At 61.5% G+C, this 57671-nt stretch carries 38 protein-coding genes, 4 tRNA genes and 1 pseudogene (2 of these 43 running past the window's edge); 29 read left to right on the forward strand and 14 right to left on the reverse strand.

Going from position 1 to position 57671, the window contains the following annotated elements; genetic code table 11:
• A protein-coding gene (locus tag LK434_RS02730) for a lipopolysaccharide biosynthesis protein (RefSeq protein WP_227917821.1) crosses the window boundary here: on the reverse strand, nt 1–190 show its 5' end (the start). Its footprint begins 1064 nt before the window's first position; 190 of the gene's 1254 nt are visible here — the first part of the coding sequence; it begins with the start codon at nt 188–190; its stop codon lies beyond the left edge, outside the window.
• 411 nt (nt 191–601) lie between these two features.
• On the opposite strand from LK434_RS02730, the gene LK434_RS02735 reads away from it, so the two are divergent.
• The 11 genes from LK434_RS02735 (at nt 602) to LK434_RS02785 (ending at nt 11248) form a co-directional block, all read left to right on the forward strand.
• Entirely contained in the window at nt 602–1396 is a 795-nt protein-coding gene (locus tag LK434_RS02735) for a glycosyltransferase (protein WP_006721368.1), read from the forward strand.
• A 260-nt stretch (nt 1397–1656) separates the two neighbouring features.
• Entirely contained in the window at nt 1657–4224 is a 2568-nt protein-coding gene (locus tag LK434_RS02740) for a hypothetical protein (protein ID WP_006721367.1), read from the forward strand.
• 153 nt (nt 4225–4377) lie between these two features.
• Nucleotides 4378–5280, forward strand: a complete 903-nt coding sequence (rfbA, locus tag LK434_RS02745; protein ID WP_006721366.1) for a glucose-1-phosphate thymidylyltransferase RfbA — start codon at nt 4378–4380, stop codon at nt 5278–5280.
• A gap of 21 nt (nt 5281–5301) precedes the next feature.
• Nucleotides 5302–5739: a DUF4869 domain-containing protein gene (locus tag LK434_RS02750; RefSeq protein ID WP_006721364.1), complete on the forward strand. Its 438-nt coding sequence runs from the start codon at nt 5302–5304 to the stop codon at nt 5737–5739.
• 9 nt (nt 5740–5748) lie between these two features.
• Complete coding sequence (locus LK434_RS02755) at nt 5749–6723, forward strand: hypothetical protein (protein WP_040361292.1); 975 nt, start codon at nt 5749–5751, stop codon at nt 6721–6723.
• A gap of 60 nt (nt 6724–6783) precedes the next feature.
• The gene (locus tag LK434_RS02760; RefSeq protein ID WP_006721362.1) at nt 6784–7149 is read left to right on the forward strand and encodes a nucleotidyltransferase family protein; all 366 of its coding nucleotides are present in this window, start codon (nt 6784–6786) and stop codon (nt 7147–7149) included.
• Between the two features lie 7 nt (nt 7150–7156).
• On the forward strand, nt 7157–7579 hold the full coding sequence (locus LK434_RS02765; protein WP_006721361.1) for a HepT-like ribonuclease domain-containing protein: 423 nt from the start codon (nt 7157–7159) through the stop codon (nt 7577–7579).
• Between the two features lie 18 nt (nt 7580–7597).
• The gene (rfbB, locus tag LK434_RS02770; protein ID WP_040361286.1) at nt 7598–8620 is read left to right on the forward strand and encodes a dTDP-glucose 4,6-dehydratase; all 1023 of its coding nucleotides are present in this window, start codon (nt 7598–7600) and stop codon (nt 8618–8620) included.
• A gap of 14 nt (nt 8621–8634) precedes the next feature.
• Nucleotides 8635–10113 (forward strand): sugar nucleotide-binding protein, encoded by a 1479-nt coding sequence (locus LK434_RS02775; RefSeq protein WP_227917822.1) that lies wholly within the window; start codon nt 8635–8637, stop codon nt 10111–10113.
• A 110-nt stretch (nt 10114–10223) separates the two neighbouring features.
• Nucleotides 10224–10910, forward strand: coding sequence for a glycosyltransferase family 2 protein (locus LK434_RS02780; RefSeq protein ID WP_006721357.1), 687 nt, complete (start codon nt 10224–10226; stop codon nt 10908–10910).
• A gap of 5 nt (nt 10911–10915) precedes the next feature.
• Complete coding sequence (locus LK434_RS02785) at nt 10916–11248, forward strand: DUF2304 domain-containing protein (RefSeq protein WP_006721356.1); 333 nt, start codon at nt 10916–10918, stop codon at nt 11246–11248.
• Nucleotides 11249–11546: 298 nt separating this feature from the next.
• Here LK434_RS02785 and LK434_RS02790 read toward each other — a convergent pair whose 3' ends face one another.
• Nucleotides 11547–13652: a DUF6541 family protein gene (locus LK434_RS02790; protein WP_006721355.1), complete on the reverse strand. Its 2106-nt coding sequence runs from the start codon at nt 13650–13652 to the stop codon at nt 11547–11549.
• 167 nt (nt 13653–13819) lie between these two features.
• Here LK434_RS02790 and LK434_RS02795 point away from each other — a divergent pair, with 167 nt between their 5' ends.
• From LK434_RS02795 to LK434_RS02805, 3 genes are all read left to right on the forward strand, one after another.
• On the forward strand, nt 13820–14902 hold the full coding sequence (locus tag LK434_RS02795) for an acyltransferase (protein WP_040361283.1): 1083 nt from the start codon (nt 13820–13822) through the stop codon (nt 14900–14902).
• Between the two features lie 197 nt (nt 14903–15099).
• Nucleotides 15100–18120, forward strand: coding sequence for a DUF4422 domain-containing protein (locus LK434_RS02800; RefSeq protein ID WP_083784223.1), 3021 nt, complete (start codon nt 15100–15102; stop codon nt 18118–18120).
• Nucleotides 18121–18446: 326 nt separating this feature from the next.
• Nucleotides 18447–19553, forward strand: coding sequence for a glycosyltransferase (locus tag LK434_RS02805; protein ID WP_187371213.1), 1107 nt, complete (start codon nt 18447–18449; stop codon nt 19551–19553).
• Here LK434_RS02805 and LK434_RS02810 read toward each other — a convergent pair.
• Together LK434_RS02810 and LK434_RS02815 are read right to left on the reverse strand one after the other, a co-directional pair.
• Nucleotides 19550–21949 carry a YfhO family protein gene (locus LK434_RS02810; RefSeq protein WP_006721350.1) on the reverse strand — a complete coding sequence of 800 codons (2400 nt, stop codon included), beginning with the start codon at nt 21947–21949 and terminating at the stop codon, nt 19550–19552. The two genes, LK434_RS02805 and LK434_RS02810, sit on opposite strands and share 4 nt — an antisense overlap.
• Before the next feature lie 145 nt (nt 21950–22094).
• Nucleotides 22095–23060 (reverse strand): glycosyltransferase family 2 protein, encoded by a 966-nt coding sequence (locus LK434_RS02815; RefSeq protein WP_006721349.1) that lies wholly within the window; start codon nt 23058–23060, stop codon nt 22095–22097.
• Between the two features lie 274 nt (nt 23061–23334).
• Here LK434_RS02815 and LK434_RS02820 point away from each other — a divergent pair, with 274 nt between their 5' ends.
• The 14 genes from LK434_RS02820 to LK434_RS02885 all read left to right on the forward strand — a co-directional run bounded on the left by LK434_RS02820 (nt 23335) and on the right by LK434_RS02885 (nt 39076).
• A complete protein-coding gene (locus LK434_RS02820) occupies nt 23335–25281 on the forward strand; it encodes a DUF4012 domain-containing protein (RefSeq protein WP_198002279.1) in 1947 nt (648 codons plus the stop codon).
• 79 nt (nt 25282–25360) lie between these two features.
• A tRNA-Arg gene (locus tag LK434_RS02825) sits at nt 25361–25434 on the forward strand.
• 245 nt (nt 25435–25679) lie between these two features.
• Complete coding sequence (locus LK434_RS02830; RefSeq protein WP_006721347.1) at nt 25680–25943, forward strand: HPr family phosphocarrier protein; 264 nt, start codon at nt 25680–25682, stop codon at nt 25941–25943.
• A 133-nt stretch (nt 25944–26076) separates the two neighbouring features.
• Nucleotides 26077–27780: a phosphoenolpyruvate--protein phosphotransferase gene (gene ptsP / locus LK434_RS02835; RefSeq protein ID WP_006721346.1), complete on the forward strand. Its 1704-nt coding sequence runs from the start codon at nt 26077–26079 to the stop codon at nt 27778–27780.
• 154 nt (nt 27781–27934) lie between these two features.
• Nucleotides 27935–28867: a 1-phosphofructokinase family hexose kinase gene (locus LK434_RS02840; RefSeq protein WP_006721345.1), complete on the forward strand. Its 933-nt coding sequence runs from the start codon at nt 27935–27937 to the stop codon at nt 28865–28867.
• A 191-nt stretch (nt 28868–29058) separates the two neighbouring features.
• A complete protein-coding gene (locus LK434_RS02845) occupies nt 29059–30405 on the forward strand; it encodes a C1 family peptidase (RefSeq protein WP_040361279.1) in 1347 nt (448 codons plus the stop codon).
• Between the two features lie 12 nt (nt 30406–30417).
• Nucleotides 30418–31860: a CCA tRNA nucleotidyltransferase gene (locus tag LK434_RS02850; protein WP_040361277.1), complete on the forward strand. Its 1443-nt coding sequence runs from the start codon at nt 30418–30420 to the stop codon at nt 31858–31860.
• 424 nt (nt 31861–32284) lie between these two features.
• Complete coding sequence (locus LK434_RS02855; RefSeq protein ID WP_006721342.1) at nt 32285–33931, forward strand: ABC transporter substrate-binding protein; 1647 nt, start codon at nt 32285–32287, stop codon at nt 33929–33931.
• A gap of 1 nt (nt 33932) precedes the next feature.
• Nucleotides 33933–34949: an ABC transporter permease gene (locus LK434_RS02860; protein ID WP_006721341.1), complete on the forward strand. Its 1017-nt coding sequence runs from the start codon at nt 33933–33935 to the stop codon at nt 34947–34949.
• Entirely contained in the window at nt 34933–35847 is a 915-nt protein-coding gene (locus LK434_RS02865; protein WP_006721340.1) for an ABC transporter permease, read from the forward strand. The genes LK434_RS02860 and LK434_RS02865 overlap by 17 nt, the downstream gene beginning before the upstream one ends.
• 18 nt (nt 35848–35865) lie before the next feature.
• Nucleotides 35866–38199, forward strand: coding sequence for an ATP-binding cassette domain-containing protein (locus LK434_RS02870; protein WP_227917901.1), 2334 nt, complete (start codon nt 35866–35868; stop codon nt 38197–38199).
• A gap of 587 nt (nt 38200–38786) precedes the next feature.
• A tRNA-Gln gene (locus LK434_RS02875) sits at nt 38787–38860 on the forward strand.
• Nucleotides 38861–38885: 25 nt separating this feature from the next.
• Nucleotides 38886–38962: transfer RNA gene (locus LK434_RS02880), tRNA-Glu, on the forward strand.
• A 37-nt stretch (nt 38963–38999) separates the two neighbouring features.
• A tRNA-Glu gene (locus LK434_RS02885) sits at nt 39000–39076 on the forward strand.
• Between the two features lie 1107 nt (nt 39077–40183).
• On the opposite strand, the gene LK434_RS02890 is transcribed toward LK434_RS02885, so the two are convergent.
• The 8 genes and pseudogenes from LK434_RS02890 to LK434_RS02925 form a co-directional block, all read right to left on the reverse strand.
• Complete coding sequence (locus LK434_RS02890) at nt 40184–41419, reverse strand: IS256 family transposase (RefSeq protein WP_006722195.1); 1236 nt, start codon at nt 41417–41419, stop codon at nt 40184–40186.
• A 1094-nt stretch (nt 41420–42513) separates the two neighbouring features.
• The gene (locus LK434_RS02895) at nt 42514–43749 is read right to left on the reverse strand and encodes an ABC transporter permease (RefSeq protein ID WP_006721331.1); all 1236 of its coding nucleotides are present in this window, start codon (nt 43747–43749) and stop codon (nt 42514–42516) included.
• 248 nt (nt 43750–43997) lie between these two features.
• Nucleotides 43998–44669 (reverse strand): annotated as a pseudogene (locus LK434_RS02900) (ABC transporter ATP-binding protein); the annotation flags it as partial.
• 23 nt (nt 44670–44692) lie between these two features.
• A complete protein-coding gene (locus tag LK434_RS02905) occupies nt 44693–46174 on the reverse strand; it encodes an efflux RND transporter periplasmic adaptor subunit (protein ID WP_006721329.1) in 1482 nt (493 codons plus the stop codon).
• A gap of 42 nt (nt 46175–46216) precedes the next feature.
• Nucleotides 46217–49360: an ABC transporter permease gene (locus LK434_RS02910; RefSeq protein ID WP_227917823.1), complete on the reverse strand. Its 3144-nt coding sequence runs from the start codon at nt 49358–49360 to the stop codon at nt 46217–46219.
• A gap of 1 nt (nt 49361) precedes the next feature.
• Nucleotides 49362–50042 carry an ABC transporter ATP-binding protein gene (locus tag LK434_RS02915; protein ID WP_040361271.1) on the reverse strand — a complete coding sequence of 227 codons (681 nt, stop codon included), beginning with the start codon at nt 50040–50042 and terminating at the stop codon, nt 49362–49364.
• Between the two features lie 685 nt (nt 50043–50727).
• Nucleotides 50728–51891: a sensor histidine kinase gene (locus LK434_RS02920; protein WP_006721324.1), complete on the reverse strand. Its 1164-nt coding sequence runs from the start codon at nt 51889–51891 to the stop codon at nt 50728–50730.
• 3 nt (nt 51892–51894) lie between these two features.
• Nucleotides 51895–52584: a response regulator transcription factor gene (locus tag LK434_RS02925; protein WP_006721323.1), complete on the reverse strand. Its 690-nt coding sequence runs from the start codon at nt 52582–52584 to the stop codon at nt 51895–51897.
• Nucleotides 52585–52908: 324 nt separating this feature from the next.
• Here LK434_RS02925 and LK434_RS02930 point away from each other — a divergent pair, with 324 nt between their 5' ends.
• The gene (locus LK434_RS02930) at nt 52909–54582 is read left to right on the forward strand and encodes a L,D-transpeptidase (RefSeq protein WP_083784238.1); all 1674 of its coding nucleotides are present in this window, start codon (nt 52909–52911) and stop codon (nt 54580–54582) included.
• A 183-nt stretch (nt 54583–54765) separates the two neighbouring features.
• On the opposite strand, the gene sdaAA is transcribed toward LK434_RS02930, so the two are convergent.
• Both sdaAA and gltX read right to left on the reverse strand, forming a co-directional pair.
• Nucleotides 54766–56370: an L-serine ammonia-lyase, iron-sulfur-dependent, subunit alpha gene (gene sdaAA, locus LK434_RS02935; RefSeq protein WP_227917824.1), complete on the reverse strand. Its 1605-nt coding sequence runs from the start codon at nt 56368–56370 to the stop codon at nt 54766–54768.
• Nucleotides 56371–56718: 348 nt separating this feature from the next.
• Nucleotides 56719–57671: the 3' portion of a glutamate--tRNA ligase gene (gltX, locus tag LK434_RS02940; RefSeq protein WP_006721318.1), read on the reverse strand. 523 nt of this gene lie beyond the right edge of the window; the window shows 953 of its 1476 coding nt (coding positions 524–1476); the start codon falls outside the window, past its right edge — the gene reads right to left on this strand; the stop codon is at nt 56719–56721.

The raw sequence follows: 57671 nt of genomic DNA on the forward strand, positions 1-57671 counted from the left end.
GAGAGGCGAACATGTTGCCAATTGACATGGCAAAGGCAAGAAACCCCGAGTTGGAGTAATCACTGGAAAGCACCACGACGATTACGGTCGTGAGCCACTGGCACCCTAGATAGAAGAGGCAGCCAGTGAGGTTCCATAGGGTATTCTTTGCAGTTGATAAAGGTTGAGGCCTCGATGTGGCGCTTCCCATGCCATCTCCTGTTGCTGCTGTCTCTTGCGGGTGTGGGTGTACGACAATACCGTCGAGATGATACTCGCATATGGGCTCCAGAGATTGGGCGATGTATCAGTTGGGTACATTTCCCACATTAAGTGAAACGTTGATGTCCTGCTGTTTCTGCGGATATGAATCGGGAGGGGGCGTTCCTTACCTTCGTATTTCAAAAAATGACGATGAAAAGATTTGAGGTGTATGGAGGCGCTTTGATGAGATTGAAAATAAAGCCAACGGCTTTACGTTGATTGGACTATTGCTTCCTAAATCAGCGATCCGTCTATGGGCGTATAATGCAATGCGTTTGATGTCCGTTTGATAAGTTCCAGCGCTTTGTACAAGAGCCAGGACTTTTCTTACTGTGTTATTAAAGAGGCATGTTACTATATGTATGGACCTTCTGACCACACGTTTGCTGTTGTTGCGTATGGCGAATCGCCATATCTTGAAGAATGTATCCAGTCTTTGTTGTCGCAAGATGTTCAATCGCGGATTATCATTGCCACGTCGACTTCCAATTCGCATATCTTACACATTGCTGAGAAATACGAGATACCACTCTTTATAAATGAAGGGCGTCCCGGCATCGGTCACGATTGGAATTGCGCGGTTGGTTATTGTGACACCGATCTAGTAACAATCGCTCATCAGGACGATGTGTATCTTCCCGCCTACACCCGCGCCGTCCTTTCCGCAATGAATAATTCGGAACTTCCTTTAATCGCGTTTACAGATTATGGCGAGTTGCGTGACTCTAAGCCGGTTGACGTTTCCAGGCTCCTTCGTATTAAGCGGATACTGCTTTCTTCTCTAAAAAACAAGCGTCACGCTGCATCAATTCTCGTCCGTAGGAGAATTCTATCTTTTGGTTCTCCGATTTGTTGCCCATCGGTTACATACTGCCGCCCCAATCTTCCTGACCCTTTATTTTTTGAGGACATGCGATGCAATTTGGACTGGGAGACCTGGGAGCGCTTTTCGAGACTGCCCGGTGAGTTTATTTATCTTCCTGAGCTTCTTATGAGACATCGGATCCATGAGGGGTCTGAAACAACCGCCTCTATTAAGAATGATACAAGGTCAAGGGAGGATTTGACCATGTTTGAAATGTTCTGGCCAAAGGCAATTGCGAAGCTAGTTGCAAGAGTTTACTCAACTAGTATGGACAGCAATCAGCTCTGATCCTTCTTTCTCGATTTTGCCTTAAAGGTGCCTGTGCGAGAAATCCAAGGTTTTGGTTATTCAGAAGAGCATGGAATGGACTATCGGTAACAATGATTCGTATTGCATTGTCTCGTAAAGTTCCTCAAGTCATGGCACTTGGGCTTCTTTTGACTTTGCTGTAACCGCCAGTTGTGTCACAAGCTAAGACGGTAGATCAAGTTGAAGATAGTTCTGATTTGGGGGTCGCCGGCTCTCTCGTTGCTGGTTAAGGGGCCGAGGTGGAACTTGGTTCCAATACACAATCGGAGGATTCTAACGGCCTGGTAGCGAATGGTTGCGAAGACTTCGACGCCGGAGCCGGAAAGACCGACGAGTTTTCCCAAGAGGACGATAACGAAGTTGTTGGAGTAATGACGGGTGGCGACGGTGTCGAAAAGGAAGGGGATGATTCTAGTCAGGTCATCGATGTCTCGCCTTCGCTCCGCACTGAGGCCCACGTCCAAGACATTGGATGGTTGCCGGCAGTTGGTTCAGGTGGTGTTGCGGGAACAACGGGGAAGAATCTCAATCTTGAAGGGCTGCGCGTTTTTCTTGATGGCGTAACAGGCTCGGATCTTCAGATCCGTGCTCATGTTTCAAGCATAGGATGGCAGGATTGGGTTAGAGAGGGTGCCGTTGCTGGCACGGTTGGCAAGAACCTCCCCATCGAGGCGCTGCAGATCAAGCTGACCGGCGAGGCTTCCGCCGCGTTCGACGTCTGGTACCGAGTGCACTCAGCGGATTTCGGCTGGGGCGGATGGGCGTCCAACGGAGCGAGCGCTGGCTCCCAGGGCTTCGCAAAGGCCGCCCAGGCGATCGAGGTGCGCCTCGTGCCCAAGGGCCAGGGGGCGCCGGGCGACACCGCGAACGCTTTTCGTACATATTTGATCGGCTACCAAGCGCATGTGCAGGAAATTGGCTGGCAGAGTAAATCTTTCGATGGCGACATGGCAGGAACGACGGGGAAGAACCTCAACCTTGAGGCCCTTACATTGGCATTGGGCGGTGGCGCTGGATCGGGTGGGGTGCAGGCGCGTGCCCATGTATCTGAGGTGGGCTGGCAAGGTTGGACGAGTGGTCAGATTGGAACTACTGGACGAAACCTCCCCATCGAGGCGCTGCAGATCAAGCTGACCGGCGAGGCTTCCGCCGCGTTCGACGTCTGGTACCGAGTGCACTCAGCGGATTTCGGCTGGGGCGGATGGGCGTCCAACGGAGCGAGCGCTGGCTCCCAGGGCTTCGCAAAGGCCGCCCAGGCGATCGAGGTGCGCCTCGTGCCCAAGGGTCAGGGGGCGCCGGGCGACACCGCGAACGCTTTCCGGGCACCCACTGCAATCTGGAGTTCGTGCAGCTCCAATATTGGTTGGCGCACTTCGAAGTCATCTTCTCCGACCCCTTCGTTTACGCTCGGCACGACTGGACGCCGTCTCGCGCTCGAAGCGTTCTCCATCTCCTTGTCTGGGCTCGGGTCGGGCTCGGTGAATTATGCCGCCCATGTTTCTAATATCGGCTGGCAAGAGGCGGTCGCAGACGGTGCGACTGCAGGCACAACGGGACGCGGCCTCCCTGTGGAAGCGATTCGCATCAACCTGTCTGGCGACCTTTGTGATTCTTATGACATCTGGTACCGTGCCCATATCAGCAATATCGGGTGGCTTGGCTGGACTAAGAATGGCGCTTCTGCAGGGTCATCAGGCTTGTCCTCTCCTGTCGAGGCTGTTGAGGTGCTCGTTCAGAGAAAGGGAGCTTCGGCACCAGGTGATGGGACGGCATTTCTGGAAAAGCCTTCGATTGCTTACAGCGCATATTCTGCGGGCGCTGGTTGGGGTTCGACGGTTTCGAATTCCGGTGTCGCCGGCGTAACGGGACGAGGTTGTGCACTTGAAGCGTTTAAAATGAACTATAGCGGTTCTGTCCCCGGGGGATTGAGCTATCGCGCCCATCTTGCCAATCTTGGCTGGCAAGACACGGTTGACGGCGATGCAATCGCTGGGGCGCCGGGACAAGGCAATGATCTTCAGGCTATCGCTATCTCTCTTACAGGTGAGGCGGCGAAGTATTATGACGTTTGGTATCGAGTTCATGTTGAAGACTATGGATGGCTCGGCTGGGCAAAGAATGGAGCATACGCTGGAACTTCAAAGTTGGGGCTCCAAGCTGAGGCGATTCAGGTGACCATCACGAGCAGGAATGCCTCCGCCCCCGGGTCCACGCAGGACGCCTATTTCGAGGTTCCTCCGGCGGCTCCTTATTCTTTCTTGGGTATTTCCCGATCCCGTTTGGTTTCTTGGTTACAGTCGCACAGCTCTGATTATTACTATCTGGGTACAAGGTATTCTACAAGCTTATCGGTTTCGGGATGCATGTGCCCTAAGGGAAGCCCGCGTTCCGATGGTTATACCGGTATGAACTGTGGCGGTTTCGTCGCACATGCTTATCGAGCTTTGGGGGCTAATCTTGCTCCGGTGTCCGCTTCCAACGGTCATTCTCCATGGACTAACCCTGGGCGCGGTGAATATGTAAATGCTTGGCGCTGGTATGGGTATGCAATCGATTCTGGTGCCGAGATGTATACATTTGCCAATGTGTCCGCCTTGTTATCATCGGGCAAGGCGCAACGTGGAGATATCATCTTTATGTATCCCACAAGTCCCTATGTCACCGACTGCCATATTGGATTCTTCTGGGGCCTCACTTCCAATCAAAACCTTTTTTGGCATTCTGATGCATACGGAAACAGAATCTCGTCCATCGTCAATATCGACGGTCCTTCTCGAATAGTCCTTATTAAGGGTAGGGCTGGTTAGCTGTTTTTAGCTTAGAGCTGGTTAAGATATTAAGGTGTCACTTACGATCGGTACGATGTGGGTGGAGGTGATTGCGTCTTGCCTATGTGCTTGCCTTCTTAAGTAGCGTTATAATTACTCGGATTTAGTGCACGCTGTAAAGGAGTCGCGCTCATGAAGGGCATCATCCTCGCGGGCGGCAGCGGAACGCGCCTCTACCCGCTCACCACCGTCACCAGCAAGCAGCTGCTGCCGGTCTACGACAAGCCGATGATCTACTACCCGCTGTCCGTCCTCATGATGGCCGGCATCCGCGACGTCCTGATCATCTCCACGCCCTCCGACCTGCCGAACTTCGAGCGCCTGCTGCGCGACGGCTCGGACTACGGCGTGAACCTGTCCTACGCCGTCCAGCCGAGCCCCGACGGCCTGGCGCAGGCCTTCGTCATCGGCGAGGAGTTCGCGGGAGGCGAGCCCTGCGCGCTCGTGCTCGGCGACAACATCTTCTTCGGCAACGGCCTGGGCCGGCACCTCCGCCGCGCCGTGGAGAACGCCGAGACCCGCGGGCTCGCCACCGTATTCGGCTACCACGTGGACGACCCCGAGCGCTTCGGCGTCGTGGAGTTCGACGGGTCGTTCAACGCGGTCTCCATCGAGGAGAAGCCCGAGCGCCCGAAGAGCTCCTACGCCGTCACCGGCCTGTACTTCTACCCGGGCGACGTCTGCGAACGCGCGGCACGCGTGACGCCCTCGGCCCGCGGCGAGCTCGAGATCACCGACCTCAACCGCATGTACCTGGAGGACGGCCTCCTGTCCGTCGTGACGCTCGGGCGCGGCTACGCCTGGCTCGACACCGGCACCATGGAGTCCCTCCACGAGGCCGGCGAGTTCGTCCGCGCCGTGGAGCGCTCCCAGGACATGCCCGTGTCCGTGCTGGAGGAGATCGCCTACGAGAACGGCTGGATCGACCGCGAGACCCTCATGGCATGCGCCGAGCGCTACGGCAAGTCCGAGTACGGCAGGCACCTGAAGAGGGTTGCCGCCGGCGAGTTCGTGAACCAGAACCTCGAGTACTAAGGTTCTTATTGGAGCTCTCCTATGCTTAATATCTACTTCGGTGATATGCCTGAGGCGATTTACAACACGGCTGTCTATTTTGAGAACGTCTACCAGGATCGGTGGATAACCGATCCTGTGTCGATTGATATTATTCACGATGTCGATCGTTCTGAGGTCGTTTCTGCCAATCTGATTCAAAGCCCTGTTCTCGGTCCAATTTCGCCACGTGAACTATCTGGCGGCGTTAAAACCTTGCTGCTGGTAAAACACGACAAGAAGCATATCTTTAACGCGTCTACGTGTGGCGACAATTGCGCTAAGTGGCTTCTGGAGTTTGGCAAGTCGAGAAAAGTCGTTATTAATCTGCGCCATGTAATGGATTTTGGCAGAGCCCCTTTTAGGATCCGCGTACTCAACAGTGGCAAGATTGCGCACAACATGTCCGAGCTTCTTCATGAGTCGATTGAATGTCTCTAAGGTGCCCTTATGGTTGGTTCTTATCGGGTAAAGGTTTCACAAGGCCGTCGTGTCTCATTCGAATTTGAGGTCAGGAGAAACATCACCCTTGTGGGTGGAGATAGCGGTACGGGCAAAACTACGCTTTACAACATGATCGTTGACTATATGCGTGAGGGCAATCAGTCGGGAGTTTCGCTTCAGTGCGAAAGGCCCTGCGTTGCGCTTGCGGATCATGATTGGCAATATCAGCTAAGTAAAACGAGCAACTCGATTGTCTTCATTGATGAGGGCAGAAAGTTCGTGGAATCCGAGGATTTTGCACGCGCGGTGCGCGGCAGCAGCAACTATTATGTTCTGTTCACTCGTACCGACCTTCCCAACTTACCGTTCAGCATCAAGGAAATCTATAAGATTAAGACGAGCGGTAAACATCATACGTTTGAACCCCTTTATCCTCAGCGGCGAGGCTGCAGGTTTTCATTTTCCCCCAGCGATCCCATGCATGATTTTGACATACTCATCGTTGAAGACTCGAAGTCCGGCTACCAGTTTTTTGAGACGCGTTTTTCTGACAGCGACCTTGTGTGTGAGACCGGAAAGAACAATTCCGGACTATTGAAGTGGCTCGATGCGAACGCCGACAAACGGGTGTTCGCGATTGCTGACGGAGCGGCCTTCGGCGCATATGCGCAAAAAGCCCTTCGTTTGCAGGATGAGCATCGTTCTTCTATGGCAATTTGTCTTCCCGAGTCCTTTGAATGGCTTCTCATGGCATCCGGGGTCGTTCGAAACGATGTCATTAAAAAGGCACTCGAGGATCCAAGTTCGTTCGTTGATAGCTCAGAGCATGAAAGCTGGGAGCAGTTTTTTTGTAGCTTACTCAAAAGGGAGACGGCCGGGACCTCCTTTGCCTATCAGAAAAATAAACTTGCGAACGTATATGTAAACGCTGAGAACGCCGATAAGGTTATGGCACTTATTGCTTGCAGAAATATCAATTAGTCTGTTCGGTGCAGTTGAACGAGCCATTCGTGTCTAGGAAACAAAGAGGGTGATTTCGGTATGAGCGAGAAGGTTGACTCCGTTTTCAAGAAGTCAATCGATGATGCCGCCCGCGATGTTCCCGGTTACCGTTCGGTGCTTACACGTCGCGAGGCGATTGACGTCGCCCGTCGCGTCTTGGCATTATTTCCCGTAACTGCGGCCGCTCTATTCGGTTCGTTTGCTCGTAACGAGCAGTCCGATGACAGCGATTTGGATTTTCTTGTCTCGTTTTCCCCTTCTGCACGCGTGGGGGATGTTGAGGATGTCCGCCGTGCGTTGGAATATGCGACGGGCAGGGGAGTCGATGTGATTTCCACCCTTGATGGCCAGACGCGTCAATTCCGGGATTCCGTCGTGCGAGATGGGGTGAAGATACTTGGATAGTCGCGATTTGGACATCCTTGTAAAGATGCTTCTTGAGACAGATGAGATACAAAGGCGTATCGAAGACTATAAGATTACTGAGGGTGCCTGGTTCTCTTCCCGTCCCATGCGCGATTTGCTTCTTATGCCGTTGTTGCAAATTGGGGAATTGTCGGCTCATTTCAAAACTGATGAGTCCTTCACGACCTTCCCCAATGTTCCTTGGAGAGATATAAAGGGTTTCCGAAACGTTGTTGTTCATGGCTACGGTAGCATCGATCTTAACGTAGCATGGAATACCGTCATTGATGGCACGGCGGAGCTCCGTTCCGAACTATTGGAGAACGCTGAGGTCTCTGGGGCTTATGAGGAGGAGACCGCTGCGCTATCTGACATTGATACTTCTGACCTGTTTGATTTGATCAGTGCCTTACCTGACGAATCCGAGTAATTTTTGATGGGAGAGGCCATGTCCAACGACATTTTCGAGCCCCGCCGCATAATCGTTACCGGCGGGTGCGGCTTCATCGGCTCCAACTTCGTCCACCACGTCGTGCGCGAGCACCCAGGCGTGCGCGTGACCGTGCTCGACAAGCTCACCTACGCCGGCAACCCGGAGAACATCGCCGGCCTGCCCTCCGACCGCGTCGAGCTCGTCGTGGGCGACATCTGCGACGCCGCGCTCGTGGACCGGCTCGTGTCGGAGACCGACGCCGTGGTCCACTACGCCGCGGAGTCCCACAACGACAACTCCATCGCCGACCCGAGCCCGTTCCTGGAGACCAACGTGCGCGGCACCTACACGCTGATCGAGGCGTGCCGGAAGTATGGCGTGCGCTACCACCACGTCTCCACCGACGAGGTCTACGGCGACCTGGCGCTGGACGACCCGGCGCGCTTCACCGAGGAGACGCCCTACCGCCCGAGCAGCCCCTACAGCTCCACCAAGGCGGCCTCCGACATGCTCGTGCGCGCCTGGGCGAGGACCTTCGGCCTCAAGGCCACCATCTCCAACTGCTCCAACAACTACGGTCCCTACCAGCACGTGGAGAAGTTCATCCCCAGGCAGGTAACGAACCTGATCGACGGCGCCCGCCCCAGGCTCTACGGCGACGGGAGGAACGTCCGCGACTGGATCCACACCGAGGACCACAGCTCCGCCGTGTGGGCCATCCTGACGAGGGGCCGTGTCGGCGAGACCTACCTCGTCGGCGCCGACGGCGAGCGCGACAACATCACGGTGCTCCGCGAGATCCTGAGGGCCTTCGGCCGCCCCGAGGACGACTTCGACTGGGTGCGCGACCGCCCCGGCCACGACCGCCGCTACGCGATCGACGCGACCAAGCTCCGCCGCGAGCTCGGTTGGGAGCCGGCGCACACCGACTTCGCCGCCGGCCTCGCCGAGACGATTCGCTGGTACCGCGACAACGAGCCCTGGTGGCGCCCGGCCAAGGAGGCCACCGAGGCCAGGTACCGCGCGCAGGGGCAGTAGAGGGGGAGAGATAGGTGGCAGACATCGCATTCGAGAAGGACCTCTCCGTGGCGGAGACCGGCATCGGGGGCCTCAAGGTCGTCGACCTCGCCGTCCACGGCGACTCGCGCGGCTGGTTCAAGGAGAACTGGCAGCGCGCCAAGATGTGTGCTCTGGGCGTCCCCGACTTCCGCATCGTCCAGAACAACATTTCCTACAACGATAGGAAGGGCGTCACCCGCGGCATCCACGCGGAGCCCTGGGACAAGTTCATCTCCGTCGCCCGCGGCTCGGTCTTCGGCGCCTGGGTCGACCTGCGCGAGGGCAGCGCCACCTACGGCAAGGTCTACACGACCGTGCTCGACCCGAGCAAGGCCATCTACGTGCCCCGCGGCGTGGGCAACTCCTTCCAGGCGCTCGAGGACGGGACGGCCTACACCTACCTGGTGAACGCCCACTGGTCGGCCGAGCTTAAGGGCACCTACACGTTCGTGAACCTCGCCGACCCGGCGCTGGGCATCGAGTGGCCGATCCCGCTGGGGGAGGCCACCGTCTCCGAGGCCGACCTCAACCACCCGATGCTCGCCGACGTCGTCCCGATGGCGCCCGAGAGGACGCTCGTCACCGGCTGCAACGGCCAGCTGGGCCGCGCGGTTCGCGCGCTCGCCGAGGAGCGTGGCGTTGCCAAGGACTTCGACTTCTGCGACATCGACACCTTCGACATGTCCGACCCGGCGGCCTACTCCAGATACGACTGGTCCCTCTACGGCGCCGTGATCAACTGCGGTGCCTACACGGCCGTGGATAAAGCCGAGACCCCCGAGGGCCGCGTCGCCGCGTGGAGGGCCAACGCCATCGGGCCGGCGCTTCTCGCCCGCACCTGCGCCGAGCACGGCATAACGCTGGTCCACGTCTCCTCCGACTACGTCTTCGACGGCACCGCCGAGGTCCATGCCGAGGACGAGCCCCTCTCGCCCCTCTCCGTCTACGGCCAGTCCAAGGCCGCCGGGGACCTCGCCGTGGCCGGCTGCCCGCGCCACTACATCGTGCGCTCCAGCTGGGTCATCGGCGAGGGCCGCAACTTCGTCAGGACGATGAAGTCCCTCTCCGACCGGGTGGCGGACCCGGCGGACGCCCTCGACAAGGTCACCGTGGTCGACGACCAGTACGGCCGGCTCACCTTCACCCGCGACATGGCCGAGGGCATCCTCTGGCTGCTCGGCTACCGCGAGGGCGGCGCCGAGCCGAGCTCGCCCGCGCCGCACGGCGCCTACAACCTCACCGGGTCCGGCCCCGTCGAGTCCTGGGCGCAGATAGCCGCCCGCGTGTTCGACCTGGCCAACGGCAACGGCGAGCGCGTCGTCCCCGTCTCGACCGCCGAGTACTACGCCGGCGCCGAGGGCGCGATCGCCCCGAGGCCGGTCCATTCCGCGCTCGACCTCTCGAAGATCGGGGTGACCGGCTTCGTGCCGGCCGACTGGACCGAGCGCCTGGCGGAGTATATTGACGTCTGATAGCTATCCGTACTTTCAAGTTGAGCGCTATATGAATTCGCAATCGTTTCAGTCTCATCGGCTATCATTCAATCGTTCGTTTGTAGTTGTCTATTTGTTGGAAGGTTATCTTGCATCGCGTACTTGCAATCATTCCTGCATATAACGAAGAGGAGAGCCTTCGGACTACCGTGGAGGAGCTGAAGGCCGTTGCGCCCGACATCGATTTCATCGTGGTCAATGACGGGTCGGCCGACGATACGGCCGGTATATGTCATCGAAATGGTTACCCTATAATCGATCTTCCTGTCAACGGCGGGCTTACCGTTGGTTTTCAGACTGGTATGAAGTACGCCCATCGAAAGGGCTATGACGCTGCGGTTCAATTCGATGCCGACGGACAGCATATGCCTCAGTGTCTTCATAACATGATTGACGAGATGGATCGTACAGACGTGGATATTGTTATTGGATCGAGGTTTGTGGACGAGAAGAAGGACTTCTCTGCGCGCATGATTGGTTCGCGTCTTATCTCGGGAATTATTAGACTCACTACAGGTAGAAAGATCTCCGATCCCACGAGCGGATTGCGGCTGTTCAATCGAATCATGATTAAACAATTCGCAAGTGATTCCATGTTGAATCCGGAACCTGAGTCGATTGCATATCTCATACGTAAGGGCGCCCGGGTCAGCGAAGTTCAGGTTGCGATGCGTGAGCGCGAGGCGGGAGAGAGTTACCTGAGCCTAAGCAAATCTGTGGCCTATATGGTACGCGCATGTACCTCGATTCTTTTCTTGCAATGGTTTAGGAGTTAGTAGCGATGACTGTCTCTCTTAGGGTTCTGCTCGTTGCCAGTGCGATATTCGTGCTGGTTTTTGTAGTACGGAAAATTCGTAAGTCTCAGCTGCAGGTTCTAGATGCCGTTTTCTGGCTCTTTTTCTCTCTCAGTTTTGTCATCTTAGCTCTGTTTCCTCAGATTGCTTCCACGTTAGCCAGTCTACTGGGATTTCAGGCAGCTTCAAACTTTGTTTTCCTGTATGTGATTGCCGTCCTCGTTGTCCGTGATTTCTCACAAACGGTGAAGCTGGCGCGCCTGCGTGAACGATTCAATATTTTAAATGAAGAGATTGCGCTTCGAGAAATAAGTAAATAGTTCCGATGCTTTTGTTGTTGGATCTGTGAATACAATTCTACGTCTGGCGTTTCTAGTTTTATATTTTTAAGCTTTGCACGGGCATATTGACGTGTCTGCTTACCACCATGTTAGCTTGATGATTGGCATGTATGAATGGTTGAGTGCATATTGTACGCACTCAACCATTCTAGCTGCGGAGTCGCGTCCTCGCTTGCATCGATGTCATAAACGGTGAACGTGTTACCGAAACATAGGATGAGCAGCTAAAATTGCTACAGGCAAAATATTGATCAATTTTATATTCAGGTTTTCTATGTTAGTTAGAAGAGATTCGGTACAAGCTGCAAGAACCTTCCTGAAGTACAAGTTCAAATCCGGGCGTGTCAGATCCAATATTCTCGAATCCCTTCCAGTCATCAATCGCATAGCTTAGATTTGGGGAAACATAAGCTTTTCCGTCAGCGCTGGGTTGAAATTCGGATTTATCTAATATTAGGACCCATTTTGCACCGATGGCACGAATCGCGTTTTGTACATTAGGGTCAGTAGTATAGTTCTTTAAATTTGTACGGATGGCTTTACTTGTGTCAGAATCATTCTGACTTGGTCGATAGGGATAATACGCATTGAGGCCATCGACAGAATACGCAAAGGTGCTTCCATCATACGGATGATTCAATATGAGGTCATTTCCGATATAGTCGCTCACGCGTTTAACGAACAATCTTTCAGAATGGGTATAAGGATTCGGTTGTTCCTGAATAGTGCTATTTCGCAGGTCATAATAATTCTGAGCCCAAGCTGTCGTTGCTTTCATGTCCGAATTACCGACAAGTGGTCTAAAATTAATGAAAGCAAATATGAATATTAAGATTATTAGGACTATCGATATTGCTTTAGATCTGCGATAGCAGGTCTGTTGTTTCATTAGTTTGTGCTGAAACTTGTCCAGTATGGTTAGAAGGGCGCGAGCGGTGCAGTATAAACCAAATGATGCGAGTGGAATCATTGTGATTGCGAGCATGGCAGCGAGTCTCTCAGGATCTGTATACCAAAATCCGGCAAGCAGGGACTTCAGCGTGTCTTCTCCAATTGCCGTTCCAAGATAGATGACGGAGATGATCGCGTAGGATAAGGTTTGCCATGCAGTTTTCTTGTTGGTACAACAGGCAATGGCACCAACAATTGTTAATAGTCCAAATGCGTATTGTGCCTTTCCAAGCAGGAGGGCCCCGCTTGCGATATCTGCTAGGGCATTCGGCAAAGACTCCGACCACGCCCAAAGAAAGGTTACGACATCCTTCATGAAAGACGACTTATTCAGGATTAGCCATAGGAGGCATGCGAAGGCGATGGAGGCGAGCTGAAGTATCGTCCGTAGGACGATCGGATGTTCTATGGTTCGCCGTGCACTAACTAGCTTGATAAGTTGTGGAATGTAGTTTAAAAGAAAGTAAGGGAAGACATATACACATCCGAAAATGAGTGCATTTGGATGAACGAATCCGACCGACAGCATAATTAAAGCTAGAGGAACCATGAACTTGCGTCTGCTCGGCTCGTGTAAGTCGAACGTTAAGATGAACGCAATGCAGAACTGAGGAATTAGGGAAAAACCCGCAATGTTTGGAAAGGGAGCGTGTACTGTAAGCATGCGCAGGGGGAAAGCAACTGAGGCGAGCGACATCGGAATTGTTGCCGCAGCAGCAAGTGAGTTTTTGCCTGAGGACAGGTACACAAGGGAGGTAATGCCCAAGGGAAAAGCGATGCATGTGTAAAGAATGGCGCTCGCATTCTCGCTAATTGCGGCGTTGGCCCCCGTTAGCGTGCATGAAAGGGCGGGGATTGTGTGAAAGCCGCTGGGATAATAGGCAGTCTCGCTAATGGCATTGGGGTCATTCGGTAGGTTGTATGCGGGTTTAAGGGTTGAATAATTGCCAAGTTGTGACTCGGACTCAATCATTGCTAAATGAGTGGCATTGTCATCATACTGAACAAATGAGTCCATCGATCCGATAGTCAAATAATACGTATTGAAGAAGATGAACAAGGCAAAACTGACGCTCAAAGCGAGCGTTGCAATGGGAAGATGGATGGGCTTACTGTGCACTCGCTTACTATGATTGTTCAAAGAGTTAGCTCGATGACAGCTTTTAATCATATTAATATTGCGAGTATTGCTTTTCGCGAAATTGCCGATGGTGATCAGCGCGACGGCAAGCGCTGTGCCAGCAAGTATCGGGGCAGACCCATATATCCCGAGCATGCTAAATACTGTTCCTAAAACGGAATAGACACTCAAGGAGATGGGGATTGAGAGGCAGAAAGATAAGCTAGCGGAGATGCCGCTCGAAACGAGCAATAGAAAACCTGGAACAATGCCGAGCACCAACTGAACAACTAAAGTGAAAATGAATAGCATGTAAGAGCCGATCTTGATAGACCTAACAATCCATAGTTAATTTCATTATATCAATCTTCTATCTGAGTTTAGAATTGAATGGTGGCTCCGCTCGCATCGTCATGAGCTGTGTCGGCTATTGTTATTGGTGGCGTTTAGACTTTGATTTATATGAAGGGCTTGAAGGTATGCCTCAACGTAATATCTATATGGATGTATTGAGCGTCTTGTCTTGCTTGGCGGTGGTGTATCTTCACTGCTCTACTGTTGTATTTCTTAACGAGGGTGACCTATTGTGGTCTTTGTCCGTTGTGGTCCAGGCTGTTTTTAGTTTTGCCGTACCAGTTTTCTTCATGATGAGTGGGGCAAATCTTATCGGTTATCGAGAAAAATACGATACTAAATCATTTTTGAAAAAGAGGTTGAAGCGAGTCATCATTCCGCTGTTGGGGTTCAGTCTGCTTTACTACGTATTGTCCTGCTGCGCGCCGGATGTGTTTGGCCTTCCAATGCGTGAGCCGAGTATTTCGGGCTTCGTTACCGAGTTGCTCACCAATCGCATCTGTGACGTGTATTGGTTTCTTTACTCGATTGCTGCGCTATACCTTATGACTCCTCTAATCTCTCGTGCGGCGAACGATAGGGGGCTCCTGGAGTATCTTCTTGTCTTGAGTTTCGTTTCGACCGCCGTTGTTCCCCTGGTCAATCGTTTTGCGCCAACGGATTCCCTGTTGAGTCTCCTTGCTATTCCTTATTTGACAGGACCAATTTTCTTTTACTTGCTCGGGTACTATATTCAGCGTTATGTCGAGGTCAACTGTAAGGTTCGTAGCGTTCTGGCATGCAGCCTTTTCGCATCGCTTGTTGCCATGATTGGCATGACATTTAAGACTAACTATTGGCATACGGCTGCTTCGGGTCAATTTGCCGAATTTGATAACTTTTATTTGAGCATTCAGAACCTGCTCTGCGTCGTATATTCATGCTCCATTTTCGGGCTGATGAAAGGTGTGGAGCCAAAGCTACAGAAAAACAAATTCTTTCATGGTGGTATATTTCGCTTGTTGACCTCCGTTACTCTATATGTATATTTAATTCATATGCTATTTATCAATTTGTTCGATGTCTATGTTCCTCATAGCATCACATGGGATCTCGGAGTGCGTCCTCCGCTTGTCTTTTTATCTTCTGTAGCGTTCGGTCTCGTGCTGTCGGTGATTAAAACCGCTATTGAAAAAATCTATGCGGGCGTCAGCGGCATCGTTAACTAGAAGCTCAGCATTGCTTTTTTGTAACATAGCAGTGCTGTCTTCTGCTTGATGATATCGGTATATGGACATACGTCGTGAAATGAAAGCCTACTTCTCTGCACGCAGCTATGTCGCTCGTCATTTAGTCAAGAAGATTCGCTGTATTCATCTATCGGAAGGTATTCTTATATAAGTATTGTCGAGGTTGGGAGGCTTTTGTGCCACGTTTTTCTGTTTGCATCCCCTCGTATAACAACGCTTGCTATTTGGATGCCTGCGTTAAGAGTGTCTTGTCTCAGGATTTCCGCGATATCGAGCTCATCGTTATCAACGACGGTAGCACCGATGATACCTGCGTGCTTCTGAATCGGATTGCTTCTAGTGACGCCCGCGTGATTGCTGTCAATCGCGCCGACAACCGCGGGCTGCACCGCACACGCGCTGAGGGCGTTGAGCTTGCTACTGGCGACTACACTGTGTTTCTTGATTCGGACGATGAATTCCTTCCGGGCTTTCTTGCGAAGCTGGATTCCGCCCTTCGGGCGGATCCTGTTGATTTGCTGCATTTTGGCATCAAGGTGGAGGACTGCGGCGTAGGGACTTCCGAGGCCAGTCAGTTCGAGAGCTACATCAACGCCCCTCTCGAGGAGTTGACTGGTGAGGGCATCATGCGCGCCGTCTTCTCTCCGGGCGCGGGAGGTTATCGACAGGATTGGCGTTTCACGCAACGTGCATTTGCGACGCCGCTGTTGAAGCGCGCGTTCGATTCCATGACCGTGGCTGATTTGGGCCGTGCCGAGGATGCGTATGAGAGCTTTGTAACGCTTGCCATGGCGACCCGTTCGGTCACGCGGAACGATATCGTTGGACTGCTCTACAACTATGGTCGCGGGGTCAATTCGGGCTCCTCGCTTTCTATCGAGGACTTTGCCGAGGATGCTCATGAGTTCTGGTCCTCCATCTGCGCAATCAAGAATCATGCGGAGCGTATGGGCACGACCGTTGCTAAGGAGTGCTCTGATGGTGCTCGTTGGAAGCTTTTCGACTTGCTGTTCAATGACTGGTCGAATCGTGTCGCGGACTGCGATAAGGTCGAGGCGGCGCGTGCGGCTGGCGTCCGCTCCTCGTATATCGCTTGCGCTGTCCAGCTGATGCGTCTCACTCGCGATGCTGCGTACTCCGCATGGGAGGCAGGTGAGTTCCTGGACGAGGGCGCGCCGTTCCTCGAATGGTACGAGGCCGCGCGCGAGCTTTCGGGCAACGAGGCCGCGCATTCTCGTCGCTATCAGGCATTTTACAGCGCCGCCCACAGGCATATCGACGATTTGCGCCGCCGCACCAGGCTGTGCGCCTTCGACGAGCAGGACGTTCGCATCTTCGTCTCCACTCACAAACGCGTTGATCTCTTTGACAGCAAGGTCTTGCAGCCCGTTCAGGTTGGTTGCGCTTTGCGCGATTATCGTTATGACTGGGCGCTTCACGATGACGAGGGCGAGAACGTCTCTGCGCTCAATCCCATGTATTGCGAGCTCACGACCCAGTATTGGGCATGGAAGAACATCGATGCACCCTATATCGGCTTCTGCCATTACCGTCGCTACTTCGATTTCTCCCCCGAGCTCCATGAGCAGAATCCGTATGGCGAGATCATGGATGGCCGCATCGACCAGGTTTCCCAGGCAAAGTACCATTTGGATGACGCGTCGATCTACAAGGCGCTCGAAGGTGTTGACATCGCGACCACGGTGATCCAGGACATTCGTTCCTACATGGGTCCCGAGGCGACGCTGCGCTCCCAGTACGATGCCGCCGACCATCTCTACGTCGAAGATCTCGACCGTGTCGTCGACATACTGGTAAGGCGTCACCCCGAGTACTCCCAGGACGCCCGCGCGTTCCTCTCCGGTCATACGGGCTGTTTCTGCAACATGTTTATCATGAGGCGCGATATCTTCCGCGCTTATTGCGAGTGGCTCTTCCCGCTTCTCGAAGAATTCGTGAACACCACCGATATGAGCAAGTACAGCCGTGAGGGTGTCCGCACCCCTGGTCATCTGTCTGAGCGGCTCCTCAACATCTACCTGCTCCATCAACAGCGCATGCATCCGGAATTGTCGATTAAACGCCTGCAGTGTGTCCATTTCCAGGAGCCTGATTATAAACCGGGACTCAAAATGCCCGTGCGCCTCGACGATCTTCGCCAGATCGTCCCCGTGGTCTTCGCATCGGATAACAACTACGTGCCGATGCTCACTACGACAATTCACTCGATGCTGTCGAACGCCTCGAACAACTATCGCTACGATATCACCGTCTTGCATCGCGACATCTCCGGTGCAAACCAGGCGATCATGCGCGAATTCTTCTCAAGCTACGACAACGTCAACCTCGGCTTCTGCGATGTCTCGCAGGTTATCGAGAAGTATAACCTCACGACGAATAACCCGCACATCAGCGTCGAGACGTATTATCGCTTCTTGATTCAAGATCTGCTGCCGTATTACGACAAGGTTCTGTATCTCGATTCCGACTTGATCATCAGGGGGGATGTCTCCGAGCTCTTCGCTACCGATCTGGGCGATTCGCTGCTGGCCGCCGCGCACGATATCGATTTTGTCGCCAACGTTAATATGAAGCGTGGCGATCGTTTCGCATATGCCAAGGAAGTCCTTGGCATGAAGGATCCCTATAGTTATTTCCAGGCCGGCGTCCTCGTTTTGAACACGAGGGCAATGCGGTCGCGTCATACGATGGAAGAATGGCTCGAGTTCGCCTCGGATGATCGATTTATCTACAACGACCAGGACGTTTTGAACGCACATTGCGAAGGGGAGGTCGTATACCTCGATTACAGCTGGAACGTCATGATCGACTGCTTTGGCCGTATCAATAAGGTTTTTACCTTTGCTCCGGCCTACATGTTTGATGCGTTCATTGAGTCCCGTTCCAACGAAAAGATCGTTCACTACGCTGGTTTCGAGAAACCTTGGAAGCTGGCGGGATGTGATCGTGGTGAGCTCTATTGGCGCTATGCGCGCGAGACGCCATTTTATGAGTCTCTTCTCCAGCATTCGATTGCGGTTAATCGTTCTGGCCGCTTACCTGATTACCTCATACATGAGCCTGCCCTATCCCCCAGAAGTCCTCTTCGTAAGATTGTTGACCCTATTGCGCCGTTGGGATCAGCTCGTCGAGAGCTTGGTAAAAGTATCATTCGCGCGATTCGGGGCATCCGTTAAATTGCTTGAGGCGACCCAGTTCTCTTTGAGAGACTTGGGTCGCCTCTTATGGATATATGGTTGCGTATCAGGCTTCTCGATGTGATGCAAACTGTGCTGGCAATCGATCTTTATCGATGCTGGTTCATGGACATCAAGAACGAATTGAGTCGACTGGAGCTCGCCAATCAGTCTTTGCCAAAAGCGTCAGCGAAGAAAAGAATATGTGGAGATCCATGATTCAGTTGGGTGCGAGACTCTCAAATAGTTCGAGTATTTGATTGATGCTCGTTTTATCATAATGAGACCAATTGGACAGTATGTTCGCTCGATGCGAAGGCGGAAAGATGCAAGCGACTCAAGCCAATCAACTCGTCTCGGTCATTGTGCCGATTTACAACGCGGAGAAGTATCTCGATCAGTGCTTAAGCAGCATTGGGGAACAGACATATAGCAATCTTGAGATCATCTGCATCAATGACGGAAGCACCGACGACTCGATTGCAATTGTTGCAAAGCACGCCGCCCTGGATGATCGCATTCGTATCATCGACAAGGAAAACGCTGGATACGGTGCCGGGTGCAACCGTGGCATGGACGAGGCTCACGGGGAGTGGCTCGCCATCGTGGAGCCCGACGACTGGATTGAACCTGGCATGTATGCCGACATGCTTTCTTTTGCCAGCACATATGATGGGGCGATCGATGTCATCAAGACCCCCTGGTGGAACATCAATGATTGGGACCGATCGGACTCTGAGCAAACGCGCACAAGGTGTCCGCTGACGGTGCGCATGGGGGCGTCTTTTGGTCCCTTCGCCCTGTCGGAGCATCCAGTGCTTATAGAGCATCATCCTGCGATATGGTCAGCCATATATAGGCTAGATTTCCTCCGTGAGCATCACATTCGTTTTCCTGAATATCCCGGAGCTGGATGGGCGGACAACCCGTTTCTCATCGACACGTTATGTCAGGCCGAGTCGATCGTCTATTTAAATAATGCCTACTACTGCTATCGAGCCGACCTGCCCGGCTCAACCCGCAACCATGCAACCAATGCGGCGATTCGCCTCCCGTTTGATCGTTGGCTCGACATGCTCGGCTGCATGCAGCGAATCGACGTGCGCGACAGTGCGATTATCGAGTCCCACTATATCCGGGGATTCAGATATCTAGACGGCGCGATGTACGACGACGGCGCTGACAACCCGGTCGTGCTGGAAGGCATGCGATCCATGTTCTCTGCCATGGATAAAGACATAGTGCTATCGAGCGTTAAGATCTCTCCAAAGCACAAGCGCTTGTTCTGCGAGACGCTTGGGCTTGACGCTCGCGTCACGTCGTCATTGGCGCATGCCGCATACACCGCCCGTGAATTCTGGCTGTCGCTGCGCACGCTCGGCGCGTGTGGCGTCGCCAAGCGCGCGCGGTTTAAGCTGACGGGCAGGCGTTAACGGGTCTGCCCGCCTCGCTTCTGCACCCTTGCCACGACAAGGCATGCCGCCAGTGCGGCAATGCTCGCCGCGCATCCGACCGTAAAGCCGGGCGACTGGAAGCGCATCTCAATACGGTGAGAGCCTTCGGGAACCTGGATTTGTGACATTCCGCCGCCAAAGGCAGGGGAGAGCGCGACCTCCTTGCCGTCGATTGTTGCGCTCCAGCCTTTGTCGTACGGGATGGACAGCACAAGATCGGTCTGCATTTCCGCGTTGTATGTGCCCTCGACGCGCCCGTCTTCAAACACGTCGGGGGTAAACTGCCGCGATTGCAGCCGCTCAATGCCCCCCTCAAACACGTCGATGTTCAGCGCATAGAACAGGCAATTGCTCTTGGGGGGAAGCTGGGTCTCAGGAGAGCCCTGCACCATGCTGATTTCATGCTGGGTGCTTTCGTCGCCGGACTCCCCAAAGGCGCGAACGTTGTGCGAGAAGCGCGTCGCCTCGCTGCTGATCATCTCGCCGCCAACGATCAGGCCGACGCTTTGGGACCAGTCGGACTCAACGCCGGTTTGCGCGTAGGTGTAACCGATGGTGTGCGCGGGCAGCTTGACGGCCCAGGTGATACTCGCATCCGATCTTGCCTGCTCGACACCCTGGAGCTGCGTGTACAGCGGTCTGTCGATTCCCGTCAGTTCCGCGAACAGGGCGTTTTGGCGCTCAAAGGGGTCGTCGCCCTGGAGCGTCGACTCGCTGTCTGTACCGTTCGCGCACGGATAGCCCAGCGAGAGCGCGTGGGGATTGTAATACAGGGGCGAGGTGACGTTCGAATGGGGCAGCGTCGTCTCAGTCGATGCGACCGGTTTGCTCCACGTTCCTATATACCGTACGCCCAGCAGGCTGTCCATGACGAGGTTGGGGGCGGCGTAGACGCTCGAGAACTCCCCTTCGGAGCTGTAGCCCAGTGAGTTGAGAAACGCGACGGCCTGGGGGTTGTTTGCCGAGGAGTACGTCGACAGCTGGTTGAATCCGTGCGATATGCCCTCGTTGAACGCGGCGCCGGCCCGGTTGTATGTCTTATCGACCCGGTAGAAGGCGTCCGCATCGAGCTGCTTGAGCTCACTCATCTGCGCGTCGACCTCGGCGACATACGTGTCGTGCGTATCTTGCGGGTAGTTGATGTAGAGCTGGTTCCAGCACACGTGGGCGTTGAAGCCGAGGTCCGCGAGAACGAGCACGAGCGCGCCAAGCGGTGCGAGCTTGCGCGCGATGGCGGCACCGCATGTTGACCGCCCGCCCGCCTCGGTCCACGAGACGGTGCGGGTGTTCGAAGCCTCTGCGCGGCAAGCGGCCCGCCTCATGAGAAGGAACGCCGCCGCCCAAATCTCCAAAAAGCTCAACAGGAAAGCGATGCGGCAGTAGAACCCGTTGGGCTGGCGGAAGCCGCACCAGACGTACATGAGCGGCCCTAGCACCGAGCTCACGACGAGGAACCCGGCGAACACGAGCGTCAGCGCGCGAAGCCTCTTGTCGATGCGCTTCTCAAAGAGCATGGCGATCGCCAACGCAAGGGGGATCAGGCCCGTATAAAACTGGGGTGCGTGGTCGATATTCCATGCAAAGGGGAGAAATCCCCTGATGAGGGCCGTCGGATACGTCTGGAACATGCCAACGGCGGTTTTTGCGCCGCCCATCATGGCAAGTACGGTGGGGACGAACGTCCACGCGGAGAGGCCGAGCCCCAAAAGAATCGCCGCGGTGAACCTCGCCGCCCGCCCCGCGATCCACGAGCGCGTGGGGCGCATCCCATCGTCATATATCATGACGGCGAGCTCGAACAGCACGAACAGGCAGCAAAAGAGCAGCGTGATGTAGGCCATGTACCAGCAGGTGATGACATCGGCTGCCACGAGGAGCGAAAGCCCGATACAGCGTCCCGTGCGCAGCAGCTGCCGGCAGCTCCATGCCATGAGCGGCAGCAGGATCAACGCGTCGAGCCACAGGGGGTTGCGGAGGTTGGTGGCGCTCCAGGTGGACCAGGTGTAGCACAGGGCAAGAGCGAGCGCCCAGGAGCGGCTGAGCGCAAAGCGACGGCGCAGATACCAGGCCATCGCCACGTTCATGCACGCGAGTTTGAGGGCGACGATCACGTAGATCGCCAGGGTGAGGTGCGCCTCGTCAAACAGCAGGATGATGAAGTTGAAGGGGCTCGCCAGATAGTAGCTGTACAGGCCCCACGTATTGGACCCCATGCCCTGCGCGAACGAGTAGAAGATGTTCGCCTCGCCCGTGAGCACATGGCGGAACCACGTGAAGAAGTCGATGTATTGATACTTGAGGTCCTCGGTGAGGAAGGACTCGGGGCCAAGGGGATAGATGCCGCCCCATGCGGAGAGGGCGAGCAGCAGCAACACGGGCAGGGCTGCGCACGCTACCCAAAACAGCGCCGATCTGGCGCGTTGAGGGCGCTTCGGTCGCGTGGCGCGTGGCTTTGGGGAAGTCGCGTGCGTGGTCTTGGCGGCATAGTGGGCGCCTGCGGCGGTTGGGGATGCTGCGCGGTTATTCATCGAGGTTGGACTCCCTCACGATGTAGAGCGGGCGATGCTTGGTCTCAAGGTATGTTTTTGCCAGGTATTGCCCCATGATTCCCAGGCATAGCAGCTGGATGCCCCCAATGAAGATGATGATGGAGGCGAGGGACGGCCACCCGTCGACGGGGTCGCCAAAGAGCAGGGCGCGGACGATGATGAAGATCAACGCGAAGAAGGCGACGATGCACAGGAGCGTGCCCGCGACCGAGGCTATGGAGAGCGGTACGGTGGAGAACGCGACGATGCCGTCGATCGAATAGAGGAGCAGCGAGAAGAAGCTCCACTTGGTCTCGCCGGCGACGCGGTTGACGTTGACGTACGGCAGCCATCGGGTCTTGAAACCGACCCATCCGTAGATGCCCTTGGAAAAGCGGTTGTATTCGCGCATAGATAGGATCGCATCCACCATCGGGCGCTTCATGAGCCTGAAGTCGCGCGCCCCATCGACGATATCCGCCTTGGATATCTTGTTGATCAGCTTGTAGAACATCCGCGCGAACAGCGAGCGGATGGGCGGTTCGCCCTCGCGTGTGGTGCGCCGAGTCGCCACGTTGTCGACGTCCTCGGTGGTGATGATCCGATACATTTCGGGGAGCAGGGATGGGGGGTCTTGCATGTCGGCGTCCATGGTTGCGACCAGCTCGCCCGTGGCGTGCGAGAGCCCCGCATACAGCGCCGCCTCTTTTCCAAAATTGCGGGAGAAGGATGCCCAGCGCACGGTGAAATGCGCGGGGAGTCGCTGCGCCTCGCGCTTCATGGTCGCCAAGGTGCCGTCGGTCGACCCGTCATCGATGAGGACGACCTCAAAGGTGAGGTCGTCGGTTTGGCGCATCTGCTCCGCAACGCGTTCAAGTTCGCGCAAGAAGAGGGGGAGGCTTTCCTCCTCGTTGTAACACGGGACGACGATTGAGATGTCCGGGCGTTTGTGTTCCATGCGATGTGCTCCTAAAAAGCTTGTCGGGTCCTATCGTCCGCGCTGATGCGAATGGGGCGGGTCATTAGGGGACAGTTTAGTAGAGTTTCGCTGGGGGTCACGGGACCATGTGCACATTCAGGTAAAATGCGCTCAGGTGTAAGCTCTTTTCGTTGATACTTTCTGGAGGTTTGTCAGGATGGCTGACATGGGCAATGGTTCGAGTGGTCGGCACTTCAAGCCGTCGGGTAATGCGCCCGGCCCGTATGGGCGCGAAGATGATTTTGGCGCAACCATGGGGCCGTCCGCCTACCCTTCCTCCTCGGACGGACGTGAAGGATATGGCGCTGCGGGCTCATATGGTGCCGCCGATTCGTATGGTGCCACCGATTCATACGGGACTGCCGACTCGCCTTATGGCGCTCCTTACGAGTCCGCCTATGGCGTTGCGCCCAGCTCGCGTTCGACCGGCAAGTCCCCTCGAAAGCGCTCGAAGGCTCCGTTCGTCGTCGCGGGCGTTCTCGTCGCGCTTGTGGTTGCCATTGCGGGCGTGGGCGCCGCCGCGCTCTTTTCCGCAAAGGACCTCAAGGCCCAGGCATCTGAGGTCATGCAGGGCGTGAGCGGCATGGGCGATGCCGTCGCCGCGCAGGATTACGCTTCTGCCGCCAATGCCGCTCAGGAAGTCGCACGTATTGCGGGCGAGATGCGCGACTCGCTCTCCTCGCCGCTGTGGACCGTCGCCTCGCTGGTCCCGGTTTACGGCCAGGACGTCTCCTCCGTCCGCGCAATCATCGGCTCGCTGGACGACGTCGCCTCCGATGCGCTCGTGCCGGTGACCGAGGCGCTTGCCGCCAATCCTCCCTCGGGCCTCATCTCCGCAGATAAGACTATCGATGTCTCCGCGGTCACGCAGCTGTTCGCCACGATCGGCGATGCCGCGGATGCCGTTCAGACATGCACGGATACGGTGAGCTCGCTTCCCGCGTTCCACATCGCCAAGCTGGAAAGCACCGTCGCGCCAGTGCGCGAGAAGCTCACCGAGATGAACGACTTGGTTCAGAACGCTGCGGATCTCGCGCCGTTGGCGGGCGCGATTTTTGGCGCCGAGGGCGATCGCACGTACCTCATCACCGCGCAGAACTCGGCCGAGATGCGCGCCTCCGGCGGTTTCCCCGGCTCCATGGGCACGCTCCGTCTGCAGGGCGGCAAGATCGAGCTCGATGAGTTCTCAAAGGTGTATGACGTGATGGCGGAGGCGACCTCGCCCGAGCTCGGGGTGAGCGAGCAGGAGATCTCCCTGTTCGGCGGCTTTATGAACGTCGCGCGAGATGCCGGCATGGATCCCGACTTCACCCGCGTGGCGGACATTTGGGCCACCGCGTACGAGGAGAAGACCGGCGTGCACGTCGACGGCGTCATCTCTGTGACCCCTGCCGTCGTGCAGGATCTGCTGGCCATCGCCGGGCCCATCACCCTCTCTGATGGCACGGTCGTCGACGGGACCAATGCTACCAAGGTGCTGCAGCACGACCTGTATTGGAACTATCTGTCCAAGGAAACCTCGATGTCGGGTAACGGCGACGTCGCCGACGCCCTGTTTGCCGAGGCAGCGGACCTCGCCTTCGAGCAGTTCTTCTCGGGTCTCAATTCCGATACGCTGCTCAAGTTTGTCGAGCTCATGCGCAAGGGCATGGAGAACCGCTCCGTCATGTTCTGGCTTTCCGATACCGATGAGCAGGAGGCGCTTTCCGCGCTGGGTTGCTCCGGCGACGTCCTCACCGACCCGCGCTCGCCTGCCGTCGGCACGTACTTCTCGCTTTGGATCGGCTCGAAGATGGGCTGGTACATCGATATCGAGAACGAGATCACGTCGACCCGCGAGAACGCCGACGGTTCGCGCACGTATGGCGTGAAGACCACGTACCGCAACACCGCGACGCCCGAGATCATCGAGTCGGCAGGCGACTACATCTCGGGGTATCTTGAGGGATTCGACCGCGACAACCTGTATCCCGAGCTGCTGATTTACGCGCCGACGGGTGGCAGGATCTCCTCGTTCGAGGCTTCAAATGGGGCCCAGTTCGTCGAGACCGAGCATAAGGGGATCCAGGTGTTCCATGCGTCGCGGCCCGATCTGCGCGCGGGGGAGTCGATCGTCTGCACGTATGAGGTGACGACTGCCGCTGGCGACCAGGAAGACCTTACGTTCATGAGCACGCCGACGCTCACGAGCTACCGGTAACCCGACTCGGCGCAACGGCGTCGCTCATCGTGTCGATCGCGCGGCGGGTGACTTTCATCTATAATCGTCCACGCACAACGCGCCATTAGCTCAGCTGGATAGAGCACCGGACTTCTAATCCGATGGTCGAGGGTTCGAATCCCCCATGGCGCACCCCCAATAGATGCTCGCCCGGGTTCCCTTTGGGACCCGGGCGTTTTGCTACGTAGGGCGGGGGAGTCGAGCCCATTGGGGGAGTGCTATTCGTGCCGTGCGCGTTCCGTCCTGTCGATCGCGCTGCCCACTTTGTCGTAAACGGACTCCCCAAAGTTGCTCAAACGTATTACAATGGGCGAGTCGTGTTTATGTGCACGCTCGGCTCTGCATGCCGCGCGCGCATCACTCAAAGGAGTCAGGTTATGGTTTCTGAGAAGGCTACCCTCGTCAACCCCCAGGGTCTCCACATGCGTCCTGCCGGCCTCTTCGCCTCTACCATGGGCAAGTTCGCCTCCGAGGTCACCGTTGTCGCCCCCGACAAGGAGGTCAACGGCAAGTCCCCGATGGCCCTCATGGCTGCCGGCATCCCTTGCGGCACCGAGGTCGAGGTCAAGTGCGACGGCGCTGACGAGAAGGAGGCCCTCGCGGCCGCCATCGAGCTCATCAAGAGCGGTCTCGGCGAGTAGTTCGCGCGCGAGCATTGTCTTCGATGACGAACATCTAATCATATAGGTGTACATTGCAGGCGTCCGCGAACCCGTGGGCGCCTGCATTTTGTTTCCCTCACGCACGGGAGGGAAACGGGAGAGAGGAACTTGAATGTATCAGGGAGTTAACGCTTCGGAGGGCATCGGTATCGGCAGCGTCATGGTTGCCGTCGATCCCGACCTCACGTTTGAGCCCCACGAGGTCTCCGACGTCGCCGCCGAGAAGGAGCGCTACCAGGCCGCTCTGGCCGTCTTCTGCGAGAAGACCCAGGCCCAGGCGGACCACATGAAGGTCGCCGTGGGCGAGAACGAGGCCGAGATCATGGCCGGCCACATCATCCTGGCCCAGGATCCGGGCATGACGGATGCCATCAACGGGGCCATCGACGGCGGCGCTTGCGCCGAGCAGGCTCTCGTCGACGCCAGCACCATGTTCGAGAACATGTTCCTGTCCATGGACGACGAGATGTTCCGCCTGCGCGCCGCCGACATCGCCGACATCCGCACCGGCATCCTCGCCGAGCTTCTGGGCGTCGAGGTCGTCGACCTCTCCGTCCTCCCCGAGAACACCGTCGTGGTCGTGCACGACCTGACTCCGTCCATGACGGCCACCATCGACAAGGATCACGTCGCCGGCATCGTCACCGAGACCGGCGGCCGCACCTCCCACTCCGCTATCATCGCCCGCGCCCTCGAGATCCCCGCTGTTCTCTCCGTCGCCAACAGCTGCTCCGCCCTGCGCAACGGCATGACCGCCATCGTGGACGGCTCCAAGGGCGTCGTCATCGCCGAGCCCGAGGCCGAGGTCCTTTCCGACTATCAGGCCAAGGCCCAGACGTTTGCCGAGGAGAAGGCCGCCCTCGAGGCCTTCCGCGGCCAGGAGACCGTCACCGCCGACGGCATCAAGAAGATCCTCGCCTGCAACATCGGCAGCCCCAACGACGTCGCCAACGCCCTTGAGCACGACGCCGAGGCCATCGGCCTGTTCCGTTCCGAGTTCCTGTTCATGGATGCCGCCGAGCTCCCGAGCGAGGAGGAGCAGTTCCAGGCTTACCGCAAGGTCGCCTCTGCCCTCAAGGGCGCGCCGGTCATCATCCGTACCCTCGATGTGGGCGGCGACAAGGAGATCCCCTACCTCCACATGGAGAAGGAGGAGAACCCCTTCATGGGCTTCCGCGCCGTGCGTTACTGCCTGGAGAACGCCGATCAGTACAAGGTGCAGCTCCGCGCCCTGCTGCGCGCCGGTGCCTTCGGCGACGTCAAGATCATGATCCCGCTCGTGACCTGCGTCGAGGAGGTCCGTGCCGTCAAGGCGCTCGTCGAGGAGTGCAAGGCCGAGCTCGAAGCCGAGGGCCTGAAGTACGATGAGAACATCGAGGTCGGCGTCATGATGGAGACCCCTGCCGCCTCCCTCATCGCCGACAAGCTCGCCGAGGAGGCCGACTTCTTCTCCATTGGCACGAACGACCTCATTGGCTACACCATGTGCGCCGACCGCGGCAACGACCACATCTCCAACCTGTACCAGGTGTACTACCCGGCAGTCCTGCGCTCGATCAAGAACATCATCGAGAGCGGCGTCAAGGCCGGTATCATGGTCGGCATGTGCGGCGAGGCCGCTGCCGATCCGCTGCTGGAGCCGCTGCTGATCTCCTTTGGCCTGGAGGAGTTCTCCATGTCCGCGCCGTCCATCCTGCGCGCCCGCAAGACCATTTCCCAGTGGTCCAAGGCCGAGTGCGACGAGCTCGCCGAGAAGGCGCTCGCCTGCACGACCGCTGCCGAGGTCAAGGCGCTGCTCGAGGCTGCCGCTCGTTAGTCGGATTTGCCGCCGGTCGCGGGCCCTCGATGGGGACGGGCCCGCGACCGGTCTTCGATATTTGATGCTAAATCGATTTATCACGTTTAAGCCAGACGCGCGCACCCGATTTGCGGTACGCTGAACACGGTAATACGTCTGATTAGGAGGCTGTATGTTTTACACCCTGACCGCCAACCCCGCCGTCGACATGACGGTCGCCGGCCCTGCGCTCCAAGCCGATGAGAACGTCCGCGCCAACTCCGCGAGCTACACCGCCAACGGCAAGGGCCTCGATGTGTCCTTCGCCCTCAAGAAGTTCGGCGTCGACTCCGTCGCCCTCGGTTTCTTTGGCGGCTTCACCGGCAAGTTCATCGTCGAGGAGACCATGAACCTCGGCTGCCTCTGCCGTCCGGTGTGGGTCGATGGCGTGACGCGCATCTGCGCCTACATCAACGATGGCGAGCATGAGTACGGCGTGCTCAACCCCGGAGCGCCGCTCACACCCCAGTACGAGCAGGAGCTCTACGACATCCTCGACACCAGCACCGGTATGGACTGCCTGATCGTGTCCGGTTCCGTGCCCCCTCGTGCCTCCAAGGACTTCCTTGACCAGGTCATGGAGCACGCTCAGGAGCGCGGCGCCGACGTGGTGCTCGACCTGTCCTCCGACAAGCTGAAGACCCTCGCCTCCAAGAAGCCTCTGCTCATCAAGCCGAACCACCACGAGATGCGTGAGATCTTCGGCGTGCCGGTGAACACCGACGACGAGGTGCGCGTGGCCATGAAGCTCGCTCACGAGGCTGGCGTCCAGAACGTGCTGCTCACCCGCGGCAGCCGCGGCGACGCTTACTTCTCCAACGGCGAGGACATCTGGTACGCCAAGCGCGAGTTCAACATCAAGCTCGTGTCCTCCGTCTGCGCCGGCGACTGCACGCTGGCCGCGTTCCTGCTCAAGTGGTACAAGGACCGCGACAATGTCGAGGAGGCCATGAAGCTCGCCATGGCTACCGGCGCCAACGTCGCCGAGTCCGTCGGCCTGGGCGACTTTGGCCGCGTCGACGAGTACAGCAAGCGCGTCACCGTCCGCAAGCTTGAGCGCAAGTAGGTTCACGAGACTCCGGCGAGCATCGCGGGGGCGCGTTCTCCCGCCTTCGATACGCGTCCTTCGCATCGCGAATGCACGACTTCGCACGCAACGGCGTCCTGATTTTGGTCGGGGCGCCGTTTTATGATGCGGCGCATGGGGGTATCCTTATGTGCACGAGTCTATTCCACCCACGTGAGGAGTGTTTCACCATGGATGCCCGTTCCCTGACCCCAGCTGATTTGAGCCGTGCACATGCGAGCTTCGCCGATTGCACTTGCAACGCCATCGCGCGCAACGCCGTGACGAGTGTGGGCGTGCGCAAGGCCGCCCGTGACCCGCAGGCCGTGGCGCTCGCCTCTACCACCTTCGACGTGCAGCTCACCCAGGGCGACGTCTGCGACCAGGAGCGCTCGGGTCGCTGCTGGATGTTCGCGAGCCTCAACACCATGCGCTTCCGCATCATGAAGAAGCTCAAGCTCAAGACCTTCGAGCTCTCGCAGTCCTATCCGCTCTTTTGGGACAAGTACGAGCGCTGCAACTGGTTCTTCGAGCATGTGATCGAGACCGCCGGCGAGCCGCTCGCCTCCCGCGACATCGCGTTTTTGCTGGCCGACCCGCTCTGCGACGGCGGGCAGTGGGACATGTTCGCCTCGCTCGTCAAGAAGTACGGTGTGGTGCCCAAGGAGGCTATGCCCGAGACCGCGTGCTCCAGCAACACCGGCGACCTCGACGGCTATCTCACGCGCTACATCCGCATGGGTGCCAAGCGCCTGCGCGAGGCCGTGCGCACCGGCGCGGAGGCCGACGAGGTGGCCGCCATCAAGCGTGAGCTCATGGATGGCTGCTACCGCGTGCTCGCCATCTGCCTGGGCGAGCCCCCGGCGTCCTTCGAGGCGCGCATCCGCGATAAGGACGACAAGCTCGTGGTGAACGGGACCTACACGCCGATCGATTTCTTCCGCGAGTTCGTCGACATGAACCTCGACGACTTCGTATCCGTCATCAACGCGCCTACGGATGATAAGCCCTACCTGCATTCCTATTCCGTCAAGTTCCTCGGCAACGTGATCGAGGACGGCGGCGTGCGCCACGTGAACCTGCCCATTGAGGCGCTCAAGCGTGCGGCGATCGCCCAGCTCAAGGATGGCCTTCCTGTGTGGTTCGGCTCCGACGTCGACCAAGGATTCCTGCCCGCCGACGGCGTTTTGGACCCCGATGCGCTCGACGTTGACACGCTCTTTGGCCTTCCCATCGAGGCGGGCCTCGACAAGGCCGCGCGTCTCGACTACGGCGAGTCGCTCATGACGCACGCCATGACGCTGCAGGGCGTGAGCCTCGACGCCGAGGGCAACCCCACGCGTTGGCGCATCGAGAACAGCTGGGGTGACGACCACGGCAAGGATGGTTACGACATCGCCTCCGACCGCTGGTTCGATGAGTACGTCTACCAGGTCGTCGTGGACAAGAAGTACCTCACGGCCGAGGAGCTCGCCGCGTATGAGATGGAGCCCATCGAGCTTGCGCCTTGGGATCCCATGGGCGCCCTTGCGCACTAGCGGGAGACGCTTGTGACTCGGCTCGCCCATAGGACAGATGCAGCGCTTGCGGGTCCCGCCCTGTGCGGAACCCGTCCCACGGACGCGGCGCTTCGCGTGCTGCGGGTGCTCGAGTCCGCGGGGCTCGAGGCATGGATCGTGGGTGGCTGGGTTCGCGACGCCCTCATGTGCGCCCCCGGCCACGACATCGACATCTGCTGCAGCGGCTCGTGGGAGCAGAGTGCGGCGGCTTTGCGCGCCGAGGGCATCGCGGTGGTCGAGTCCGGTGTCAAGTTCGGCGGCATCACCGCCGTGCTGGACGGAGAGCGTATCGAGGTTACGGCGTACCGTCTGGACGGCTTCTACACCGACGGCCGCCATCCCGAGAGTGTGCGCCGCGCGCAGTGCGTCGAGGAGGACCTCGCACGCCGCGACTTCACCGTCAATGCGATGGCGTGGCACCCGCGCCGAGGGCTTCTCGACCTGTACGACGGCAGGGGGGACCTGGAGCGCCGCCAGATCCGCGCGGTGGGCGAACCGCGCCGCCGCTTTGAGGAGGACGCCCTGCGCATGTTGCGCGCCGTGCGGTTTGCCTGCCGCCTGGACTTCTCCATGGATGCCGCCACCGCCTCCGCGCTTGACTCCTGCGCCCCCTTGCTCGATGCCGTCGCGCGCGAGCGCGTAGGTATCGAGCTCGAGGGCATCTTGGTCACGGGGCGCGGCGGCGATGCACTCCTGCGGTATCCCGAGCTCATGTGCGCGGCCATTCCCGAGCTCGCGCGCATGCGCGGGTTTAACCAGCGCACGCCCTATCACGCCTTCGACGTGTACGAGCACACCGCGCGGGTGCTCACGGTGGCCGGCGAGCTCTCGCGGTTTCGCATCGACGGGGGGGATCCCGACGCGCCGCCGTCGCCCTCGCTCATGTGGGCGGCGCTGCTGCACGATGTCGCCAAGCCCGACACGTTCACCGTGGACGAGCGCGGCCGCGGTCACTTCTACGGGCATCCCGAGCGCGGCGCCGCGCGCGCAAAGGCCATCATGCGCCGCCTTTCCTGCGGCAACGACCTCATGCGCGACGTCAATCTGCTCATCCGCTATCACGACCAGCCGTTGCGCCCCGAGCGCGTTGACCTGCTCCGCATGATGCAGCGTTTCGCGTCGGGAGGGGTCGATGTGCCCCGCCTCATGGGTGAGCTGTTCGACCTCAAGCGCGCCGACACGCTCGGAAAGGCGTCGCAGTGCTTTTACTACGTCGATGAGATCGAGCGCATGCGCGAGATGGTGCGCGAGCTCATCGCCAATGGCGAGGCGTATAGCGTCAAAACTCTGAACCTGACGGGGAAGGACCTCATCGCGCACGGCATGGCCCCCGGCCCGCAGGTCGGTGCCGCGCTCAACCGCGCGCTCGAGGGCGCCATCGTGGGAGAGGTCCCTAACAGCACGCTGCATCTTCTGACATACCTGGGCTTTTAGCCTGCGGGGATCGCGGGGCATGGCGGTTCGTGGGCCGTATGGACACGGCATGCGTGCGTGCGCGTGTGCATGCCGTGTGTGCCCACATGCCGTGTGGCACATCCTGTGGGCACGTGCACCGTAGTTTCATGTTCCGCGGCTATGTACCCTGTGCCCCTTCCTCACGGCTGGCCTCCGTTGTGCCGTTCCATGCCGTTCAACAGATTTGAAGGCCTCCTTCTGCTGGCAACCTGTCAACGGTGGTATCATGTCTCCTGCTAGTATTACGAAACGAGTAATACGTAACACCAATAAAGGGGTCATCATGAAATTAGGGGCTAGGCCGCGTTGCATCTCAAACGATGGGGGACGTGCATGTCGACGTGACGGTTTCGACCGCGGCGCATCACGGCGTCGTGCCGCCGGCGGCACGGATGGTCTCCCCATGGACCGCGGGCTCACGCGCCGAGGGCTCCTCGCGGGCTCTGCCGCGTGTGCCGCCCTGGCTACATCTGCCGCCTTGTCGGGTTGTGGCTCTCGCGGCAACGGCGATGCCGCCGGCAGCGCACCGGCGGGATCGGACGGCGCCGAGCAGGTCATCGTCGCCATGAACACCACGAGCGAGCCTGCGGCGGGGTTCGATCCCCTCGTCTCCTGGGGCTGCGGCGAGCATGTGCACGAGCCGCTCATCCAGTCGACGCTCATCACCACCGACGAGGACCTCAACGTGGTGAACGACCTGGCGACCGACTACCTGTGCTCCGAAGACGGCCTGGTGTGGACGTTCACCATCCGCGATGACGTCGTGTTCTCCGACGGCGAGCCGCTGACCGCGAACGACGTCGCCTTTACCGTGAACGGCGTCATCGAGAGCCCCGCATCCGAGGCCGACCTCTCGATGGTCGACCGCGCGGTCGCGGTGAGCGACACGGTGGTCGAGCTGCACCTCAACAAGCCCTACAACGCGCTGCTCTACACGCTCGCCGTGCTGGGCATCGTGCCCGAGCACGCGTACGGCGAGGAGTACGGCACCCATCCCGTCGGGTCCGGTCGCTACGTGCTCGAGCAGTGGGACAAGGGCCAGCAGGTCATCTTTGCCGCAAACCCGCGCTATTACGGCGAGGCGCCCACGATGAAGCGCGTCATCGTGGTCTTTATGGACGAGGACGCAGCCCTTGCCGCCGTGCAGGCGGGCGACGTCGATATCGCCTACACGTTCGCGACGCACGCGGGACAGCACTTTGAGGGCTACGAGCTCGCCGCGTACAAGACGGTCGACTCGCGCGGCATCTCGCTGCCGTGCGTTCCCGCGGGCGGCACCAAGTTGGTCGAGGGCGACATGGCCTATCCCATGGGCAACGACGTCACGTGCGACGTCGCCGTGCGTCGGGCCATCAACTGCGGCATCGACCGCGAGGCCATGATCGAGCGCGTGCTCGACGGGTACGGAAGGCTGGCCTACTCGGTGGGCGACGGCATGCCGTGGTCGAGCGAGGACATGCACGTCGACTTCGACCTCGATGCGGCGAAGCACCTGCTCGATGAGGCGGGATGGCAGGTGGGCGAAGACGGCGTGCGCAGCCGCGCCGGCGTGCGCGCCGCCTTCGACATCTGGTACTCCTCGGACGACTCCGTTCGCCAGGCCATGGCCAACGAGTTCGCCAATCAAATGGCGGAGCTGGGCCTTGAGGTCACCCCGCGCGGCGGCAGCTGGGACGAGATCTACCCTCAGCAGTTCTGCCAGCCCATTTTATGGGGCTGGGGCTCAAATTCGCCGGTCGAGGTGTACGAGCTCCACTACTCGACGGGCTGGGGCAACTACAGCTGCTACGAGAGCGAGGTCACGGACGCGTATCTGGATCAGGCGCTCGCGCAGACCGATATCGAGGCGTCCTACGATTTTTGGAAGAAGGCCATGTGGGACGGGACCGAGGGCGTCGCCCCGCAGGGCGCTGCCACGTGGGCGTGGATGGCCAACGTCGACCACCTCTACTTCAAGCGGACGAATCTGGACGTCGCCCATCAAAAGCCGCACCCCCACGGCCACGGATGGTCGCTGGTGAACAACGTCGACGCGTGGAGCTGGTCGTAGCGTGAGGTATCGGGGGGTCGGTCATATCGGACGGTTCGCCCTGCGCGAGCTCTTGAGGTTCTGCCTGCTCATGCTCGCGGTGAGCCTCGCGACGTTCGCCCTCGTCGCGGCTTCGCCCATCGATCCGGTCCAGGCCAACGTGGGGCAGCAGGCGCTCATGGGCATGTCCGCCGCCAAGCGCGCGCAGCTCGCCGAGCATTGGGGCGCCGGCACGCCGCTGCTCGAGCGCTATGCGCTGTGGGCTCAGGGCGCGTTACATGGCGATTGGGGCGTGAGCCTGCGTTACAACGCCCCGGTTGCCCAGGTGGTGGGCGAGCGCTTTGCGAGCTCGTGCGCGCTCATGCTCACGGCGTGGGTGCTTTCCGGGGTCATCGGCGTGCTGCTGGGCATTGTCGCCGGAATCCATCGGGACGAGCCCGTCGATTGCGGTATCCACGGCGCGTGCATCGTGCTGTCGTCGACGCCCGCCTTTTGCGTGGGCATCGTCGCCCTCATGGTGTTCTCCGTCGCGCTCGGTTGGTTCCCCCTGGGTTTTTCCGCTCCCATCGGCGTCCACGCTGCCGATGTCTCCCTTCTCGAACGGATCCACCACATGGCGTTGCCGGCGCTCACGCTCGCGCTCACCGGCGTGCCGTCCGTCGCGCTGCACACGCGCGAGAAGGTCATCGATGTCATGGGAAGCGACTACGTTCGGTTCGCCCGTGCGCGCGGCGAGTCGACCGGGTCGATTCTGCGCCGTCATGGGGTGCGCAACCTGATCGTGCCGGCGCTGACGCTGCAGCTCGCCTCGGTGGGGGAGGTGTTTGGCGGCTCGGTCCTCGTGGAGCAGGTGTTCTCCTATCCCGGTTTGGGCCAGGCCGCCGTCACGGCGGGCCTGGGCGGCGATGCCCCGCTGCTGGTGGGGATCGCGCTGGGCAGCGCCGCGTTCGTCTTTGCGGGCAACGCGCTCGCCAATGTGCTGCATGCGCTCATCGATCCGCGCGTGCGCGAGGGGAGGCGCGATGATGCTTCGCGATGACAGGCGCGCGTGTCCCTGCCGCGACGGCGGTCGCGAGTCGCGCGGGGAGCCGACCACCTTTCACGTGCCGGTGTATCGCGGCGGGGGTAACCGCGCGCGCTTGCTGCGTACGTGCGTCGCGTGCACGGCGTTGCTGCTCGGCGCGGCGCTCGCCGGCCAGCTGCTGGCGTCTCGCGCCGGTTCGACTGACTTTGCCGCCAAGATGCTCGCGCCGTGCCTCGAGCATCCCTTCGGCACCGATCAGATGGGGCGCGACATGCTCGCCCGCACGCTCGCGGGCCTCTCGACGTCCCTGTTCGTGGGGCTCTGCGCCTCGGTGGCGTCCGCGGTGATCTCGCTTGTCCTGGCGGTGGTTGCCGCGTACGGCGGGCGCGCCGCCGACGCCTGCGTCTCCTGGCTGACCGACCTGGTCATGGGGATACCGCACATCGTGCTGCTCATGCTCATCAGCTATGCGCTGGGGCGCGGCTTTTGGGGCGTGACGGTCGGCGTCGCGCTCACGCATTGGCCGAGTCTCGCCCGCGTTTTGCGTGCCGAGCTGATGCAGGCCCGCCGCGAGCGCTATATCGAGGTGAGCGAGGCGCTGGGAGTCTCTCGCGCGCGCATCGCGCTGCGGCACCTGGTGCCCGCGGTCGTGCCCCAGCTCGTCGTGGGGGCGGTCTTGTCGTTTCCCCACGCCATTTTGCACGAGGCCTCCATCACGTTTTTGGGTTTTGGTCTGTCGCCCGATGAACCCGCGATCGGCGTGATCCTCGCCGAATCGATGGGGTATCTCACGGCGGGCGCGTGGTGGCTCGCGCTGCTGCCGGGGGCGGCTTTGGTTGGGTGCGTGCTGCTGTTCGACGCGATGGGCTCCGCGTTGCGCCGCTTGGTCGATGCGCGGACATCGCAGGAATAAGGATGATAGGTGGTTGAGATGGGCATGGCGGTCGATATTCCGGGCGGCGCGCACGGCGATGGCGAGCGGCATCATCACCACACCCACGCGATCGGCTCTCGCCATCCCGGTGCACACCATGTGCTGACGGTGGAGGGGCTGAGCGTGTCGTTCGACCGCTACGAGGCGGTGCGGCCCGGGTCTGCCCGTACGGGCGGGCTCGCGCGCTTCCGTTCATGCTCGGGCGCCGGGCGCGGAGGGCGTGGGCGCGAGGGCGGCTCGCGCCGGTCCGCGGCGGACGGTTCGCGCGCTGCGGGAGGTGTTGTGGGGCCCGGCACCGCGTCTTCTGCAGGCGGGCGTCCCGGACGCGCGCGCGGGCACGCCGGCCGCTGGGAGCGCGTCTCGGGGGAGGTCTTGCACGGGCTGACGCTCTCGGTTCATGAGGGAGAGATCGTCGCCGTGGTGGGCGCGAGCGGTTCGGGCAAGACCGTGCTGGCCGACGCGCTTTTGGGGCTGTACGAGCCCAACGCGACCGTGCGGGGCACCATCTGGTTCGATGGCGTCCGGCAAGACGCCGCGTCGCTTGCCTCCCTGCGCGGAAGCGGCATATGCCTGGTTCCCCAGAGCGTGTCCCATCTGGACCCCCTCATGCGCGTGGGCGAGCAGGTGCAGGGCGCGCCCCGGGGTCGCACGCGGGCCGAGCGCGCCCGGGACCGCGCGCGTCGCGAGGCGCGTCAACGCGAGCTGTTCGAGTTGTACGGCCTGGCGCCCGAGGTCGCGCGGATGTATCCCCACGAGCTATCGGGCGGCATGGCGCGGCGCGTGCTGCTCATGAGCGCCTTGATGGAGGAGCCTCGCGTGCTCATCGCCGATGAGCCCACGCCGGGGCTCGATCTTGCGTTGGCGATTCGCGCTGTCGACGACCTGCGCACGTTCGCGAATACCGGCGCGGGCGTCATCCTCATCACCCATGATCTGGAGCTTGCGGTGCGCGTTGCCGACCGTGTGGCCGTGTTTAAGGAGGGTCGCATCGTCGAGGAGACGAGCGCGTCGAGTTTTGCGGATCCCGCGCTGCTGGAGCATCCCTTCTCGCGCGACCTGTGTCGGGCGCTGCTCGCGTTGCAAGAGGCGCAAAGGCGTCGCGAGGTGGGTTCGAGCGTGGCTGGGGACGAGTCTCTGCAGGGTGCGGGGGGATTCGACGCGCCCGTGAGCGACGATGCATCGGAGGGTGCGGTTGGGTTCCTGCGTGAGGGTATGCCGGGGGGTCTCGCTGCGCCGCTGCATAGGAGCACGCTGGCCGCCCCCGTTGCGTGTCCGACCGATGATGCGCCGTTGAGTTCCGTCGGGGCCTTGTCCGACGACGCGCCGGTGTCTTGCCCTGCGCCCGTGGGCGACGATGCGCCACTGCGGTGCGCTTTGCCCGAGGGCGCCGAAGTATCGCCGGGTCCGGTTGGATGCCGATCCGCTGCCTGGGAAGACGCCGCACGCGCTACGGATGCGCCCCGTGCCCTGGATGTACCTCAAGTCGTGGATGCGTCCCGTGCCGTGCCTTCGCCCCGCTCTGTCAGCGCAACCCACACCGCGCCTTCGCCCCTCACCGCCAACACGACCCACACCGTGACTTCACTCCGCGCCGCGGGTGCGTCCCGCACCGCGGATGTGCCCCATGCCGGTAATGCACTCCACGTCCCTGTGCTTGAGGCGCGAGGTCTCTCGTGCGCATTCGGGAGCGACCGCGTGCTGTTCCGCGATCTTGACCTATCCGTGCATGCCGGTGAACGCGTGGCGATCGTGGCGCCCTCGGGAGCCGGTAAGACCACCTTGTGTAGGATTCTGGCGGGGTATAGAAAGCCCGATGCGGGGTGCGTGCTGGTACGGGACGTGCCGCTCGGGGGCGCAGCGCCGGGTCCCCACTCCGTGCCGCCTGAGGATGCAGCGCCGGGTCCCCGCTCCGTGCAGCCTGGGAATGCGGCGCCAGGCCCTCGCTCCGTGCAGCTGATATCCCAGCATCCCGAAAAGGCCTTTGACCCTCGCATGCACATGCGCGATTCGCTCGCCGAGGCGGGGGACTTGACGGATGCCCGCTCCGTTGATTTGCGCGCGCGGTTTGGTGTCAGGGATGCCTGGCTTGACCGGTTGCCACATGAGCTTTCGGGCGGTGAGCTCATGCGCTTTTGCTTGGTCCGCGCCCTCATGACGGGTCCGACGGTCTTGATTTGCGATGAGTCGACCGCGATGCTCGACCTGGTGACTCAAGACGAGCTATGGAGCCAGATACGCGAGCTGCAGGAGTCGTGGGGCTTTGGATTGATCTTGGTCTCTCACAGCCCGGGCGTCATCGCCCAGGTTGCCACTAGGCTGCTCTATCTGTAATTGGCAGTCCCTGCGGTTCGCCTTCTTGCGCTCCCTGCGGCGGGCCTTCCCGCATTCTTGGGCTGGGGGAGCGCTCATGGGCGATCTCCGCAGTTAAATTTCCCGCGCTCTTGCGCCGAGGCGGTGTCCGAATGCGGTCGAAGAACCGTTTGACCGTCCACGAGGAGGGCGAGCGATCACCAGCTCGCCCTGTCGATCGTTGATATTCCAATACGCGACTGCCCTCCGTTTTGGGTTGGGGAACCGTTTGATTGCCGTCATGGAACCGTTTGACCGTGTTCAGGGGGGGGCAGGGCGAAACGGCCATCTGGGGCGATCGGTCGGCGACCACTCGATCCGGCCTGATCGCAATGCCGTGAAAGCGAACGCGCCGCCCTTATGGACGGCTCAAACTGTAAGGGGGATAACTGGTGTCCGGGGTCTCCCAAGGAATCGACCATTGAGTTACAAATCGGGTGCGTGCATCTTCTGAGCTGGGATATCCTTTGTATCTTCACAATATCTCAGTTTTCTGAGATTGATGCTTGCGCGATGCGTGACGTTTCCGTATAGTATTTCCTCGCGCTGAGGCGTGACGCGCATCACCTTGGGATGTCGTCTAATGGCAGGACAGCGGATTCTGGTTCCGTCAATGGGGGTTCGACTCCCTCCATCCCAGCCATATGCGCTGCTTGCTTCTCGCTTTTGGCCCGTTCGTCTAGCGGTTCAGGACGCCGCCCTCTCAAGGCGGAGATCACCGGTTCGAATCCGGTACGGGCTACCAAGAGTTTTCGGAGCACTCGTAAGCTCCTCTACATAATGGCCCGTTCGTCTAGCGGTTCAGGACGCCGCCCTCTCAAGGCGGAGATCACCGGTTCGAATCCGGTACGGGCTACCAAATCTGAATTTGGCGAACCCTCTGTTGGTTCGCCATTTTTCATTTCGATTGAAATCTTGCATGCGTTTGAACGGCGATCTCGCAGGCGTTTTGGGTGCCGTGGGGCGCAGACGCCCTTATGGCTTGCCATGTCGGCAGGGTGACCTCGCAGGCATTTTGGGTGCCGTGGCGCGCAGGTATTGAGGGGCGCGAGTGTTTAGAGGACGGTCCCGGAAGCATTTCGGGGTGCAGACATTCCGGTTGTTTTACCGCGGCATTTAAGGGAGCTTACGTCAATGAAGCGGGGACAAAAGTAGTTGCGAGTACTTTGGGTTGGCAATTTGGGGATTGCCGTTTTGAGACTTGGCACGCGCATTCAGGCATGCAGGAATTTTAAGAGCCGTTCCACGTGCATTCTAGGGTGCAGCATTTCGGATGTCGTGCCGTGTTCGTTCGTTGGTGCGGGCATTTTGGGAGCCGCCTTATAAGCGCCCGTGGGTGCATGGCTTTGGAGCCGACTCGTGATTTGTTTTTAAAAGAACACACGCTGCTCTCGCGAATTTGTATCTCGCTCCCCCCCGAAACGCTGTCACGTTTCGAGGGGTGGGTCTTCATGTCACGGATTCTGTTTGATAAGAAGCTCGCTGGATATAAAGTTCACAACGAAGGCCAAAAGGTTAATATCGATATGTCTAATCTAAAAAGGCACCGTGCTGCTCAAGGATGTTAACCACCATTGTTGTTATCCCAAGCAGATTGATGGCGATCACAACTGCGCGAAAGAAAGATCGCGCGGCGCCATCGTCGCCCTTTCAAGCCGATTGATAACGACCGGTCGATTCTGAAAAGTGTCGCACTGCTAAGAACGTTGCTCATTCATCGTTGACTTTTCATATGGAATCGAATTGCGAGCCTTACGGCGGCAGGGTTGTTCCATGTGTCGTGGAGCATCGGATGGGAGCAAATTGCGCGACCTCAATAGCTTGAAAGCGGCGTTGAGATACAAACTTCCGGTATTGGGAAGCTATATTGAGTTCTTTCAAGTAGATGACGTTTTTTCTAAACAAAACCGCAGGTCACAAAGGTCAAGTCCATTTTTGTGTGTAAATTCGCAACCGCCGCTTTCTCCTATGCCGCGAGCCTCAGCTGGCGCTGCTCGCGCGCGATGACCTCCAGGCGCGGGACCACGCCCTGCAGCTCCTTCACGGCCGGCGAGTAGAACAGCCTGCGACCGGCCGCCCAGCGCTCGCCCTCCTCGATGAGCACGGCCCCGATCAGCCTCGCTATCGAGTCCGCGTTCGGGAACACCTTGACCACCGACGACCTCCTCTTCACCTCCCCGTTCAGCCTCTCGAGGTGGTTCGACGTCCGCACGACCCGCCGCAGCGCCTCGGGCAGCTCCATCACCGTCATCGCGTCGTCGAACCCGGCGTCGAGCCGCTCGACCGCCCTGGGCGCGGCCCCGGCGTAGTCGGCCGCGATCTCGTCGCGCCTGCGACGCGCCTCCGCCATGGTCTTCGCGTTGAACATCTCCGCGAGCTCGCCGCGCAGCCCGACCCTCAGGCGCTTCGGCGCGGCGTCGACGACGTTGCGGGCGAAGTGGGCCTGGCAGCGCTGCCAGGGCACCTCGGGGAACACGGACTGCAGCGCGGCGACGAGCCCCTCGTGCGCGTCGGTGGTCGCGAGCCGGACCCCCGACAGGCCGCGGCGGCGCAGCCCGGCGAGGAACCGCGTCCAGCTCTCGGTCGTCTCGGCGTCCGCGACCTCGAAGCCGAGCACCTCCTTGCGGCCGTCCGGCGTGAACCCGATGGCCACGAGCAGCGCCTTCGCCACGACCCTGTGGCCCTCGCGGCACTTGATGTAGGTGGCGTCCGCCATGAGGAACGGGTGGTCTCCCTCGATGGGCCGCGCGAGGAACTCCCCGACGATCGCGTCGAGGTCGCGGCACGCCTCGGAGACGCACTGCTTCGAGAAGCTCTTCCCGCAGATGGTCTCCATGACCCTGCCGACCTTGGCGGTGGAGACGCCGGAGACGACCATCTCGGCCATGGTCGTGACCAGCGCGGCCTCGCTGCGGCTGTAGTTGTCGAAGACGAGCGTCCTGAACGGCGCGTTCCGGTGCCTCGGGACCGTCAGCTCGATCGTGCCGACGCGCGTCGCCAGGGGCCTCTCCCTCGTGCCGTTGCGCACGTCGGTGCGCGCCTCGGCCCTCTCGTAGCGGGCCGCCCCGAGCTGCTCGTCGGACTCCGCGAGCAGCACCGCGTTCAGGGACTTCTGCAGCAGGGCCGCGAACGCGCCGCCGGTGTCGCCGGCGAGAAGGGAGAGGATCTCGTCCTGGTCTAGTGTAAGATTGATTCGAGCCATGCTCGTCCTCCAAGTAATCGTTGTGGTTTGGCGATTGCAAGTTTACTTGGTCGGCGGGCCTCTGGCTCGCCTTTGCTATTTACACCACTTTACGGACGCGACCGTCACAAAGATTGATAAAGACCTTATAGTCGAGTAATCGCGTGAGAGATTCCCAATACCGAAAGTTTGTAAATCTTCCTGTAACGAATAGTGAATATTGTCCTGCGACGTTCGTGAAAACTGGGTGATGTGGGCGTTTCCCGGTGCGTCCTTCGCCGAGTGTCGGAAGATGCGCGGCGTTTGAAGGGAAGCCAACCAATCTCTGGTGCTTACCTTTGGAGTGTCGACTCGTGAGTTGTTTGGGGGAGCGTTGACGAGTGATTTGAAGCTGTGCTGTGCGCGGTTATGAGCTGTCTTGTGGGCATGTTGAAGCCCGGGTTACTGGATGGATCCCGTCTGTTGTCAAGCGGGCGATATGAATGGCTAGCATGTTTAGAGGGAACAGGCAATGAGCGCGTGGAACGCATAGGCATATGGGGGATTTGAATGGCTACAGGATATGGCTAACTGCAGGATATGAATGGCTGCAGGATATGGCCAGTTGCGGGATATGACCAAGTTGCGGGATATGACCAAGTTGCGGGATATGAACGGCCGGAGGATATGACCGATGACATCGATCATATCCTGCGTCAACATTGATGATTGGGCCGTTGCGCGCAGGATATGCATGACGTGACCGTTCATATCCTGCAGTCGTTCATATCCTCCGGCCGCGACCGTTCATATCTTGAGGCTGCCTCATTCTTTGGCCGCTAAGTTGCTCGTTTGTTTAAGTGTCCGTGCGCCGAATTTCTCGAAATAACACGGCTGCACCGGTGCTTTCACGTTAAATAAGGCGCATTGACGTAGCCTTGCTTGCCAAAGGGCCGTATTGCCGCTGGGGAAACTTGTCGCCCACCGCGGGGGTCGCTTGGTCTGCCGGGTGGTCGTGCGGTGGTCGCGGACGGACATAGCACTCGCGACGCCCGCCGGGACCCGCTCTACCCGCCAAGATGGGGATCGCCTCATGGCCGGGCGTAAGGTAGTTTGCTCGCACCCGGCCGGCGTGCTTACTGATACCGCAGGCACTCGACGGGGTCGAGCTTGGCGGCGCGGCGAGCGGGGTAGTACCCAAAGACCAGGCCGATCACGATCGAGATACCCACCGCAATGGCTATGGCGCCCGGCTCGATCGCCGGCGTGAGTGCGGCGCCCGTGCTGCCCATGCCGGTCATCGATCCGAGGTCGAACCCGAGCGCGCCCGCCCCGAAGGCGAGGCCCCAGGCGATCGCGTACCCGGCGAGCGTGCCGATGATGCCGCCGGACACGCACAGCGTCGCGCTCTCGGTGAGGAACTGCAGCGTGATGTCGCGCCCCCGCGCGCCGAGCGCCCTGCGCACGCCGATCTCGCGTATGCGCTCGGTTACGTTGGTGAGCATCATGTTCATGATGCCGATACCTCCCACAAGGAGCGAGATGCCGGCGACCGCGCCCATGATGAGCTGGAAGGACATCATGAAGGTGTCGAGCTGGTCGATTGAGGACTTCATCGACCACACGGAGACCATCGACTCGAGCTCATCCTCGGCGATGCCCTTGAGCTTGCCCACCTGCTCCACGGTCTGCTGCTGCACCGCCTCGATGTCGGCCCCTTCGCGCGCAAGGCCCACGACGCTCGACAGGTAGTCCCAACCCTGGCCAAAGTCCTGGCGCACGGTCTCGGTGGGCATGTAGACATTGCAGTAGTCGGTTCCGGTCATGCCATCGTCCACCACGCCCAGCACGGTGAAGCTCTTGCCGTTGAGCTGGATGGTCTTGCCCACGGCGTCGGCGCCGGGGCTGCCAAAGAACGCCTCGATGCCGTTGCGGCCGATCAGCGCCACGCGCGATTTGGACTCCTCCTCGGCGTCGGTGTAGATGCGCCCCTCCGCGAGCCGGGAGGCCGCGCCGGTCATCTCGAGGTACGTGGCGCTCGCGCCGGTGATGCCGACGCTCAGGCTCTTATCGCCCATCTGCACCTGGGAATAGCTGTCGTAGGTGCCCTCGATGGCCTCGTAGTCGGGCATGAGGCGGGCGAGGTCCTCGATGTCGTCCTCGTCGAGCGGGTAGCCGCAGTTGATATAGACGATGCGGGCGGCGTTGAGGCCCATGCCGCTGATGAGGCCGTTGCGCACGCCGCCGATCAGCGACGTCATGGCTATGACGGCCGCGATGCCGATGACGATGCCGAGGATGGTGAGCAGGCTGCGGCCGCGGTTGGCCTCCAGCGAGCGCATCGCCTCGCGCATAAGGTCGATGATGCTCATCGCGGGCCTCCGATCGGGTTGAATGGTCCCTCAAGTGGGCGTGAGGGGGATGTGAGGGGGCTTAAGGACGAGCCACGGTCACCGTGCTCGTCCGGGACGCTTCCGTCGCCGCGCTCGTTCGGGATGTTCTGGTCGCCGCGCTCCTCTGACACGCCCCGACCACTGCGCTCCTCCGGCACGCCCCGACCTCCGCGCTCGACCGCCGCGCCTCGGTCGGTGTGCTCGATCGGCACGTAGGCGCCCTGGTAGATCCGCCCGTCGCGGATCTGGACCGCGCGATCAGCTTCCGCGGCGACGCCGGGGTCGTGCGTGATGAGCACGATGGTCTTGCCGGCGCGCTTGAGGGCGTGGAAGGTGTCCAGGACCTGCCTGCCGGTCGTCGAGTCCAGGTTGCCCGTGGGCTCATCGGCCAAGATGATGGCCGGGTCGTTCACCAGGGCGCGCGCGATGGCGACGCGCTGCATTTGGCCGCCCGAGAGCTCGTTGGTGCGATGGTCGTAGTGGTCGACCGGCAGGCCCACGGAGCGCAGGGCGTGCACGGCGCGCTTCTCGCGCTCGCGCCGCGGCACGTCGGTGTAGGCGAGCGGCAGCGTGACGTTGTCCAGCACGGTCATGCGGGGCAGCAGGTTGAAGCTCTGGAACACGAACCCGATGCGCAGGGCGCGCACCTCGGCGAGCTCGTCGTCGGTGAGCTCGGCCACGTTCAGCCCCTCGAGCAGGTACTTGCCGGAGGTGGGCGTGTCGAGGCAGCCGAGGATGTTCATGAGCGTGGACTTGCCGGAGCCCGAGGGACCGGTGATGGCCACGAACTCGCCGGGATACACGGAGAGCGACACGTCGTGCAGGATGTGCGCCAGGCCGGCATCGCTTTCGAAGATGCGGTGGATGTGGCGGATGTCGATCACGGGGCGGGCGTGCATCGCATCTACGGGGCGCGCGGGCATCACATCACCGCCATTCCGCCGCCGACCGCACCGCCGCTGTCCATGGAGCCGTCCGCGCCCATGCTGCCGCCGGCGATCACGAGGACGTCGCCGTCGGCGAGCGGGGAGGCGGGCATGTCGGGATTTTGGTCGGACGCCGCGTCGTCGGGTTTCCCGACCACGGCGAAGTCGTCGTTCTTGGCCAGGACCTCGACGTCGACCCGCTCCATCTCCTGCGTCTCGGGGTCGGTCTGGCGGTTGACGTAATAGCTCGCGCCGTCATCGGTGAGCAGCGCCGTCGTGGGCACCATCACCACGTTGTCGATCTGCTGCGTGGTGAGGGAGACCTCCGCCGTCATGCCGGGCTTGAGGCGCGCGTCGGGGGCGTCGATGAGGATGTCGACGGCGAAGGTGGGCGAGCCCATGCCGTCGTAGGACATGGACGAGCTGTCGGTCGACGCGATGGACGCGATGGCGGTGACGCGCCCCGTGAGCACGAGGTCGGCAAACGCCGGGCAGGTGATGGTCGCCGTCTGGTCCACGGCGACGCTCGCGATGTCCTGCTCGTCCACCTGGATGGTCACCTTCATCTTGGAGAGGTCGGCGATCTGCATGAGCGGGCCGGTCGCGCCGGAGCCGCCCATGTTGTCGGACAGGTCGGTGCCCACCTGCGCGTTGAGGGCGACGACGGAGCCGGCCGCCGGGGCCTTGACCGTGCGAAGGGCGGCCTTGGCGACGGCGTCGTCGTAGGCTGCCTGCGCCGACTCCACCGCCGCCTGCGCGGCGTTCACGGCCTGCTGGGCGCTCGAGACGTCGACGGCGGGCATCGAGCCGTCCTGTTGGGGCACGGCCGCCTGCGCCTTCGCGTCCTTGAGCGCCTGCTGCGCGGAGCCCAATTCGGACTTCGCCTGGCGCAGCGCGCGGTCGGCCTCGGCGACGGCGCGGTCGAGGTCGGGGTTCTTGATGGTCATGAGGACGTCACCCTCGTTGACCGCCTGGCCGGCGACGACGTTGATGGATTCGACCTGGCCGGTGACCTCCGGCGTGATGATGGTGGAGGACAGGGGCTGCAGGGTGCCCTTGGCGTCGACCACCGTCGAGAAGGTGCCGAGCATCGCGATGTCGGTGACGGGCTCCATGACCTGCTCGGGCTGCTGGTTGAGGGCGGTGATGGTCACCGCGCCGCCGATCACGACGGCGGCGGCGATGCCCGCCGCGATGGCGCGGTGGATGATCTTCTTGCGGCGGCGTTCCGCGCGCTTGGCTTTGAGGGCGGCGTACGCCTCGGCGTCTGAGCCCTCGAGCGGCGTCCCCTCAACGGGTGCGCACGCGTCGAGCGCGGGGTCGTCGTGCGCCCGTCCGCCGCCGCCCGTCGAGGCCGGGCCACGGCGGATGACGGGGACGACCTCGGGCACCTTGAGCACGCGCGTCTCCTCGGGGGCGTCGCCGAGCGTATCGAGGAAGTCCTTCTTGGGGTCGCTGCCCTGGTTGTCGTGAGTCACGTTCGTTCCTTTCGTGTGTGCGGTCTGGAGCGCGGGTGCGTCCTACACGGCGTCTTCGCGCAGCGTCTGCACGATCGAGCCGGCACTTGACTTGCGTAAAGCATAGAGGGTCGAGAGCGCGAGCACGCCCACAACCAGGCCAATGGCGCCAAGCACCCAGCCGAGCGGCATCTCGAAGTCGAGCCCGGCAAAGCTCAGGCTCATCGCCTGGAAGACCATGAACGTCACCGCGGCGCCGAGCACGAGGCCGATGACGAGCCCGCGCAGGGCGTAGCTGGCGCATTCGAGGGCGATCATGCGCCAGAACGCGCGGTTGCCCATGCCGATGCTCTTGAGCATCGCGAATTCGCGGCGGCGCAGGATGATCGAGTTCGTGAGCGTGTTGAACACGTTGGCCACGGCTATGGCGGTCGTGATGGCGATGAAGCAGTTGATGAACAGCTGGATGGTCTCGTACATGACGCGCGCCTGGCGCACGTTCTCCGCGTTGTTGTTGAGGTACATCCGGTACCACTCGGCGCCGCTGAGGTCGCTGTCGATCATCGCGTCCATCTCCGCCTCAACCGATCGCGGCTGCTCGGCCGCAAAGGAGAGGTAGGCGTACATGGTGTTGCCGTAGCGTCCCTCGCTCGCGTGGAACGCGAAGGGTGCCGCGAGGCTGCCCGTCTCGACGTCTGACGCGATGTCCTCGGAGCCCTCGGCGAGCGCGGGGAGCGCGGAGGCGGGCAGGATGAGCGTCGGCCAGATCGAGGCGTATGAGGTGACGGCCTTGGGGAGGGTCTTGACGATCGCCTTGACGGGGAGCTCGAGGCTCTGGGCGAGCACGTCGTCCAAGGGGCGCGAGATCTGCTGGTACAGCGCCTCGTCGTATTCGTCGTACTGGGTTTCCCCCTCGTCCCTGTACCCCTCGTAGCGGGCGACCGGATCGCCGTTTTCGTCGACGCCGATCTCGACGAAGGGGCTGTCCTCGATGGGCGCGATCTGGGTGAACAAGGTCGCGGTGCCGGTCGAGGTGAACAGGTCGCGCACCGAGTAGCGCCTGCCGTCGTTGGACTGCGTGCCGTTGAGGGCCACGGCGACGGGATGGTCGGGGTCGGAGTACGTGGCGCGGTCGAGTTCGTTCTCATCCAAGATCTCGTTCCAGGAGTCCTTATCCAAGAACAGGATGGATAGGGGGGCGTAGATCCGTCCGTCATCGGCTAGGCCGCGATCGGGCATGTCGTACTCCTCGCTGTTCGCGGTGAGCGAGTCGAGGTCGAGCATGCTCTGGTCGAAGCTGCCGTAGAGGGACGTCTGGAGCATGTAGCCCTCGCCCGTGGCCCCCTCGACGTGGGCCAGGGCGCGGTACGCGCGGTCGATGTCCGCGAGACCCTCGGCGGTCGACTCGTCCTCCTGGATCAGGCGGTTGAGGCCGACCTCGATGTCGCTGCCGCCGCTGTCCGCCACGCGCGTGAGGAATCCCAGGTAGTGCGAGATGGCGCCGGAGATGATGATGAGCGCGACCGACACCGCGAGCGACGCCACGGCGACGCGCCCCTTGGAGCTGGCGCGGGTGAGGTTGCGGTGCGCGAGCATCCCGGGCACGCCGGCGATGCGCATGCGCAGGCGGTCGAGGGCGCGGGCGGTGGAGGGGCGGCGGTGGCCGTCGCCATGAGCCGCCGTGCGCTGGCTTTTGCGCTCGCGGCGCGAGAGGCGCACGTCGCGCGATTGGCGGATGGCGTCGATGGCGGAGACGCGGCTCGCGCGCCATGCCGGGACCGTCGCGCTCATCAGCACGGTGAGGAGGGCGAGCAGCGCGGACAGCGCGATCACCAGCGGATCGACCGTGATGGCGGTGAGGCCCGTGCCCGCGAAGACCTCCTGGTCGATGAGCATCCCGATGCCCTCGCCCGCGATGTTGAACACCACGAAGGTGCCCGCCAGGCCAATCGCCAGGCCGGCGGGGATGCCGATGGCGGCCAGCATGAGGGCTTCGGCGTACACGCTGCGGCGCAGCTGGCGCTTGCTCGCGCCGAGGGAGGAGAGCAGGCCGAACTGGCGCGTGCGCTCGGACACGGCGATGGCGAACGAGTTGTAGATGAGCGAGACGGAGGCGACGATGACCACGCCGGAGAGGATGGCCGCCAGCGTGTAGAGCGTGCCCCAGATGGCGCGGTCGTCGACCAGGCCCTGGTAGCGCAGCAGGCCGTCGTGCAGGTGGGCCGCCGGCCAATCGGCCGTCTGGGCGGACGATTGCGACGGGTCGACCTCAGCGGACGCCGCGTTCGATGCGCCGGTGTACTCCTCGACCAGGGCGTCGATGTCCGCCCGCGTTGACAGGTTGGTGGCGAGATAGGCGCTCGCGACATGTCCGGTTGCGTTGGGCGAGGCGACGAACGCCTGGTAGCCGGGACCGCTCGAGTCCCATTGGTCGTAGATGCCCTCGTCCGAGGGGGCGTAAAAGCCGACGACCTTGAACGTCTGGGCGGGCGCGGGGTCGGCGAGGTACTCCGATATGACGTCGCCTTTGGGGCTCTCCGTGGTAAAGAGTGCCTCGTCGTAGCGGCAGGGGTACTCGTCGTTGGTTTCGGGATCGATGAACATGCGCTGGCCGAGCGACACCTCCATGGTGCTGCCGATCCCGAGCTCGCCGTCCCACGCGACGCGCGGCACGGTGTCGTCGCGGCCGGTGGTGGGCAGGCTGTCGTACAGCCATGAGCCGCCGGTGGTGTTCAGCCCCTTGAGGTCCCGCGGGAGCACGATCTCGTCGGGCGCCTGGGGTTCGCGTCCCTCGGCGATGGCGGGAAGCGGCTTGAGGTCGCCCACGGCATCGGCGGTGGGCCATTCGTGCGCGCTCAGGTACCGGCCCCAATACCCCTCAAAGCTGACGGGCATGAGCGCGTCGCCATATGAGACGCGCTCGTAGATCCGCTCGATACGGGGGTCGCTCCGCAGGGACGCGAGGTCGGCGTCGCTTGCGTCCACCAACTCGACCTGCCAGGTGCCCTCGGTGACGATCTCGGCTTTGAGCAGGCCCTGGTACAAAGTGACGACGCTCGTGAAGATGGCAGTGATGAGCGCGCAGGACAGGGCGATGCCGATGACGGAGACGATGCTGCGGGATCGGTTGAGCTTGAGCGAGCGCGCGGCAAAGCGCCAAAAGACGCCGCCGCGCGGCGTTGCGGTGTCGTGTTCGCGGGTGGTCATCTTAGGCCCTCCGCTCGTCGCGCACGATGCGGCCGTCCTCGATGGCGATCACGCGGTCGGCCATGAGGGCCACGTTCTCGTCGTGCGTGATCACGATGAGGGTCTGCTTGAATCGCTTGTTCGACGCGCGCAGCAGGCTCATGATCTCCGCAGAGTTCTTGGAGTCGAGGTTGCCCGTCGGCTCGTCGGCGAGCACCACCGAGGGCGCGTTCATGAGGGCGCGCCCGATGGCCACGCGCTGCTGCTGGCCGCCGGAGAGCTGGTTGGGCAGGCAGTGCTCGCGCCCGCTGAGGCCGAGCGCCTGCACGAGCGACGAGAGCCGCTGCTCGTTGACGGGCCGCCCGTCCATGAGCACGGGCAGCGTCATGTTCTCGACCACGTCGAGGACGGGGATGAGGTTGTAGAACTGGTAGATGAGGCCCACCTCGCGGCGGCGAAACACGGCGAGCTGCTCGTCGCTGCGGGCGAAGATGTCCTGGCCCTGCAACTTGACGGTTCCGCTCGTAGGGCGGTCGACGCCGCCCATGAGATGCATGAGCGTCGACTTGCCCGACCCCGAGCTTCCGATGATCGCGATGAACTCGCCCGCCTCGACCGAGAAGCTCGCGTCGTTCAGGGCGGTGACCGCCGTGTCGCCCGTGCCGTACACGCGCGTGAGGTGCTCAACGGTGAGGATGTTCATGGTGGTCCTTCCCTCGTGCAGATTGGTATCTACGATACTGGGCTTTCGTCCTTTCCGCACCATGACCCGCGTGTGACAGTTCTGTCATGCGGGGGATGTCGGCCCTCAGCTGCCCTCGGCGGTTCCTGCGCGCGAGGTATATCCCGGCGAGCAAGGTACGACCCACCGGGCGAGGTGTGTCCGCTAACAAGGTACGACCCACCGGGCGAGGCGCGTCCCGCCGAGCAAGGTGTGCCCCGCCGGCAAAGTACATTCCGCAGAGCAAGGTGTGCCCTGCCGGCAAGGTGCATCCCGCAGAGCAAGGTGTGCACTGCCGGCAAGGTGCATCCCGCAGAGCAAGGTGTGCACTGCCGGCAAGGTGCATCCCGCAGAGCAAGGTATGTTTCATCGAGTGTGCACAAAACCAACGTTTGAGGGGCGTCAAACGTTGGTTTTGCACACACTCGACGCGCCGAGGGCACGTTGGTCGGTGCGGGTACGCAGGCGGACGCGCGAACGCTCACTCGACGCGCGCGTGTGGGCGGGTCGGTACGGGATGGCGTACGAGCGCGTTCAGGTCGACACGGGTTGTCGTGCGGCCGCGGGTCGGAACGGGTCGGCGCGCGTGTGCGCGGGCGTTCAGGTCGGTACGGGCCGGCACGTGCCCGTGCGTGCGGCCTGACCCGTACCCGCGCGCACGTCGGCGCTAAACGATCGCCTTGAAGAACACGAGGGTGAAGACGGCCCCGGTGACGTCGCCGCTCGCATCCCGCGCGTTGTCGGCGGTGAGAGTGCCGCCCTGCGCGGCCACCAGGCTCTTGGCGAGCGAGAGGCCGATGCCCACGCCAACCGGGGCAACCTCGCTCGACTCGACCGCATCGGCGCGCTTGCCGCGGTAGAAGCGCTCGAAGATGTGGGGGAGGTCCGCCTCGTCGATGCCCGGCCCCGTGTCCTCGATGCGGATGCGGCAAGCGAGGATGTCCTCGGTCGCGCGCACGCGCACCGTCCCGCCGGCGGGCGTGTGCTCCATGCAGTTCTTGAGGATGTTCTCGAGCGCCTCGACGCTCCATGCGAGGTCGCCCTCGTACCCGGCGCCGGGCTGGATCGAGGTTTCGAAATCGACGCCGGCGATGTCGAACGCCACGGCGAGCGGCTCGAAGCTCTTGCGGACGAGCTCGCGCGCGTCGACGGGCGCCTTGACCAGCTTGATCACGCCCGCGTCGATGCGGGCGAGCTTGAGCAGGGCGGCAACGAGGTCCTCGACGCGGCCCTGCAGGCGCTGGACCAGGCGAAGCCGCTCCACGATCTCGGGCGCGTCCCCGCGCTCCGCCAGGCGGTCGCGTATGAGCTCGGTTGAGATGGCGATCGAGGTCAAGGGCGTCTTGAGCTGATGCGATATGTCCGTGAGCGCGTCGGAGAGGGCGAGTTTTTCGGCCTGGAGCTCATCGACGGTGAGGTTGAGCCGTGCGATGACCTTGTCGACCTCGCTTGCGAGGATGGCGAGCTCGCCTTCGCGCATGTCGCGCAGGCATATGTCGCGCTCGCCGGCGAGCACGCGGTCGAGGTTCGCCGCCATGTCGTTGAGCGCGCGGTAGCGGATCGCCGTGAGGGCCATGAAGACGCCCGTGACGATCAGGCCGGTCGCCAGGGCGCAGCACGCCGCGACGAGCGCGACGGTGCGCGGGGACGTCTGCAGGGAGATGACAGCCGTGTCCCGCGCCGCCCCGGCGGTCGTCGCGAGCATGAGGGACGTGCCGCCCGTCCCGTCGAGCAGCATTCCCGTCAGGCCGTAGGCGGCCGCGGCCCCGATCGCGCTCAGGATCGCGCCCGCCGCCACCGCGCAGCGCACCTCCCTGTTCTTGAGCACCATGCGCTAACCCCTCGCCTTGTAGCCCAAGCCGCGCACGGTCTGGATGAGCTCCGGGCGGCTGGGGTCGCCCTCGATCTTGTCGCGCAGCCGCTTGATGTACACGGACAGCGTGTTCTCCTCGATGTAGGTGCCCGCGCTGTCCCACAGCGCATCGCGGATCTTGTCGCGCGTGATGAGCTTGCCGGGGTTGGTCGCAAAGAGCAGCAGCAGGCGGTATTCCAGGGCGGAGAGGGTGAGTTCAGCGCCCTCCCGCTCGACATAGGCGCGGTCGGTGTCGATGCGGATGGGGCCGAGCGACACCACGCGCCTGCTCGGCTGGGAGCGCCGGATGGTCGCGGCGATGCGGGCGAGCAGCTCGCGCGGGCGGAAGGGCTTGGCCACGTAGTCGTCGGCGCCCATGGTGAGGCCGGTGACGGTGTTGAACTCATCGTCGGAGGCGGTGAGGAAGATCACCGGGACGTCCGGCGTCGCCTCCTTCACGGCGGCGCACACGGCGAAACCGTTGCCCTGCCTGAGGGTGACGTCGAGCAAGATGAGCTGGTAGGGATGGGCCCCGCCCGAGTCGACGGCGAGCTCGATAGCCCGTTGCTGCGTGTCGGCCGTGTCCACGCTGTAGCCGGATCCGGCGAGCAGCTCGGTGAGGGAGTCGACGATGAGGGGGTCGTCCTCTACAAGGAGAATGCGGGTGGGCATGGCATCGCCTCCGGGCGCGGGTTCGTACGGGTGTGGTCGGCTTTGGGCTCCGCGTTCACCCACGGGGGTTACGTGCGGCGCGCTCGACGCAAGAGTTATTGTAGGCGGGCGTTCGAAACGCCGTGCGTGACGTTTCTGTAAGAGGTCGATGAGCTGGGAGATCGCCATAAGATTACCAACGTGTGAGCTGCGCTCGGATGGGGGACGCGTGCGCTTGCTGAGCTATAATGTGTCCGTTTTTATGTTCATTCTCGGAGAGCGGGATAGCAGATGAAAACGCCTCGCGACAACACGGACCGGCACGTGCAAGATCGGACGACGGTCATGCCACCTCTTTCTCCCGCATATGGATCGGGGTCGGGTGCCCATGGGGACGATACCGGTCGTTTGACCGGCAATTCGCACCACGGCGCCAACTTGGGCGGCTCGCGTTTCGCCCAAGGGGATGAACGCCAGGCGGTCGGCTCCGCCGCGTACGCGCCGTCGCATCGCGCGGCCGCGTCGAAACCTGAAAGGCGGCGCGGCCGCGGGCCCCTCATCGCGCTCGGCGTGCTCCTCCTCGTAGTCGCCGTGGCGTACGGGGCGGGCGTCGTGCTGTTCAGCAACGCCTGCTACCCCAACACCGTCATCGCCGACGTCGACGTGTCCCTGATGATGCGCGATACGGCCGTCTCGCGCGTGAAGACCTCGGCCGAAGGGTATCGCCTCACCATCGAGGGCGATGGCTTCACGTGGCAGTTCGACCCCGAGTCCGCCAGCGAGGTCATCGACGCGGGCGCCGCGGTCGCGGCCGTCATCGATGGCAACGAGCCCTTCATCTGGCCCGCGCGCCTTGTTCAGGCCCTGCAGAGCGAGCCCGCCGAGGGGGCCGTGAAGTCGACTGAGGACGGCGAGGAGGACGTCGAGCTCGACGACATCGCGCTGCCCGACTCCTTTGACCGCGATGCCTTCCTCGAGGAGCTGGGCGCCGCGCTTGACGCCTACAACGCCACGCGCACGGGGACGTTCGACGCCGCCGGCGCCTACGATGCCGAGGCGGGCATGTTCACGTTGTCCAAGGCGCGCTCCAACCAAAAGCTGGACGCCGCCTCCATCGAGCGCGCCGCCCTGATGGCGATCTCGACGCTCGACGACACGGTAACACTTGATGAGCAGAGTTTCGTGCCGCTCGCCAACGGCGCATCCGAGGAGCAGGTCCAGGCCGCCATCGATGCGGCCAACGAGCTCATCGGCACCGATGTGGACCTCAAGATGGGCGGCAACGTGGTGGCGACGCTCGACGGCTCGACCTTTGTGCAGTGGATGACCTTCGACGAGAACCTCACGCCCACGCTCACGACCGAGCCCCTCACCGCGTGGGTGCACGAGCTCGCCGTGAGCAAGCTCGACACCATCGGCTGCGAGCGCACCTACACGCGACCCGACGGCAAGTCCGTCACGGTGAGCGGCGGCACGTACGGCTGGAACAGCAACGAGGCGGAGCTCGTCAAGCTGCTGCAGGATGCCGTGGCCAACAAGCAGGTCGGGGAGGTCGACGTTCCCACCTTGCAAAACGCCGCAACGTGGACGGCCAAGGGCGAGCGCGACTGGGGGGCGTACTGCGACATCGACCTGACCGAGCAGCATGTGCGCTACTACGATGCCGCCGGTACGCTCGTGTGGGAGAGCGGTTGCGTGACGGGCAACCCCAATGAGGGCGACGCCACGCCGACGGGCGTGTACATCCTCAACGCCAAGCGCCAAAACGAGACGCTCATCGGCTTTGACGAGGACAAGGACGGCGAGCCCGACTACAAGTCGCCCGTGGCGTACTGGATGCCCTTTGTGGGCAACGCGATCGGCCTGCACGACGCGACGTGGCAACCCGCGGCCTACTTCTCCAATCCGCAGGCGTATACCTGGGCGGGAAGCCACGGCTGCGTCAACCTGCCCCTGGACAAGGCGGCGGAGCTCTACAACCTGATCCAGGTGGGCGACTGTGTGATCGTGCACCCATAGGGGAGTGCTGGCGCGCGAACGCGGATGTGTATCGGATACGTATAAGGGTGGGCGCCGTCAGATCTCTCTGCGGCGCCCACCCGTATGCAGCGGTGCGTCGTTTGGCCGGCATTTTACGCGAGTCTTCCGTTTGATCGGGGAGGCGTCTCGGTTTCGCTTGACGATTCGCTCGACGACAACCCCTTACGAGCACATACCGCAACGGGCGCAGGCGCTCTGGGCGCTCGGCGCGACGGCGATGCCTCCCTGCGCGGTCTCGCGCAGGGTCGCGGGAAGCGCGTGCCCCACGGCGAGCATCGTCGCCGCCATCTCGTCGAACGGCACGAGAGAGCGGACGCCCGAGAGGGCGAGCTGCGCTCCGGTGAACGCCGCGGCCACGCCGATGGCGTTGCGGTTTTGACAGGGCACCTCCACCAGACCGCCGACCGGGTCGCACACGAGGCCCAGCAGATTGGCGATGGTGATCGACGCGGCATCGAGCGCCTGATCGGGCGTGCCCCCGTGCAGCTGGACGAGGGCCGCGGACGCCATGGCTGCGGCGGAGCCGACCTCGGCCTGGCACCCGCCCTCGGCACCGGCGACGCAGGCGGAGGTCGACAGGATGAGCCCCACCGCCGCGGCGGCGTACAGCGCGTCGGAGATCTCGTCGTCGGTCGCGTCGAGGGCCTCCGCGCAGGCGAGCACGCATCCGGGCACCACGCCGGCGGAGCCCGCCGTGGGCGCGGCGACGATGACGCCCATGGAGGCGGAGCGTTCGAGCACCGCCATGGCGCGGGCAACAGCCGACGCCTGCGTGGTGCCGAGCAGCGTTTCGTCGAGTCGTGCACCGCCCTGCGCGACGAGCCTCGCCTCGCCGCCGATAAAGCCGCCGAGCGAGCGTTGCGGGCGCGCGATGGGCGCCGTGGTCTCGTTGCGCATCACCTCGAGCACGCGCGCCATGGTGCTCCGCGCGCGCCGCTCGCCGGACATGAGCTCTTCTCGCGCGCGCATGACCTCGCCGATCGTGAGCCCTTTCTCATGGCAGGCGGTGAGGAGCTGCGCGGCGTCGTCGAACAGGTCGGGTACGGAGACGCCCGGCGCCAAGGAGGACGCGGCGCCCGGCATCTCGATGAAGGTCGCGTAGTCGACCAGGTCTAGGGCGCGCACCGCGTCGAGGACGCCCGTCGCGGGGGCGCCGTCGGTCTCGAAGACGGAGTAGGCGCGGCCCCCCGCCTCGGTGCGGTAGGTACGGCAAAAGGCGATGTTCATGCTCGCGTGCGCGAGGGCCCCCGTGAGGGCGGCGAGCGCGCCGGGTGCGTCTTGGTGAGCGACGAACAGGGTGGTGTACAGGCCCGAGATCTCGACGTGCACGCCGTTGATGGCGCTGATGCGCATCCGACCGCCGCCAAGGCTCTCGCCGCGCACGTCCGCTTGGGCCCCCGTGTCGCTCACCAGGTGGATGTCGACCGTGTTGGGGTGGATCGAGGGGTCGTCTCCGGCGATGTCGAACTCATAGGCGAGCCCCGCGGCGTCCGCGAGCGCGAAGGCGTCGGGGATGCGCTCGTCGTCGGTGTCGAGCCCGAGCGTTCCGGCCACGAGCGCCCGGTCCGTACCGTGTCCGCGGTAGGTGTGGGCAAAGCTGTTCCAGAGCGTGAAGCGCACCGCCTTGATGGAGCCTTCGATAAGGGTCGCCGCCACGCGCGCGCAGCGGAGCGCTCCCGCCGTATGCGACGAAGAGGGCCCGACCATGACGGGCCCCAGTATCTCAAACGCCGAGGTCGTGGCAAACGATTGGGGCTTCGAACCCATGGCTCCTCCTACTGGACGGGCTTGCGCGGGGTGCATCCCCCGCGCTCAGCTTCACTTCGCTCAGAATCGCGCGAGGGATGCACCCCGCGCAAGCCCTCCCCGAAAGGAGTCGAACAGCTTCTTCATACACGTAGAAATGGCTGGTACGGTAACGGATAAAGCGAGGTGTCCGTGCACCCAACGTCTTGCGTAGGCGAATGGTCGGGGCGGTCTGCACCGCATCGACCTCGTTCGTCTGATGGCGAGCGTACATACACGTTGGCCGCGCCCCCTTTTATCCCTGAGCGATTTCTGAGCCCAAGCGAAGCTGAGCGAAGGGATAAAAGGGGGCGCGGCCGGTCGGGCGGATTACCCCGCCATCGGGCGGGCGCGATCGATGCGGGCGAGGCAGTCGTCGCGGCCGATGAGCGCCATGGTCTCACCCAGCGGCGGGCTCACCATGTTGCCGCATACCGCCACGCGCACGGCACCAAAGACCAGGCGCTTCTTGACGTCGAGCACCTCGGGCAGAGGCTCGAGCGCGGCGTCGATGTTCTCAGCCGTCCAATCGGTCACGTCCTCAAGTGCGGTCCGCGCTGCGTCGAGTACAGCACCCATGCCCTCTTTGGCGAGGCCCTTGGCCACGGACTTCTCGTCGTACTCGAGCGTCTCGGCGGTCTTGAAGACGGGGGTGGCGACCACGGCGGCGTCGGCCGGCATCTTGGTGCGCGGGCGGACGATGGCGGCAAGGGCGTCGACCCATGCCTCGTCGGCCTCGAAGCCCTCATCGATCAAGCCGGCGCGCAGCAGCTCAGGAAGCATGATCTGGTCGGCGAAGTCGGCATCGGACATGGCGTTGATGTACTCGGCGTTCATCCAGTCGAGCTTCTTGGGGTCGAAGGTCGCCGGGTTCTTGGAGATGCGCTCGAGGCTGAACTGGCTTGCGAGCACGTCGCGCGGGATGACCGTGGTCTCGCCGTCGAGCGACCAGCCGAGCAGCGCCAGGTAGTTCACGAAGGCGTCGGACAGGTAGCCGGCGTCGCGGTACTCCTCCACGGAGGTGGCGCCGTGGCGCTTGGAGAGCTTCTTGCCGTCGGCGCCCAAGATCATGGAGATGTGCGCGAAGGTGGGTACCGGGGCGCCGAGGGCCTCATAGACCATGACCTGACGTGGGGTGTTGGAGAGGTGGTCGTCGCCGCGGATGACGTGGGTGATGCCCATGGCGGCGTCGTCCACCACGGTGGCGAAGTTGTAGGTGGGCGTGCCGTCGGAGCGGAAGATCACGAAGTCGTCGAGCTCCTTGGCGTCGAACGTGACCTTGC

It is taken from the genome of Collinsella stercoris DSM 13279 (assembly GCF_020735465.1).
In the GTDB taxonomy this organism is placed as follows: Bacteria; Actinomycetota; Coriobacteriia; order Coriobacteriales; family Coriobacteriaceae; genus Collinsella; species Collinsella stercoris.

Excerpts from the sequence above, each read along its gene's own strand:
- LK434_RS02920 (WP_006721324.1), bottom strand. The coding sequence starts at position 51,891 with ATGGTGCTCAAGAACAGGGAGGTGCGCTGCGCGGTGGCGGCGGGCGCG.
- LK434_RS02865 (WP_006721340.1), top strand. The coding sequence starts at position 34,933 with ATGATGCTTCGCGATGACAGGCGCGCGTGTCCCTGCCGCGACGGCGGT.
- LK434_RS02895 (WP_006721331.1), bottom strand. The coding sequence starts at position 43,749 with ATGAGCATCATCGACCTTATGCGCGAGGCGATGCGCTCGCTGGAGGCC.
- LK434_RS02785 (WP_006721356.1), top strand. The coding sequence starts at position 10,916 with ATGACTGTCTCTCTTAGGGTTCTGCTCGTTGCCAGTGCGATATTCGTG.
- LK434_RS02750 (WP_006721364.1), top strand. The coding sequence starts at position 5,302 with ATGCTTAATATCTACTTCGGTGATATGCCTGAGGCGATTTACAACACG.
- LK434_RS02735 (WP_006721368.1), top strand. The coding sequence starts at position 602 with ATGTATGGACCTTCTGACCACACGTTTGCTGTTGTTGCGTATGGCGAA.
- LK434_RS02760 (WP_006721362.1), top strand. The coding sequence starts at position 6,784 with ATGAGCGAGAAGGTTGACTCCGTTTTCAAGAAGTCAATCGATGATGCC.
- LK434_RS02890 (WP_006722195.1), bottom strand. The coding sequence starts at position 41,419 with ATGGCTCGAATCAATCTTACACTAGACCAGGACGAGATCCTCTCCCTT.
- LK434_RS02795 (WP_040361283.1), top strand. The coding sequence starts at position 13,820 with ATGCCTCAACGTAATATCTATATGGATGTATTGAGCGTCTTGTCTTGC.
- LK434_RS02815 (WP_006721349.1), bottom strand. The coding sequence starts at position 23,060 with ATGGAACACAAACGCCCGGACATCTCAATCGTCGTCCCGTGTTACAAC.
- sdaAA (WP_227917824.1), bottom strand. The coding sequence starts at position 56,370 with ATGGGTTCGAAGCCCCAATCGTTTGCCACGACCTCGGCGTTTGAGATA.
- LK434_RS02840 (WP_006721345.1), top strand. The coding sequence starts at position 27,935 with ATGTTTTACACCCTGACCGCCAACCCCGCCGTCGACATGACGGTCGCC.
- LK434_RS02855 (WP_006721342.1), top strand. The coding sequence starts at position 32,285 with ATGGACCGCGGGCTCACGCGCCGAGGGCTCCTCGCGGGCTCTGCCGCG.
- LK434_RS02925 (WP_006721323.1), bottom strand. The coding sequence starts at position 52,584 with ATGCCCACCCGCATTCTCCTTGTAGAGGACGACCCCCTCATCGTCGAC.
- rfbA (WP_006721366.1), top strand. The coding sequence starts at position 4,378 with ATGAAGGGCATCATCCTCGCGGGCGGCAGCGGAACGCGCCTCTACCCG.
- LK434_RS02930 (WP_083784238.1), top strand. The coding sequence starts at position 52,909 with ATGCCACCTCTTTCTCCCGCATATGGATCGGGGTCGGGTGCCCATGGG.
- LK434_RS02755 (WP_040361292.1), top strand. The coding sequence starts at position 5,749 with ATGGTTGGTTCTTATCGGGTAAAGGTTTCACAAGGCCGTCGTGTCTCA.
- LK434_RS02870 (WP_227917901.1), top strand. The coding sequence starts at position 35,866 with ATGGGCATGGCGGTCGATATTCCGGGCGGCGCGCACGGCGATGGCGAG.
- LK434_RS02830 (WP_006721347.1), top strand. The coding sequence starts at position 25,680 with ATGGTTTCTGAGAAGGCTACCCTCGTCAACCCCCAGGGTCTCCACATG.
- LK434_RS02910 (WP_227917823.1), bottom strand. The coding sequence starts at position 49,360 with ATGACCACCCGCGAACACGACACCGCAACGCCGCGCGGCGGCGTCTTT.
- LK434_RS02790 (WP_006721355.1), bottom strand. The coding sequence starts at position 13,652 with ATGCTATTCATTTTCACTTTAGTTGTTCAGTTGGTGCTCGGCATTGTT.
- LK434_RS02845 (WP_040361279.1), top strand. The coding sequence starts at position 29,059 with ATGGATGCCCGTTCCCTGACCCCAGCTGATTTGAGCCGTGCACATGCG.
- ptsP (WP_006721346.1), top strand. The coding sequence starts at position 26,077 with ATGTATCAGGGAGTTAACGCTTCGGAGGGCATCGGTATCGGCAGCGTC.
- LK434_RS02915 (WP_040361271.1), bottom strand. The coding sequence starts at position 50,042 with ATGAACATCCTCACCGTTGAGCACCTCACGCGCGTGTACGGCACGGGC.
- LK434_RS02820 (WP_198002279.1), top strand. The coding sequence starts at position 23,335 with ATGGGGCCGTCCGCCTACCCTTCCTCCTCGGACGGACGTGAAGGATAT.
- LK434_RS02805 (WP_187371213.1), top strand. The coding sequence starts at position 18,447 with ATGCAAGCGACTCAAGCCAATCAACTCGTCTCGGTCATTGTGCCGATT.
- rfbB (WP_040361286.1), top strand. The coding sequence starts at position 7,598 with ATGTCCAACGACATTTTCGAGCCCCGCCGCATAATCGTTACCGGCGGG.